The organism is Vibrio cyclitrophicus (genome assembly GCF_024347435.1).
GTDB classification, from domain to species: domain Bacteria; phylum Pseudomonadota; class Gammaproteobacteria; order Enterobacterales; family Vibrionaceae; genus Vibrio; species Vibrio cyclitrophicus.
Genome location: NZ_AP025481.1, coordinates 346,028 through 403,698 on the forward strand (window position 1 = coordinate 346,028; position 57,671 = coordinate 403,698).

The following is a 57,671-nucleotide window of genomic DNA, read 5'->3' on the forward strand; positions in this document are numbered from 1 at the left end:
GAACGTACTCGATTGAAAATGGCAGACTATGAGCATGCGATGCAAGAAGCCGATAAAACGCCAGTAACGCTGCAAACGGAAGACGCGTCCTCGTTTACTTTAGGCGCAAAGCTGATTGGTGAACTATTAGAAAAGCACCCAGAAGTGAATGGTATCTTTTGTACTAACGATGATTTAGCGATTGGCGCCTTTTACGAATGTGTACGTCGTGGTATTCAAGTACCTGATCAGATGGCGATTGCAGGTTTCCACGGACATGACATTACGGTGGCGATGACGCCTCGTTTAGCGACTGTCGTAACACCTAGGGAGCAGATTGGTAAAGTCGCTGCAGAGCAAGTAGTAGCGCGTCTACAAGGTAATAAAGAATGGATAGCGAAGTTGGACCTCGGTTATGAGATTGAAGTGGGGGAGAGTATTTAATTTTACACTTCGGCTTTGATCTTCATCTTCATCGGATTCAAACTAAAACGCCCTTAACGATATGAATTTCCTAAGGGCGTTTTCTATTTATCTAGCAAAAAGTGTATGTAGTAACAGGCTCAACCCGCTAAAGATTGAGCATCTTGTTGCTTCAATACTTTGTGACCATCTTCAGTGACGCCACGTTTCCAGTAACTGCTGATGTAGATGTTTTCTTTCGCGACTTCTTTTTCGTTGCGGAAGTACTGCCTTAGCTCGCGCATGCTTTCAAATTCACACGCTGTCCATACTGAAACCTGACCATCTAACCATTCTGTGTTACGCACGGTTTGTGAAAGTGACTCTGAGGTTTCATCTTCAATCAACCAGGTTACATTGATGCCTCGAGGGGTTTCAAGTACTTGCTTATCTGCTGCAGAATTGATTTGAATGACAGCGTGACCAGTTGCTGTTTCCGGAAGCGTTTTTACTTTTGCAGAGAGCGCAGGTAGCGACGTCATATCTGCTACCAAGAAGAACCAATCCGATTCTAGATTCAGCCCTTGAATTAATCCAGGGCCTGCCACTGAAACCGTGTCACCTACTTCTGCGTTCATTGCCCATCTTGCGGCAAAGCCACATTGCAGATCTGTGGTGATGTGGCGTACGAAATCAACCTCAATAAACTTCTCTGTAGGGTTGTATTGACGAATGGTGTAAGTGCGCATGGTTGGGCGCTCACCGTCATTCAGTTGGCTTAAGTCAGTCGTGCCTAGTGGCGAGAACAAAAGCTTGATGTAGCCACCGGCACACTCTGTTGGGTACTTACTTAATCCCTCACCACTAAGCGTTATACGCTGCATATTCGGTGTAATTGTTGAGGTTTGAGTAACGGTTAATGTGATGGGGCTAGGCTTGCTCATATAAGGCTCTCTTAGATTTTGATTTCTACATCATAATCCTGATTCAGAGTATACTCAATACTAATGGTTATCATTTACCTTTATTTACACAGATGTCACATGACTTGAATGCTCTCGTTTATATTAGTAACAATCTCAACAAAAAAGCCCTTTAGGAAAACTAAAGGGCTTGATGTATTAGAGAGGGTTGAAGCGAGCGGAACTAGCTGTTTGCTTGCTCTAGTTCAATCGTTTCTTCAGCCGTTTTCGCGGCTTCTAGCATCTTACGAATAATGAACGATGCAGCCATTGCGATGCCCACCATCACTACCGCTAAAACAGTTAGCATTTGGAAGTAATCGCCGTAAACCGTTTGTACGATCTCTTGCGTGATTTGTTGACCTTTCTCTAGAGCGATAGAGGTCGAGAATACCGCACCAACAATACCTGATAGTGCAATTGCAACAGAGAACAAGCTTACTGAGAAGTTCTCGATGTGCTTAGGTGCAACAGACAGGATGAAGGCTACAACCATAGAACCAACAATAACTTCACCAAATGCTAGGAAGAAATGGATAGCTAGGAATACTTCAGGGCGAATCAGAATATCGTCACCAACGGTCGTTACTGCCATTGTTAAGATACCAAAAGCGATTGCCGTCAGAATGAAAGAGAAACCTACTTTGGTTGCAGTAGAGAAGTGAATGTTTTTCTTTTCTAGTTTAGAGAAGATGCCCGTAATGATAGGGCCGGCAACCATACACCACAGTGGGTTCATTGCCATTGAAGCTTCTGGAGCAACAGGGATGAAGCCGAATAGATCGCCACGCATAGTGTTGATCGCTACCATTGTCATCGAAGTCATCATTTGTCCGTAGTATACGAAGAAACATGTCGTCAAGAATGTGATGATTAAAATGGTGCCCATTTTCAGCATATCTGACTTCTTCGATTTTATCATCAAAGAGACAAAGTAGATGATCGCTGCACCGCCAATTGCGTAGACGATGTTTTGGCCAATATCCATGTTAGAGAACATGAAGAATACCAAGCCAATCATAGCGGCAGAGAGACCAAGGAACGCAGCCCAGTTTTTAGTGCTTACAGGGGTTTGATCGATTTCAGCACTGGCTTCAACAAGGCCTTTGCGAACAAAGATCATCATCAGAAGCGCGGCACCCGCTAGAATAGCTGAAAGAAGGAAGCCACCGTTGAAACCAACAATAAGAACTAGCATTGGGAACAGATATTGACCTAACAGAGCACCTATATTGTTGACTGAGTAGTTGATTGGGTAGCAGTTTTCGAAATCTTCTTGAGTTTTGAACGTGCGTTTGTAAAGACTTGGGTAAGAAGGGGACATCAAACCACGCGCATAACTCGCTAAAGCAATACCACATAATGCCATCGGCACATTAGTCGCTGCAGCACCGAGTACCAGTAGAGCATAACCACTTGCGAATCCAAGAAAGGCAATGGTTAAAGATCGGTATGCGCCTAAAAACTTATCAGCAATAAAGCCACCTGCAATCGCAAATAGTGGACCAATTGCAGAGAAAGCACCTACAACCATCATGGTGTCGGCTTCATTGTAGTTAAGATCTTCAAGGAAGAAACGAGTCAAGATCACCATGACGCCATAGAACGAAAGTCCAAACATCATCTGGCAGAACATCATTGATTTGTTTAATCTATTCCACATTATTTTATTCTCACATTTGTGTTGATATGTAGTTTAATTACCCAATTATAATATCATTAGTAGCGATACATAAAATGAAACGTGCATCCCAAACAGAACTTTACTCGATATATCTTTTCTCATGAGACCATTGATATTTTTCATGAATGAAATGTGCAATATTAGATTTTGCTAGTGGATGCATGGTTGCGTGAAGTTTAGCCATTTGTGTTCGTGGTTAAATAACCAGCTATTAAAGGGAAAATTAACGTTGACTGTCTTGTAACGGTTGCTAGGTACTTATCCATTTCAATTCGCCGTTGGGCTCTAGCCATTAAAAAAGCCAGCTTGTCGGCTGGCTTTGTCGGGGTATTGATAACTAAGTTATATAATAATACGGCCTGGGTGAGAGGTTATCTAGACGAATCGTTGTAGTGTATTAAACAGTTTATTACATCCACTATTCACCCTATTCTATCGCTCACCGTAAATTAACTATTCACAAGGTGGCGCCATGTGGATCACCGCTAAGCCGCCTAAAGATGTCTCACGGTATTTCTTGTTCATGTCTTTACCTGTTTGGTACATGGTTGCGATGACCTTGTCTAACGAGATGAGACACTTGCTGGTGCGTTTCAATGCCATACGTGAAGCGTTGATGGCTTTCATTGCACCCATAGCATTACGTTCAATACACGGTACTTGAACAAGCCCGCCGATAGGGTCACATGTCATGCCCAGTGAGTGCTCCATCGCGATTTCTGCCGCAATACAGATCTGTTCGTTACTGCCGCCGCGTAAAGCTGTCAAACCTGCAGCCGCCATTGATGAAGATACGCCGACTTCGCCTTGACAACCGACTTCAGCTCCAGAAATTGAAGCATTGGTTTTGTACAAGATGCCAATTGCGCCAGATACTGCCAAGAAATCTTTGAGTTGTTTAGTGTCTAGCTCTTTAATGAAGCGGTGGTAATACATCAATACTGCTGGGATTACCCCAGCTGCGCCATTGGTAGGGGATGTCACAACTTGCCCACCCGCTGCATTCTCTTCACTCACAGCAAACGCAAAAAGGTTGATCCAATCCATGATCTCCATTGGATCGTTTTCAATCGAAGCATTCGCCTCAAGCTTTTTCAAAAGAGCAGGGGCTCGGCGCGTCACATCCAAACCGCCATCAAGTATCCCTTCTGTATCAAAACCACGTTGCATGCACAGTGACATCACCTTCCAAATTTGGTCCGCCTTCTGATCAATTACATCCATACCTTGGAAAGAAATTTCATTTCTCAGGACTAGGCCACCGAGGCTAAGTCCATTCTGGTCAGACAGTTCAAGAAGCTGATCGGCAGAAGAAAAAGGGAACTCTACTTGTGTTTTCGACTCTTGCTTTCCGTGTTGCAGTTCATCAGCGGTCGCAATGAAACCACCACCAATGGAGTAGTATGTTTCCATCTCCAGAAGACTGCCGCTTGCGTCAAACGCAGAGATAGTCATGCCATTTTCATGAAGTGGAAGATTGGTTTTGTGGAAGAGTAAATCGCTTTCTGCATCGAAATGAATTTCGTGGCTACCGCTAACCATCAAAGATTTATCTTCAATTGCTTTACGCATAGCTAAATTAGCGCTGGTTATTTTGATGGTGTCAGGGCGATTACCAAGTAAACCTAACAGGGTTGCACGATCGGTATGGTGACCGATGCCTGTTAGTGATAGTGAGCCGTATAGGTCAATTTGAATACGGGTAACTTGACCAAGTACAGGTTCAATCTTTTGGGTAAAATTGAACCCAGCGATCATTGGTCCATTGGTGTGGGAGCTGGAAGGCCCGACCCCGATTTTGTAAATGTCAAAAATAGACAGCATAGTAACTTCCTGTGAAGACGGTTCGATGAACGAACTCTGTGTAAAATTTGTATTTTGTTCGTTTCACTTTTTTCAGTGAACGTGTTCTCTGGGTGAAACAGTTCTTCGATTAAACTGGTTCTTTGCTTGAAACGTCTCTTTTATTGAAGCTCGTGTTAACAAGCGTAGAGCGATGAAACCCAAGATCGTGCTATTTTGTTTTATAGCTGCACGTTAACTCTTGCGCACTTATGATGATGCTTGCAATCGTGAGCATGATTGCGAACTACCCATAAGGATTTCAAAATACTTTTGTTAATAAGTATTGTATACATAATTCACTCCATCTAATCATAAAAACGAGACTTGAACATAAAATGAGCGTTAATTACCTCCTTATTGTGCTGGGTAAGCGACTTAATGAGAATAAATTGACTGATGAAGGAATCAGTCGAGTTGATGCTCTGGTTGAATATCTTGCTGAGCTTTTGGTAGAAGAGTCGAATCAGCAAACTGCGGTTGCATTTTGTGGTGGAGTGACAAAGGGCCAGACAATCTCCGAAGCTGATGCAATGCACGCGTATTTTCGAAATCTGGAAAGTCAATGTGAAGTTCCGTTTATGCTGAGTGCAGTTTTACTAGAACAGCTTTCGACAAATACAGTAGAGAATATTCAAAACCTAGCTTCAGAAATGATTGACAGTGGATTGTTTACTCGTGGGCAGAGTGTACGGGTAACATTCATTTCTAATGACTATCACTTGCAACGTATTTTTGACATCCAGATGTTGATGGACGAGCAAGGTTTGCTTAAGGTTCTAGTCGAGAAGTGTTCTGCACTTGGGGTAGAGCTGCAGATTGATCGTCAGCTAGAGGCTCATGTTGCGGTGCCATATCCTCATCAAAGTACTCAAGGGCAATTGTTTCTATTGATGGATGTACTGACGACCTACCGAGTCTATCTTGAAGGTGTCTCTGCGGGCGCATTTGAGAGAGACTTGGAGTCCGTAAGGCGTGAGCCTGAAAGGTTGTCCTTGGAAGCACTGATAGCCGCAAAGGAACTCGTTGGGCGTTCATCTCACTTTGAAATTGTGGACAGTTTACTCCCAATATTGGAGCGCTGTATCCAGCAAACTCCTGTCGATACTGACATAAAAAAAGTCAGGGAATATCTAGCACTGCTAGATACTAACCTGACTTTATTGAACCGTTATTTAGATCCGGAATCGGATCTCACACATCGCTGGTGGCGATAGGTGATTATTTCTTTCTCGTGATGCCAATAACGGCCTTTAAACTCGCAAAGGCAATCAGACAGTAAGCTCGAAGCTTTGTGCCTTCTTCTGCGATTTTTTAATCACGCGAACGTAATCACCGCCCGTCACATTGGCCAAAAGGCTCATGTGTTGTATTACAGTGATTAACTTTGGGTTTCTGAATCTTGCTCGTGGTGGTTGCGGTAGTATTCCCACTGCTCAATGCGTTCACCGTCTTCGAATACACAGTAAGTTGTACGTTGATCGTTTTCAGTGACAGTATCTAACTCACCATTCTGTTGAACACAGTAAACCGCAGCAGGGTTAGCCACTGATACACGTTGGCCTTCGCTATATTCTGCATAATCGTTCGCACAACCGCCCAATACAACGGCAAATACAGCCATCAAACCAATTTTCTTCATGTTCATCTCCTACGTGATAAATCTAAAAGTGAATACGTTAAGTTCTACAGAACCAGTTTAGAAGCTCTATGAAATGAGTATATTTTAGATTTCAGAAAAGGTTGTCCTAATTTGGTCAAGATATTGAAATAGGTTGATATTTCCTTATGTTTAATAACTTTTTGAGTGCTTGATCAAGCTAACTTGAGTGAAGTGACTATTGAGCTACTTTCGGCTGGTTAGTGGTGTGCGCTGGTTATTGCGAATCGAGAGCCATGAACTCACCAAGGCAACATGGAGAAAGCAGGTGTACTTGTGTGGGGATGTGAGCCTCGAATCTATTGATGATTATGATATGATGCCGCCAAATTCAGTAAAGCAGTCAGAATCATGAGACACCTAAAAACAACCATCCATCCTGATATCGATCATCTAGACAATAAAACGGTCTATAAGCGCAACGCTGCCCGTGCCATTGTGTTAGATGGCGAAGACATTCTGATGCTTTATACAGAGCGTTATCACGACTACACCATCCCTGGTGGTGGCTTGGACGAAGGTGAAGATGTCATTGCTGGTATGGTTCGTGAATTGGAAGAAGAGACTGGCGCTAAGAATATCCATAGCATCAAGCCGTTCGGCATTTTTGAAGAATTTCGTCCTTGGTACAAAGATGATGCGGACATAGTGCACATGATTTCTTACTGCTACTCATGCAAGATCGATAGTGAGCTTGGTGAAACGGCTTACGAAGATTATGAAGTGAAAAACGGGATGAAACCGGTTTGGATGAATATCCATGAAGCGATCGCTCACAACGAGAAGACCATGGCCGAGAGCCCTAAAAAGGGTATGAGTATTGAACGTGAAACCTTTTTGCTGCATTTGATTGCCAAAGAGATGCTTTAGCCTTTATCAATACAAGCCTGTTAAGCTTTTTACTTGCCGCCACTTTTGGCGGCAAACTTGTTTCTAGCGATGCTAAAATGTAATAGCGAAAACTAATTATTAAATATGGTTGATATTGTCAACTATGTGTTTTTGATGTACCTTTACCTCAGCGATGACCCTATTTAGCTAAACTGCTCGGTTAAATCGCTAAATCGCTAAATCGCTAAATCTCGCTGTGAGCCTGCCCTAAACAAAGAATACTATGAATAAAAGACAGTTTATTGCCCATTACCTGCGCATGAATCGCACCTCTTACTTTTTGGCGATTGTGTTCATTTTTCTCGTCAACTGGTTGCAAGTTGAGATCCCTCGCTATATTCAACTCGCCATAGATTTGATTGATGATGCTTCTCTCAGTGGCCATCAACAACTTCAAAGTTATGTGTGGATGGTAGTTGGCATGTCGGTCGCTATGGTAGTAGTACGTATTCTGTCTCGTATTTACGCGCTTAATCCAGGGCGAATTACAGAGGCTGCACTTAAAAGTACATTGCTCAAAAATTTAAATCGTTTACCGAATAGTTTTCATGAGCGTTTTGCTTCTGGTCGGCTAATATCCATTATCAATAATGATCTTGGTGGCATACGCTTGTTGTTTGGTGTGGGTTTCCTCCAGTTCTTTAATGCGCTGCTGGCGTTGTCGCTGACACCTCTTTACATGTGGCGCATATCGCCAGAATTAACGCTTTATTCGATTATTCCTATCTCAATCGCTTTTGTGATTTTCCGTGTGGGTTTTAAACGCATGAAAGCACTGCATTTAGAGCACATGAAACGTCTGCAAAACCTGTCTGCTCAGCTAATGAGTTACCTATCTGGGATTGACTTGATTAAGAGCCAGCAGATGTCACCTTGGGTGAAAGCTGAAACTGAAAAGCTTAATCAGTTATTACTTGAATGCCGCCTTAAAATTACACGTATCCAAGTCTTCTTTATGCCGGTACTCGACTACGCCAATGACCTGATGAAAATCATCATTCTTGGGCTTGGTGGCTACATGTTAATGAGACAAGAGCTAACCCTTGGTGAGATTACCGCCTTTCTGACTTACTCCGTTTTGTTGGCAATGCCATTGATGCAATTAGGCAGAATCGCGACCATTTATCAACGTGGCATGGTGGGCATTCAAAGTGCACAAACCATTCTTAATGCCAAAGTTCCAGAGCTTGATGAAGGTAAGCTTACTGAGTTAGACGTTGAATCGCTGAAGGGAAAAACGTTCTCTATTCGCAACCTCAACTTCAGCTATTCAGGTGAAGAACGTCTGATTCTCGATGACATCAGCTTTGACATTCCTGCAGGTAAGAAAGTAGGTGTGCTAGGCGGAATCGGAGCGGGTAAAACAACCTTAGTGAACTGCTTGAACCACCACTTGGATGTACCACAAGGTTCTATTTTCCTTGGCGAAAGAGATATCACTAGCTTCTCACGCAGTGACTTACGTCGTTACGTGAAAACTGTGACTCAAGACCCTTATTTGTTCTCCGCAACTGTTGAAGACAATATTCGTTTTGGTAGTTCAGATACTGAATTAGCGAAGAGTCAGGTTAATGAGGTTTTAGAGCTAAGTCAGTTAGCCAGTGATGTCACTCGCTTTGAGCATGGCGATCAAACCTTAGTCGGTGAAAAAGGGATCATGTTGTCTGGTGGCCAGAAGCAGCGATTAAGTATTGCTCGTGCTTTATTGCAGCCAACCGACCTGATTATTATGGATAACGTTTTATCGGCTGTCGACTATGAAACAGAACGTAGGATCTTAGAAGGCTTGTTTAAGCGTTTGGAAAATCAATCCGTTCTTGTGGTTTCACACCGCGTGAATGCCCTTGAATATATGGATGAAATCATCGTCTTGAATGAAGGCAAAGTGATCGCGAAGGGCGACCACGCCACGTTATTGAAAACGTGCGATTACTATTACGATACATGGCAACTACAGCAGAATGAAACGGAGGCAGCAGCATGTTAAAAGGTGTTGATCTCAAGTACCTCAAGCACTTTTTTAAGTTTGCTAAGAAATACAAAGGTTCTGCGATTCTGGGTATCGCAATGCTTCCTCTCTCTGTCATCACGAGTTTGTTGTTCCCGTGGCTGATCATTCAAGTGATCGATGTACAACTGAGTCATGGGGATATGGATGGATTGCTCGAGTATGTCTTCTATCTCGTTGTTGTGCTGGTGGCTAGCTATGTAGTGGATACCACTTATTCATATAACCTGCGTAAAACGGGGCAATACACGATAACTGACATGCGCTCAGTATTGTTTGCTCGCGTGCTTAAACTCCCACGCAGCTATTTTGATAACACTCCGATTGGTGTCACGCTTTCAAGGTTAACCAGTGACTTGGAAACCATCGGCGAGACTTTTGTTCAATCAGTTGTCGGTTTAGTGAAAGATAGTATCAACACCATTGCTTTGTTGGTGATGATGTTTTTCATTGATTGGCAGTTAACATTGATAGTTTTGGTTATCATGCCGCCAGTGATGTACTTAACGGTGTATGTGAGAAATCGACTTCGAGCATTGTATAAAGTTACCCGTTCTACATTGGCTCGCGGTATTGGCTTTCTACAAGAAGTTTTGTTTGGTATGAAAACCGTTCAGATGTACCGAGCGGAAGAGCAAGTCGAAAAGCGCTATCAAGGCTATACCGATGAATTCTTGAGAGCGCAGAAAAAGATTAATAAATACGATGCGATTTTGTTCTCGTTTATTTCTGGTATTACTTCAGTCACTATCGCAATCATGATCTGGTATGGCTCAGAGCAAGTTATTGAAGGGGCTCTGACTTTAGGTGTGCTGATTGCTTTCATCAACACCTTAGAGAAAGTGTTTGTACCTATTCGAGACTTTACCTCCCAAATAGCTTCGATTCAGAGTTCATTTGCCGCTTTTGACCATATTGAAGAGTTGTTTGTTGAGCCGACAGAAGAGGAAGGGCGCAACCTGCTGCCATCTAACAAGGTTGAAAAACAGCTCGAACAGTTTGTGAGTCTTGAGTTTAAGAACGTGAGTTTCCGTTACAAAGACGACTCTCCATACGTGTTAAAGAATGTCTCTTTTGTGTTGCAGAAAGGGCACCAAATCGCGCTGGTGGGTTCGACGGGCTCTGGGAAGTCAACGATTCTGCGTTTGATCTCTAAAACCTATCAAGACTATCAAGGCAGTATTTTGTTGAATGGCATTGAGCTGTCACAGATCTCAAGCGAAGACTCCGCTCATTTGTTCTCAATGATGATGCAAGATGTGCACCTGTTTGAAGAATCAATCCAATTCAATATTGCACTGGGAAAAGCGCACCTATCTAGAACTGATGTTGAACAGGCTGCGCGCTATGTTTATGCCGATAAGTTTATTGAACAACTCCCTCAAGGTTATGACTTCCATTTGGAAAAGAATGGCTCCAACCTTTCTGTTGGTCAAACGCAACTGATTTCGTTTGCTAGAGCAGTTGCCCAAGGTGGACAACTGATGATGCTTGATGAAGCAACCAGCTCGGTAGATTCTATTACTGAAGACTTTATCCAAAAAGCGATGCAGCGTCTTTTCAAGGAAAAAACCGTGATTGCGATTGCCCACCGCCTGAGCACCGTTCGTCACTCTGACACGATTCTAGTATTAGATAAGGGTCAAGTCGTTGAGCAAGGTAATCACCAGCAGCTGGTGATACAAAATGGTGTTTATGCCGGTTTATTGAAGGAATCAATCGTAGCAACGAACGACTCTTAAGCTACAGTCGCTTGAAAGCTCGACGTCTGATCACCACTTTAATAGGATAGATTTGCCTCACCTATACTTAACTAGTTTCTATAGTTTTCTAATATCCCCAATAGCTTAGGGGAAATAAAACATATTTTACGACTATTAATATGTTATGATTTCCCTACTACTAAAGGGGTGTCTTTGGGCATCGGGATGTATGCGAGCAAGACGAATGTTGCTTGTGTCAGTCACTTTCTGGCGAATATGGAATCGAAAATGTTGTTGGAAGAAGTTGTAGAAATTATTGAATTAACCGACTCAGACTATTTATCTCATGCAATGGAGTTGTTTAACGAGCATGGCTTTGTTGACGCGGAGTCTTTACCTTTTATGAACGTTGTGTTCGAAACTGCACCAGATCAGCTTGCGAAGAAATTGTCGCAAATTGGTTTTAAAGGTTTAGTACAAGTCGAAAAGAATGAAGACGCATCAGGCTTCACTATTATTGATGCTGATCGCGTTCTACTAAAAGATTCTGCTTAGTTGAAAGACTCTGCTTAGCTGCAAGATTCTTCTTAATGACAAGAATAAGATTCAGCTTAATTAAAAGACTCTATCCAGTTCAGTAACACCCGTTATGATTATTTGAGGTTAACACAGTGACAACAGCAACCGTTTCATCAACAGAGCAACACATTTCCAATGAACATGCGCTTTTAGGTGCATCGTTATTAGCGTCTCAAAAAGTTGAGTTGGCTCTGTTCAGTGTTATCTCTAAATTGGCTAAAGCGTTACCGAAAGAAGCACAGCAGTCACTGGATTTGGATACCTTTCTAAGAGATAAACCAAGTGAGCAAGCTGCTACGTTGAGCTTGTACGAACAAACCTTTGGTGAACAGCTTCCGTTAAAAACAAACGAACTTAACGACTTTATTTACCACAGAAATCTCGTGACTCGTGGCTTTTGGCGAGTGACTGGCGCTGATGTGAAAGGCGGCGAGAAGCTTGCTAACCCAGAGCTTTACTTAAAAGAGTTCTTAGCCAAATGTGAATATTGGCAAGTGATGATAGATACTCACAGCAAGTAACCAAATTAAAAGAAGAAAGCCATAGCAACCATGCTATGGCTTTTTTTTGTGTGTAGGAAACTCGAGCGTTAAGAATTAAACTTTAAAGAGGGTTTAAAGCTAGAGCATCATCTTCAATACATAGTTCTTAGAGACAAAGTGGTGCTTCAGTGCTGCGCTAATATGCAAAACAATTAGACAGGCTAAGGTAATGCAACTGGCACTATGTAAATAGAAAAAGAAGTGGTTGATTGAAGGTTCGGTAATTAGATTATTGACGTTCGTTAACCAGAATAGAGAATAAGGCTCTTTCAGCATCAAATAACCGGAACTAAAAACCATGAACATCACTAGATACATCAATGAGTGAGTCAGTTTGGCAACGCACTGCTGTCGCTTTGGGATTGAGAGTGGCATCTCCGGTGATGAGCGAAAATGGCTCCAAATATAACGTGCAATGAGCAACGGTGTTGCAATGGTTGCCAATGACATATTAAGCACAGACAGAAAAGAAAACAGTTCTGGATGGCTAGTGACATAGTGCATCACATACCCTGCGGTTGTTGCATAGATGATGACGAAAGCCATGACTCAGTGCAGTACACGGCTCATTAAATCGTATCGCGTATTACTCAAATTAACCTCGGTTTAATTATTATAAATATAAGATTCCACGGGATGCTATAAATCAATCATCGGTATATTTGCATCACGAATTAATTATATAGAACAGTAATACTGGGCATTTTTATTAGTTAGAAATTAATGATGTTGCTTCAAGTGTTTTATAATTATCAATGATGTTTTAGAGTGTTAATTCCAATGCCGAGACAGCAAATCATCTGACTCCCTAGCTTGTATTGCCATAACGAGATACAGTGACACAAAGATAAGACATATAAGGAAAGTATAAATGCTTCGAATTCTATTGATTGCAGTGTTCTCACTGGTAACAACCATGAGCCTTGCAAGCGAGGAAGTTAAATACTCAGACAAAGAGTATGTAGACCGACCACTGATGGAGCGCTACATCCTAGATGAGTTGAAGCAGTTGCGAATGGAACAACAAGATCTTGAGAGACGCCTAACTATACAGATGACCGATCGTGAACTGTCTGTTGCCGACAAGTCGCTCAACTATGCGAATGTCACCGTGACGTATTTCTTCTACATTATTGCAGGTGTTGCTTCACTCATTGCGTTGGTGGGGTGGCAATCACTTAAAGAGCTCAAACATACCACCAAAGAAATGGCCGACCAGCGGCTGAATTCGATTGCTCAAGATTATGAAAAGAAATTTAACCTTCTTGAAAGGGACCTTAAGCGTAAGACCAGAATCATATCGGAGAACAACCGAGAGATTGAGATCATCAATGAGATTCACAATTTATGGCTGAGAGCGCAAAATGCCCAGACTGCTGAACAAAAAATTGAAACTTATGATGAAATTTTGAAGGTTCGTCCGGGTGACTTGGAAGCGTTGACACACAAAGCGGATGCTGCAATGGACATGCGGGAATACCATTGGGCGATGAGTCTGTGCAACCGCGTACTTGAGGTAGATGATCAAAATGCTCATGCCCTGTACCAACGCGCTTGTGCTTACGCTAGATTAGGTGCAGAAGGTCAAGCTATCGATGATTTAGAGCGTTCGATTGAAACAAGTGGTTCTATGAGAGAGCTACTAGCTGAAGAGCCTGATTTTGAGATGCTAAGAGGTTTAGAACGATTTGAGGCTCTTTTCGAAGAGTAATATTTGAAAGGCGATGGGCTTTATTAGCCCATCATCTTTTTATTGGATTTACAGAACGGTTTCTTACATTTCACTTGTTCAATAAACTAAATTGTTATGTTATAACATTTGAATGAGTTCATCGTTATAAACCGTTAAATATTTTATGAAGTTTCTCCGCTCCGGCCTGATCATTATTGCGATCAGCGCATTTTCTCTTGCTACTTTGCTCTCTTTTCATTCAGAATCAGTACAAGAAGTCTCTATCAAAATAACACCTTATCAAGATTCTCAATCGAGTGATGTGGCCAAGGTGCATTCGCAATCGGGTTCCAACTTTCTCGTTAAAGTCCATTATTTTGTGAAAGTCGGCGACACGCTAAGCAACATATTTTCGTCATGGAAACTGCCTTATGGAACGGTTCAAAAGGTGATGGAAGCAGATCTTGAGTCTTTGAAATTGGACACAATAAAACCTGGTGATCATCTAGAGTTGCTTCTGGATGGTGACTCTAAACAGCTCGTTGAGTTAATTTTCCATGAAAGTCTCGTAGAACAGGCTGTCTTTACTAAAAATAATGATGGAAGCTTTGACTACCAATTCCATGAAGTGCCTGGAGAATGGAAGGAAAAGCTCTATGCAGGCACCGTTCATGGCAGTTTTTCGACGTCAGCATATAAAGCGGGGTTAACAACGGCCCAGATAGCTAATATAACCAGAACTTTGAGAGACAAAATCAACTTCGCAAGGGAGCTAAGAGCAGGTGATAGCTTTAATGTGTTGGTTAAAGAGCAGTACACCGATAATCACTTAACAGGCAAAACGGAAGTTCAAGGTATCTCTATTAACTTGAGAAACCGAGAAGTAGCGGCTTTTTTAGCTCCAGATGGTCGCTTTTACGACAGAGCGGGTAACAGCTTAGAGCAAGCCTTCGATAGATATCCGGTCGCTCGTCAGTTCCGTCGGATTACTTCATCATTTAACCCATACCGAAAGCATCCTGTGACAGGGCGTATATCGCCTCATAATGGCACTGACTTTGCGACACCAGTTGGTGCGCCAGTCTATTCAACGGGTGATGGTCGGGTTGTAGCGATTCGCAATCACCCATATGCAGGAAAATACTTGGTGATTGAGCACAACAGTGTTTACAAAACTCGTTACTTACACTTGAGCCGTTTCTTAGTTAAGAAAGGCCAACAAGTGAAACGAGGCCAGAAAATTGCGCTATCTGGCGCAACAGGTCGTATAACCGGTCCTCACTTGCATTTTGAAGTTTTGGTACGTGGTCGAGCGGTCAACGCGATGAAGGCGAACTTACCAATGGCAAGCTCTATTCTTCCTCAAAATAAGAAAGAGTTCCTTGCCCGAATTGCTTCATTTGATGGTTTGATTACTGATCAAAAGAGCAGTGCAAGTTGATTTACGGTGGCCACGACTCATTTAACCTATAACTATTGGTCGTTGATTTCCCTTCCTGTTCGACAGGAAGGGAGAATTGTTGACTAGTTCATCAGCCAGATACTGTTTTCTTAGTAGCTTAGTAGCTTAGTATCTCGTTTTCTTGGCTTATCAGTGGCATGGGTTGACTATGCAACGACAACCGCTGTACCGCTCGCCGATACCATTAGCATGCCATTGCCTGTTCCCAACACTTCGTAATCGATATCTACGCCTACAACTGCGTTTGCGCCCGCTTCAATGGCTTTTTGTTCTAGCTCTTTGAAGGCGTAGTTACGTGCTTTCTCTAGCTCTTTTTCATAAGTGCCAGAACGCCCACCAACAAAGTCACGGATGCCTGAAAACATATCTTTGAAAACGTTAACGCCTAGAATAGCTTCTCCTGCGATAACCCCTTTGTAATCGACAATGCGCTTACCTTCGACTGATTGTGTGGTGGTAATAATCATAATAGCCTCTCTTGTCCGCTTGTTGAGCTTCTACTCGCTGCATGGATTGATAGTTTGGTCTTGTCCTTGAGTATCATCGCTCAATGTTGTCTCTGAGTGTGTGAATTCATGCCTTAACCATGATCTCAGTTTTAGCACACTTTCTTGTTTTAATTTGTTTTTTGGGCAAACAAAGTAGAAATCTTGGTGCGGGTTAGCAACGGGTTTACCCAGTTCCACTAACATGCCGTGGCTGATGTCATCTTTCACAAACAAGCGATGGGTAACCAACACTCCAAGAGAACGAATCGCAGCTTGCACGGCTTGAATGGATATATCAAATGTTAGGTTGCTATGAAATGCGGGCATTGGGATTTGATAATGATCACACCACACTTGCCAGTCGTGCTTTCGCCTAGGGTTAAATGCGCCAATGGTTGGGTTCTGTTTCACGAGTTGCTCAACGCTCAGTCCCGTTTGGTTTTTCAACAAGGTAGGGCTACACACCAATACCAGATCATCATCGCCTAATTTCTCGCTGTAATAGCGATCCCATTCGTTAGGTTTGCCATGGACAAGGGCAATATCTACCCCTTCCTGCTCGATATCAAAAGGGCCGGTTAACGTGGAAATACGGATATCAAGAGAAGGAGCAAAGGCTTGGAAGTCGGGGACTCGAGGAATCCACCAATGCATCGCCAGTGAATTCACCATATTGAGTGTAATGCGGTGATCGTTAGGCGTTTTGGCCAGTTCTTCTGTCGCGTCTATGACTTGCTCCAATGCAGGAGCGACTTTTCGGTAATACCGCTTACCCGCGGCATTAAGAACGACACGACGACCTACCCGTTGAAATAGAGGCTTATTAACCAGTTGTTCTAGTGACTTTATGGCTTGGCTTACCGCAGAGTGACTGACATACAAAACACGTGCGGCTTCGGTCATACTGCCAGTTTCAGCCACAGCAATAAAAGCATAAACGGATTTAAGCGGAACGAGCTTTTTCATAGGTAAGTTTTCCTTACAGTTATGGTTAATATTACTCGCTATTTTTCATCACGTCACGCTTCTAAAATAGGTGCCATAGGAGGTGATAATTATGTCTGATATTACCAAGGCGACGACTTTTATGTTGTTGTCGACATTCAGTTTGTCTATAAGCGGTTTAGTGGCTAAGTACCTATCTGAAACCATGCCCATTTCGTTGCTGAGTTTTGTGCGTTTCTTATTACCCAGCCTTTTTCTATTTCTTTTTTTGATCTTTTATAAAATTAGCAAACCGACACGAAAGATGTGGAAGCCTTTAGTGATGCGGGCGATTTTCATGGTGGCCTGTCAGTGGTGCTTTCTAACGTCACTACAAACCCTGACCCTTATTGAGGGGATTGTATTATTCAGCACCGGCCCTTTGTTTATTCCTTTGTTAGAAAAATTAATATTTGGCACAAAAATTCATACAACCACGGTGGTTTGCCTAGCGATCACTTTTGTTGGTGTAGTGATGATGGCAGGGGATTGGTCGCAGTTTGAATTCGGCTCGGATTTCTTTAGGCCTGCACTGTTGCTAGGATTGTTAGCGGGAATGTTTAACTCGGGTTCGCAAGTGAGTTTGTATCGAGCCTCTAAGACGAGCCTTACGCCAGCAGAGCTAAATGCATGGACGTTTCTAGTCGCAGCCATACTCGTGTTACCAATGGTTTTATTCACTTCCATTTCTGTTATGCCTGACGTCCTTGAAGCTGATGGAGGGGATGGCGCTTTAACAGTTTTACTGTCTATTGATGGTTTAGGTTGGATTGGACTTGGAGCATTTGGATTCGCGTTGTTTACCATTAATACGCAAATCTTCCGCTCTAAAGCCTATAAACTTGCAGAAAGCGGCTCTCAACTCGCGCCTTTAATTTTTACTAATATGCTATTCAGTGCGTTATGGCAGGGCTTGTTCTTCGATGACGTCTTCTCTACCCAGCAGATCCTTGGTATTAATCTGATTGTCGTGGCAAGCATTACCAATACATTACTGGCTAAAAGGCAATATAAAGTCAAAACCAAGCAACTCCCAATAACGACAGTGAATGCTTTGAACTCTGAGGCGTTAGGTTCTGTCGTTAAAAGTTAAACGTTAAGAATCCATGACTATTGGAAAATACCTAGAACAACGAGCGTATGTACTCTTTTACTCGATCTATGTGCTTCTTCTGATCAATCTCGGACTGTTGGTTAGCTTCAAGAAATCGCTCTGCGTATTTGTCGTAGATTTTGTTCTCCAAAAATAGCAAATACAGTTTTGGATCGATATGGCCGCTGGTGGCCATGTCGGTCATGATATTGAGCGATTCGTCTAAGTGTTTGCCTTTTTTGTACGGACGGTCGCTTGAGGTTAGAGCTTCAAACACATCGGCAATCGCCATGGCTCGAGACGGTAAAGGCAATTGATCCTCGCTTAGGCCTCTTGGGTATCCCTTACCATCGATACGCTCGTGGTGTCCGCTCGCGATGTCTGGAATGTTTTTGAGATAAGACGGATAAGGGAGCTTATTGAGCATGGTGAAAGTCTGAATGATATGGTCGTTGATCATGAAACGTTCTTCGTCGTTTAAGGTGCCACGACGTACTTTCAAATTATGCAGTTCACCTTGATTATATTTTACTTCTCCAGGTTTAAGAACGAACTCTTCTTGCCACATATCTGCAGGGTTAAAGCCATTATCCCACTGTATTTTATGTTCTGGCTTATCAGCAAGTAACGGCTCCATCACAGGTAAAATAGGCTCTTTGCTATTTGATGGCTTCTCGTTTGGTTCTGTGATGTTCTGTTGAGTGTTAAATCTCTCTTTTTCAGACCAAGATAACCCTAATTGATCGTCTAATGTGCGCTTCCATGTACGTTTTGCTATTTGATCTAAGCGTGCAAGCTGCTCTTCCGTCATTGATTCACTGCCCAGGTTGCAATCAGCAACGAAGGCAAATTCTTCATCTAATTCTGACAAGTTTTGTTCGAGTACTTTAAGTTGATCTTCTTGAAGCGCCCCGTTAGCTATGGCTTTCCAATAGTCGGTTTCCGCTTGTTGTTTTAACAGCTCAAAACGCATGCGAACTTCGTGGATTCGGTCATAAATCGTCTCGAGTTTTGTTGCTTTGTCTACCACATATTCCGGCGTGGTGACTTTACCGCAATCGTGAAGCCATGCAGCGAGCATCAACTCTTCCCACTGCTTACTATCTAATGAAAATTGCGGGTAATAACGGTCATCATCAATCGTGGCTTGGGTTAGCCATTTAGTGAGTTCTGGGACTCTTTGGCAATGGCCACCGGTGTAAGGTGATTTGGTATCAATTGCCGATGCAATCAGCTCGATGAAAGCATTGAGCATGTTTTTTTGTTGTTGCATTTGGTCGATATTGTCTTTAGCTATTTCAGCAAAGCTGAGCAGTTCTCTTAAAAAGGCATGCTTGTCGGCCTGCATCTTAGTGATCGGTCTTTCATAACCAATGGCAACAATGCCGACCAACAGTTTTTCGCGGTTCAATAGTGGAAACAGATACAGGTCTGAATTGAAGATCGAGTCTTGATAATAATTAAGAACGTTGTCTTCGCGGTTTAGATGGATGGTTTCGCCTGCTTTAAGTTGGCATAGTAACCAAGGGGTATGCTTGATGAAGTCATTGATGTCCGCTTTAAAAGGAATAATGGCGAGATTAGCAGCCGTATCAAACACATCTTTTTCTTCTGATTGAGTGAAAAGCACGATGGTTTCAGCTTTGGTAATTAAATAGCTTTGATGAGCAATGTTCTTAGCGAGTATCGAAAATTCCTGATTACCCGCTGTATCTCGAAGTAGGGTGATCAAGTCATGAAGAGTGTGCTCCATGAGTTCAATAGAGTGTGTAAGGTTTGCTACCTCTTGAATCATGCTTTTTGGATAGTGGGTTCGTCTGAAGTCAAATCGCGCAATGTTGTCTGTGAGTTGCATGAGTGTATTGAGTGGTTGAGATAAGCGATTCGCCACAAACCATACGATGCCGAAACAGATAAACAACATACCAATTGCAACAGCCACTTGCTTATCACGCATAGAGATGAGGTCAGCCAGTAGATCATTGTGTGGTGTCGCTTCTGCCAAATATAGTGTGACATGTTGAGTGAGTTCGACAGGTGTTAACGTTAATGCCCAAGTATTTAAATTGTACTCCACGTTTTTTAGGTTGAGATTAAACTTCTCTTCATCTGAGATAAGGGGCCCTAATACGGATGCTTTCAGAGCTGCCATCTGCTCACGTTTAGGTATACTAAAAAAGCTTGGATCTTGTTCGCTACCCGATAGTTTTCCTACAGGGTGACCACCTAGTTTTGCTTCCTGATTGGTTGGAGGGGCTAGGTTAGGTATTGATAGATCAAGTTGATGCTCGCCAAGAAGGTTAAAGTGTTGGTCGAATAGAGCTAATCGTGTTTGCGGAGAGTAGGCCAGCTTACTGATTTGAGAAGAGAGAGATTTTAGCGTGAAATCGGCACCAACCACATGCTTGCCGTCTGCAGAACGTCTAGAGAGTGTAATACCATGGGTTTGAAGGAAATAGAACTGATAGGGTTCAGAAAGTTGTATTGAACCATCGGGCTTTGCGTTGCGAAACCAAGGTCGAGTCGTGGGGTTAAATTTGCTCTCAGCTTGTACTGTGCTGATCACTTGGTGTGCACCATCTAGAAAATTAATCACGTTTTCGCCGTCTAGATTGGTTGTGCTGACCATCATGGTAGCCTTGGATGGCGCATTGTTTTCAGCTCTTTGTTTAATAGACGTCAAAGGGCGAAAAATTCTGAATTCACCATCATCAGAGCCATAAAACAAAGCCATTAAATTGTTATTCTGTTTGAAGATAATATCGACTGACGCCAACCAAGACTCTTTTTCAATTGAAGCGTTTTGATGATCCACAAACGGGCTTACCGCCATCACATTTAAAGTGGTAACAACAGGCGCAATGGCTTGTTTAAATATCGATTCCAGCTTATCGCGATGTTCGTTACTTACTTCGCGAACGGTACCCAATAACAAATCTTGAGAATGGCGATAGCTTATCGATATCAAAACGGTACCGACCAGCGTCGTCAAAATTAAGAAAAGGCTCGTGATGTGGATACTCAGCGGGTATCGTCTGCGTTTCATCTAACACTCCGGTTTGTTAACTGGTTTAAGTATTGACGAACTTGGGTAGGTTGCAAAAAATTGGTGTAATTTGCGAAATCAAACAGGTTCTTGAGCCAAGGTTCTGCGTTTTTTCGATGCGGGATGGATAAATCTAATCGTTAAACAAGGCTTTACTAACGAAGCTTTATGGTGACGCGTAAATGAAGTGATAATAAACCTTGATGTTTAGATGCTAATTGTCACTTTCAACTGATAAACTGGTCAAATTGTTGCCACGAGGCACTTATTTTCAGAAGAAGGTACAGGAGTGTTTTTTCTGAGAAACGTTTAAAGACCGAGCTAAAAGGGCATTGATTCATGGAACTCAAAGTAGATACTCACACCCACACATACGCCAGTGGTCATGCATACAGCACGCTGATCGAAAACGCAAAATCGGCAAAGCAAAACGGATTAACCATGTTTTGTACTACCGATCATTCAGAGTCAATGCCAGGCGCGCCACACTATTGGTTTTTCAGCAACCAGCGTGTGCTCCCTCGTTTTATTGAAGATGTCGCTATTATTCGAGGTGTCGAGTCAAACATCATGAACACACAGGGTGAAATCGATATTCATCCGAGTGTGGATAAGAACTTGGATTGGGTGATCGCGAGTTTTCATGAGCCAGTATTTCGCCCCTCGGATGTCACTACCCATACAGAAGCATTGTTGAATGTGATTAAAGGCGGCCGAATTGATGCACTTGGTCATTTAGGAAACCCAAATTTTGATTTCGATTTTGAAGCTGTGATTCAATGTGCGGCGGAACATAATGTCGCAATCGAAATTAATAACACCACGCTTAAAGGCAATAGTCGCGTTGGCAGTGTTGATCGTTGTTACGAGATCGCAAGAATTGCTAAAGCGAAAGGTGCGTTTATTACGACAGGTAGCGATGCGCATTTCTGCATAGATGTGGGCGGGTTGGATCTCGTGTCTTCACTACTTGATGAGGTGGGCGTGGATTCGAGCAAGGTTATTACCCATTCACCACAGCAATTCTTAGCTTTTTTGGCATTGCGTGGTCGTCAATCGATTGCCGAGTTTTCGGTATTTGAATGATGGTTTGCCTGGTACTTGTCAGTAATTAGCTAGCTAGTTTGCATTTCGACACAATCAATTTTTGTGCTCGATGGATTTTTGTATACACTAGCCGAAAATAATAAAGTCGAAGTGCCTCAACAACGATGGCGCTATCTTCAAAGACATCGCTTCATCTGGAGAAACAATGAAAACTCGCTCAATCCTTTTATCTGGCTTAATCGCTGCTGCGTTATTGTCTGGCAACGCATTTGCTAATGTCGATCTTAAGAAAAATATGCAAGAAATGAAGCTTGCATTCAAACAAGCGGCTGAAGCTCAAAGCATCGAAGAGATGCAAAAGCCTATAGTACGTATCGACACGTTAGTTGCTGAGCTGAAAACGGGTGTTTACCCAATTGAAAAAGAAGAACACTTCATGGAAGGCTTCAAAAAAATTAGTGTATCAATTGATAGCATTGAGCAGAAGCTAGACCAAGGTGACTTTGAATCTGCACAGCAAGAACTTCGTACTATTGACGGCCTTCGTGAAGAGTATCACGAGAAGCGTAATCCGAGTATTTGGAGCAAGATCTTCGGTTAAACAAACCAAGACTAAAACAAGTAACGTATATAGCGCCGACTTACATCTCCTTCTTGAGAGGACGAAGTAAGGCGGCGTTTTTTATTGCCTATTTTCCCGAAGGCTTACTGCAAAGAAATACGCAATACTTTCTTAGCTCTGATGCTGTAACCGGTTTATAACGAAAAAGAGTGTGCGTTAGCTTCAATTTTTTAACCTGATGTTAATCTTTACGTGTACCTATATTCCAAGTGCCTCATAATAAGGGAAATTTATAAAAATTTGGAATGATGCGCCGAACCTCGTTCAACTTCTCTATGTTACTTGCAACAGCACTAAGCTGGGCATTGGTAACATTAATGCCTGTTATCAATGCTCATGGTAATAGTGCGGGAGTATGGGCGTCGTTATGTACGGTTAATGGCTTTGAACTGGTTCAAATTGAAGAAGGTGAACCAAACACACATAAAGGTAAACCGTGTCCGTTTAGCCATTTTTCCACGTTTCACCAAGATGAACTTCCAACTACACTACTGACAACTCGACTGAGTTCTATTGTCTCTGACAGCTACGCTTTTTTGGCTCTAAGCGAACGCTATACGAGGCAAGCCCCGCGCGGCCCTCCCTTTGATATTTCTTAAACCTAACCCACTAAAATAATTAAAAAATAAAGTATTAAGTAAAGTTAAACATGCTCAGATTACTTTCTGATTTTTCAGAAGGTATGTTTGCATGTGTCAAAGGAAATAATAATGTTGAGAAATGAATCTCAAAGCTCTGCGAAAGCACAAGCGACTTCGCAGTCTACAAGCAGTGTAACAACCGGTTCGAGAACCAATATAAAAAACAAAGACCGCAATAAAACTCTCTACTTCCTCACTTGGCGCTGGCACTTCTATGCCGGGCTATTCGTTATCCCATTCATGTTGATGTTGAGTATTACTGGTTTGGTGATGTTGTTTGATGATGAAATTGAACTCGCTTTCCATCAAGACGCGATTGAAATTGTTGCATCGGGCGAACCGATCAAGGTGTCGCAACAATTAGCTGCCGTACAGCATCAATACCCACAAGGTACGGTGACACAGTTTGTTCCGAGTAAAGTCCCTGATCTTGCGAACCGATTTTCTGTATCGCTTGAAGATGGCACTTCCGTTTTCGCCACGGTGAATCAATACACTGGTGAAGTGGTAGGAGAAATCCCGCGCAGCGATAGCCTGTACCAACTGGCGAATGACATTCACGGCACTTTGTTGATTGGTGATTGGGGTGATTACCTAATTGAAGTCGCAATAAGCTTATCGATTCTGCTTCTTATCAGTGGTATTTACCTATGGTTACCAAGAGATAACGCAAGCCGTGCCGGTTTTCTTAAGTTGAGATTTGCTTCAGGAACGCGTATTTTAATGCGTGATCTGCATGCGAACATCGGTGGAACACTGTCATTCATTCTTCTGTTATTTATTCTTTCGGGATTGTCATGGACAGGTTTTTGGGGCGGTAAGCTAGTGCAAGCATGGAGTACTTTTCCTGCTCAAATGTGGGACGACATTCCTCTGTCTAACGAAACGCATGCTTCTTTAAATCACGGGTCTGAGGAGGAAATGCCTTGGAACCTAGAGCAAACGCCACTGCCTTTGTCTCAAGATAAGCCAGCAGAACACGTCCACCAAGTAGAAGAAGCGTTTGAAGCTCATGATCATTCTAAGATGGGTGAGGATCATTCTCAGCATGTATTATCTGCGAGTAATTTCTCGATTGATGATGTGATAGCAAAAGCTCAATCTCTTGGTTTTACGCAATATAAAGTCAATTTCCCGCGCTCAGAAACGGGTGTTTACACCGTGGCTGCGAATACCATGGGCGGTGACATTATCGATCCAACCCAAGATCGCACGACTCACCTCGACCAATATTCAGGGCGCATCCTAGGAGAGGTGACGTGGCAAGATTACAATTTATTCGCCAAAACCTTAGCCGTGGGTATTTCTCTGCACCAAGGTGATATCAGTATCATCAACAAGCTTCTAAACGCGTTGTTCTGTCTGGCATTCATTTTGGTGTCAGTGACTGGTGGAGTAATGTGGTGGATGCGCAGACCTTCAGGCCAGAGAAAGTTGGGAACGCCACCGAAGTTTGGCGATGTTGGACTTTGGAAAGTGGGCTTAGCGACCGTGGTGGTTATTTCAGTACTGTTTCCACTCGCAGGTGCCACCATTGTGACGGCAATGCTACTGGATTGGTTGTTGGTTTCGCGAGTTGAGAAATTCAAGACGGCATTGAGTTAATTGAGACGTAAACGGACTTTCTCGACTTGAGAAAGTCCGTTTTATTAATCAGATGGGTGATTCCTTTGTGAGGAAGACTTTAGACTTGATACAGCTCTAGATTTGATAAAGCTTTAGATCTGATACAGCTCTAGCGGCAGGCCGTCTGGGTCGGCGAAAAACGTAAATGATCTCCCCGTAAACTCATCAACTTGAATCGGTTCGACTTCAATGCCTTGTTCTTCCAAATAGCTTTTGGCATGTTGAACGTCATCAACACAAAAAGCCAAATGTCTCAGCCCTTGAGCTTCTGGAAAGCTTGGTCTTTCAGGTGCGTCGGGGAAGCTGAATAATTCTATTTGAGCGCCATTAGGCAGAGCTAAGTCAAGCTTGTACGACTGGCGCGCTTCACGATAATTCTCTGCAATCACTTCAAGCTTTAAAACTTCCGTATAAAAGCGTTTAGAGACTTCGTAGTCTGAGCAAATAATGGCGGCGTGGTGTATTCCTTTCAGCATTAGTTTATTTCTCCGGCCAGCTTATCGCTCAAGTGTTCCATTGCGTAATCGATGAATACACGCAATCGAGCAGGCATGTATTTGGTTTGAGCAAACTGCATCGCGATTGCGCCATGGTAGTTACTCTTGATGGTCCAATCTTCTAGCACTTGCACAACAGAACCTTCAGTCAGCGCATCTTGGATTACAAAATCATGGAAAATACCTACACCAAGTCCTTCTTTAACGCCTTTAAGTCGCATCTGTGAGTGGTTTACAGCGTAACGCCCACTGACGGGTACTGTGTGAAATTCATCATCTTTAAGAAAGTCCCAAATGTGGTCTTTGTCTGTTTCGGCAAGATACAAACAATCGTGCTCTGAAAGCTCTGTCGGGTGGTAAGGAGTTCCTTTCGCTTCAAGGTAGTCAGGGCTCGCACACAGTACGAGGTTAGTTTTCCCTAACTCCTTCAAAACCAGGCTCTCGTCGGGTTTATCGGTAAGACGAAACGCGATGTCGATACCTTGACGTAAGATATCGATGTCGCCATCAGCGGCTCTTAACTTAAGTTGAATCTCAGGATATTGATTTAAGAAAGGAACGACAAAGGGTTGTAATACCGAATTCAAGAAGGCTTCCGGCGCTGCTACCGTTATTGAGCCTGCAGGATCTGTATGATCGGACGTCGACAGTTCAACAGCCTGTTGGGCGGCATTTATCATAACGACACTTTGATCGTAAACCAGTTGCCCAGCTTGAGTGATGATTAGGGTACGAGTTGTTCGTTCAAACAGCTTTACTGATAAGGCCTTTTCCAAGCGAGTAATCAACTTACTGAGTGCTGAAGGCGTCACGCCCAGCTGTTTTGCAGCAGCGGTAAAACTTCCTTCGTTTACCACCAAAATGAAGGATGCGAGATCTGGGAGTAGGGCAATCAGTTTTGGGTTGATCATAAGTATCCAATTAAACAAGTTTCAACGTGAGCGCTATGGCAATTGTGAGTGATTACTTGTTATTTGTGAATCAATTTCATTAATTGCATTAATTACGTAGTCTGATCGGCCTGATCGTTTTATGTGTTTCCATCTCATCTGTATAGCGTCACAGAGGCTATACATTCTGAGGTAAACGGAGAATCATCACTATATCGTACTGAGATGAAAAATTGATATTCGATATGAAAGCAAAATTAGACGGTAATTGATGGGAGCTTGGCGTTAAAAAGAACAACATTGAGGTGTTAATGTGCTCTGTATCACTGGGATGAATCATTATTAGTGCCTGTGATTCATTAATGTTTTTCCAACTGGAGGGATAATCGAAAAGGGCATGTTCAACTAGAATAGAGGTATAAGTTTTACAGTGTAAATGATCGAATTGAAATCGTTTACATTCCCTACATAATGCGGCGCGCGATGCTGCTGAATAATAACTAGGAAGGAATAGAACAATGTCTTCTGCATTTTACCAACAGATTCAAAACCAAATCGAAGAAGTTAAAGAAGAAGGTCTTTACAAGTCTGAGCGCATTATCACTTCTGCTCAAAAAGCAGCGGTTTCCATCTCGACAGGTGAAGAAGTACTAAACTTCTGTGCAAACAACTACTTAGGCCTTGCTAACCACCCAGCTCTTATCGAAGCTGCTAAAGATGGTATGGATCAGCACGGTTTTGGTATGGCTTCAGTACGTTTCATCTGTGGTACTCAAGATTCTCACAAAGAACTAGAGCAAAAGCTATCTACGTTCCTAGGTAAAGAAGACACTATTCTTTACACATCTTGTTTTGATGCGAACGCTGGCCTATTCGAAACGATTCTAGGCAAAGAAGACGCAATCATTTCTGATGCTCTAAACCACGCATCTATCATCGATGGTGTTCGTCTGTGTAAAGCAATGCGCTTCCGCTACGCAAACAACAACATGGAAGAGCTAGAGCAACAACTTATCGCAGCTAAAGAAGCGGGCGCTCGTCACACGCTTATCGTAACTGACGGCGTATTCTCTATGGACGGTGTAGTGGCTAACCTTCCTGCTATTTGTGACCTTGCAGACAAGTACGGTGCACTAGTAATGGTTGATGATTCTCACGCAGTAGGTTTCATGGGTGAAAACGGCGCAGGTACTCACGAGTTCCACAACGTTGTTGACCGTATCGACATCATCACTGGTACGCTTGGTAAAGCAATGGGTGGCGCTTCAGGCGGTTACACTGCTGGTAAGAAAGAAGTAATCGACTGGTTACGTCAGCGTTCTCGTCCATACCTGTTCTCTAACTCTGTTGCACCTGCAATCGTATCGGCGTCTATCCGCGTTCTAGATCTTCTTGCGGAATCTGGCGACCTGCGTACTCAACTATGGGAAAATTCTGCTCACTTCCGTACTCGCATGGAAGACGCTGGTTTCACAATGGGTGGTGCTGACCACGCTATCATCCCAATCATGCTTGGTGATGCAAAAGTAGCGGCTGAATTCGCAGAGCGCGCTCTAGAGAAAGGCATCTACGTTGTCGGTTTCTCTTTTCCTGTCGTACCAAAAGGTCAAGCTCGTATCCGTACGCAAATGTCTGCTGCACACTCTCGTGAGCAACTAGACCGCGCAATCGATGCGTTCATCCAAGTTGGTAAAGACATGGGTATCATCTAATTTTAAAGGGGTGCCACGAGCATCCTTTAATTAGATAGAGCAACACCCAATAGAACATATAGATTTTTGATTCTCGCCTTACAGTTAGGCGAGATGAACTGGATAACATTATGAAAATTAAAGCACTTTCTAAGCTTAAGCCTGAAGAAGGCATCTGGATGACCGAGGTTGAAAAACCTGAAATGGGTCATAATGATCTTCTTATCCGCATTAAGAAAACTGCAATTTGTGGTACTGATGTACATATCTATAACTGGGATGAGTGGTCACAAAATACAATCCCAGTACCTATGGTAGTAGGTCACGAATACGTGGGTGAAGTTGTTGGTATTGGCCAAGAAGTTCGTGGTTTTGAAATCGGCGACCGTGTATCTGGCGAAGGTCACATCACATGTGGTCACTGTCGTAACTGTCGTGGTGGCCGTACTCACCTTTGTCGTAACACAACAGGTGTTGGTGTAAACCGCACAGGTGCGTTCTCTGAGTTCCTTGTGATCCCTGCGTTCAACGCATTTAAGATCCCTGCAGGAATCTCTGACGACCTAGCATCAATCTTCGACCCGTTTGGTAATGCAGTTCACACAGCGCTTTCTTTCGACCTAGTAGGCGAAGATGTGCTAATTACGGGTGCTGGCCCAATCGGTATCATGGCTGCAGCTGTTGCTAAGCACGTTGGTGCTCGTCACGTTGTTATCACTGATGTAAACGAATACCGCCTAGATCTCGCTAAAAAAATGGGTGTAACTCGCGCAGTAAACGTGATGGAAGAGAAGCTTGAAGACGTAATGGCTGATCTTGGCATGACTGAAGGCTTCGATGTAGGCCTAGAAATGTCTGGTAACCCATCTGCGTTCAACAGTATGCTGACTAACATGAACCATGGCGGTAAGATCTCTCTACTAGGTATTCCACCATCAGACATGGCAGTAGACTGGAACCAAGTAATCTTTAAAGGCTTGGTTATCAAAGGTATCTACGGTCGTGAAATGTTCGAAACTTGGTACAAGATGGCGTCACTAATCCAGTCAGGCCTAGATCTAACACCAATCATTACTCACCACTACAAAGTGGACGACTTCCAGAAAGGCTTCGACATGATGCGCTCTGGTATGTCAGGTAAAGTAATTCTTGATTGGGAATAAGCTTTAGCTGAGTAACAAGATATTAGAAAGGCGACAGTTTTTACTGTCGCCTTTTTTACATCTCGGAACTCAAGAAAATGGGCGATATGATCAAGGTTCAGTTGCCCATTTTTTACAGCAATGAGTTGTTAACCCAATGCAGCAGCCTGCATGATTAGGCCACAGATGTAAGCGCCGTATGTACCGAGTGCGTAACCAAGTACAGCCATTCGACTTGTATGGTTTATATGTCGAGGAATGTTTCAACAATGTAAAAATTGAATTCATTTTTACAGAGCGATGAGAAATTAAAAATAATGGGTAGATCACATAAATCCTAAAGATCGCCGAGTTTAGCACGCTCTACCTAGTTAGCCGGTGCCCTGTTCGAGCTGTAGGTAAAGGTATGGGCAAAGAAAAAGCGGCATGAGAGCCGCTTTCTGAATTGGTATAGAGAATGGTTAGCTAGAACTTGCTTAGGACTCCTCTTCCTCAAAGCCGTCTGCATAACCTTTTGGCGGTGGTGTCCAGCCACGTTCGGAGCGAGAATGCTTGTCTGAACGGTCTTTTTTCATGTCTTCTTTCATCGCTTCTTCCAGGTGAATGAAGATCTGTCGGTAGTTATTGTCGTAGCGTGGATTTTCTTCGGCTTCAGACCAAGCTTGATAAAGCTTTTCAGATTTACGACTTTCGACACGTTGATACGTTGATTTTTGCTGTTCAACAAAAAATGGATGATGCCCAAGAGAACGCAAGGCTTGTGCGCCCATCTCAAGTGCTGAATGGTACGTTTCTGATTCCACAAAATCGGCGCCGGCTTCTCTTAAGCGATAGCTATGACCACGGTCAAATGCACGCGCCAAGATTTTAACTTTTGGATACGTGTGTTTTACGTACTTCACTAATTCGACGCTAGAATCTTGATTATCGATAGCAACAACAAGCATCGCGGCTTCTTCGATACCCGCGGTATGCAACAAGTCGTGACGAGTAGCATCACCAAAGTAAGATTTAATATTGATGGAGCGTAATAAGTCCACTTGGTTTGCTTGATGATCCAATACTACGGTATTGACGTCATTTGATACCAACAAGCGGTTTACTATCTGACCAAATCGGCCGATGCCTGCAATGATAACGGTACCTTTCTCTTCTATTTTGTCTTCTTCTCGATCGTTCGATTTTTGCTCGTAACGGGGCAGAATGACTTTATCAAACAGAATGAACAGACCAGGAGTTAAGAACATAGAGAGGGCAACAACCAGTGATAGTGTTTGAACAATATCCGCAGGTAATACATGGTTCTGTGCTGAGAAGCTGAGTAGTACAAAACCAAATTCCCCCGCTTGAGCCAAGCTCAATGTAAATAGCCAGCGGTCGCTGTTTTTGATTCTGAAGATTAAAGCCAGTGTAAACAACACCAAGGCTTTCAGCGCCATCACGCCAAGAGTTAAGCCAATGATGAGTGCGAAATCGTTAAATAGAACGCCAAAGTTGATACCTGCGCCTACCGTGATAAAGAACAATCCAAGCAATAACCCTTTAAACGGGTCGATGTTAGATTCCAGTTCGTGCCTGAACTCACTGTTGGCAAGTACCACACCTGCTAAGAAAGTACCTAGGGCAGGCGACAAACCAACAAGGCTCATTAGCGCGGCAATACCAATCACCAACATCAGTGCAGTTGCAGTGAAGATCTCGCGTAAGCCAGAGCTCGCAACAAAACGAAACAGTGGCCGACTTAGATAATGTCCACCGACGACCACAATCGCAATTGAAGCCGTAATAACAAGTCCGTATGCCCAACTTGGCAAACCTGCAACTAAACTGAGTTCATCATGGTGTGCAGCGGTTTGGGCGGCACTTTCTGCCAAAGCAACCAATTCAGGAAGAGCCAACAAAGGGATGAACGCCAGCATTGGGATAACGGCAATATCTTGGAACAAAAGTACCGAGAAAGCGTTTTTACCGCCTTCCGTTTTAGACAGGCCTTTCTCATTGAACGTTTGTAGAACAATGGCTGTCGATGAAAGCGCAAAGATCAAACCGATAGTTAAAGCAATCGTCCAAGGTTGACCAAAGAACTGTGCAATTCCCATCACGATAGCGGTCGTACCACCAACTTGAAGGCCACCAAGCCCCATCAATCGGTTTCTCATCGCCCATAGCATCTTAGGTTCAAGTTCAAGCCCGACTAAGAACAGCATCATCACTACACCGAACTCGGCAAAGTGCTGGATGGTTGTTGTCTCTTCGCCAACCAATCCAATGATGGGACCAATCACAACGCCAGCGATTAAGTAGCCGAGAACTGATCCAAGTCCAAGTCTTTTGGCAATAGGGACCGCAATCACGGCTGCAATTAAATAGATAAATGCTTGTAGAAAGTATCCCGTCATTATTTAACCTCTGCCATCAATTCTTCCACAATATGGTTCAACTTTTCTGCCTTGTTGGCTCTTTTGATGTTGATATCACCTGCAACCAAGGCCTTTAAAAGCGTTCTGTAGCTATCGACATGTTGTTGAATACGGTTTTCTTCTAAAGCGGTACGAGATCCAAAAAGCGCAAAAGGCGCAAGATAGTTCATCCCACATAAAGACGCGGTTTGTTCAATTGGGTGAAGCAGTTCTCGAATAGTGAAGTGGTTGTAGCCATCACTTTGGTAAGCATCCTTTTTACCGCCAGCAGTGATGCAACACAGTAAGCTCTTACCTTGTAACTCGTTGCCATCGGTTCCATAGGCGAAGCCATACTCTAGAACGAGATCTTGCCACTCTTTGAGAATTGCCGGTGTGGAGTACCAATATAAGGGGAACTGAAAAATGATGATGTCATGGTCCAATAGGCGTTTTTGCTCACGATCGATGCTGATCTTGAACGTTGGATATTCGGCATAGAGGTCGACGCACGTGACACCGTCAACGCGTTTTGCTTGCTCAAATAACGGTTTGTTTGCTTCAGAACGATGTTGAGAAGGGTGTGCGAATAGCACTAAAACTCGATTTTTCGACATATAGCCCTCTTTGTATATAAACGAATAATACCTATTGGGATTATAGATATACAATAATAGAAGAATGCTTGAAGAACAACGAATTAGCTAATAGTGATTGTTTTTTCATTATCTCATTTCGTATAGTTTACCTTGTTTTAAGGCACTGTATTGTTTATACAATTCAATACTTCGAAAGGATATGAGCTTGTAAAACTAAATATTCGTTAATAATAAAAGCTAACATTTTTACTTTATGTCACCTTAACGTTAGAACGAAACCATTCGACAACTTTTCATACAATGATAACGAATAAAGGAAAGAGTATGAGTACAGATCTGCGTCAACAATGTGATTTTTTGCTTTCTGGTCACTTAGAACCAACTCCGGCACAAACATTCGCTCAGATGGCTCACTGGTGTGAAACAAATAATGTTACTCACGATAGCTACGGTGATGGCGAGTTTATTGAGAGTTTTGAAAAGAAAGTGGCAGATCTGCTCGGTTATGAAGCGGCTGTGTTTGTTATTACGGGCACCATGAATCAACCGACTGCACTAGAAATTGCGTGCCAAGAGAGAAGAAACCCAGTAGTGGCGATGCATGAATCGAGTCATATTATGCGCCATGAACGCCAAGGGTATCAGCTTCAAAATCGTTTTAGTGTTCTTCCTGTCGGTAACGTATTCCGCACTTGGAATGTCGATGACTTAAAGGCATGGCCTGATGAAATCGCAGCCGCATTATATGAACTGCCGATGCGAGAAATTGGTGGGCAGTTACCCGAATGGGAAGAGCTTGAGGCGATTAAACAGTACTGCAAAGAGCAATCGATTCACCTTCATATGGATGGTGCCCGCTTGTGGGAGTGTGGCGCGTATTACCAAAAGCCATACCGCGAGATTGCTAAGGGGTTCGATAGCGCCTATGTCTCGCTGTATAAAGGTCTCAATGGCCTTGGTGGTTCGCTACTGTTAGGCGATAAAGCTTTTGTAGCGAAGGCATCGGCGTGGATGAAGCGCCAAGGTGGTAACGTGTATCACCGAACGCCTTATGTGGTATCTGCTGCGATGCAGTTTGATGAGCGATTAGAACTGATGCCAGCTCTGTATGAACGCACCAAACAGGTTTATCAAATATTACAAGATTACCCTCAGTTCACCGTTAATCCGCAGCAACCGCAGGTCAATATGCTTCACCTTTATTTACCTGTGAACTACGAAGACGGCATTATTGTGAGAGATAACATAGCGAAGAAACACAAGATTTGGATAGGAAGCCCAGCGATCAGTGAGTTGCCAAACCAATGTAAGATTGAATGGTATGTAGGGGATAACTTACTAAATTTGCCTGATCATGAGCTGATAGACATTCTAGATTTTATTAGCGAAGAGCTGATTTGATCACGGAAGAGTTGAGTTGACTACAGAAGAGCTGACTGAAGAAGAACTGATCTAATTGGAACTGAAATGGATACAGGAAAGAGTTCTTGTATCCATTTATATAGCTAGGATGTCCAGCTCTGTTACATATACTGGTTGATGTACACGTCGACCAAGAACATGAACACTGGAACCGTGCTGAGAAGCCCGAAGAAGACAATTGGCACCCAGTTCTTCATTTTCTTTTTAGGTTGCTCAGGGTTGTTCATAAATTCGGCCTTCAATTAGTTGTAGTTACAGTAGTAGTATTTGTAGCTGTCTAGCTTCGTGGTACTAAAAATCTAAGTGCATGGTATCAAATAAATGGGTTGAGCCCTATGTGGATTTAGAGAACCGTGGTGTGTATCAATCACATAAAATGTAAGTGATTCATAAGCGGTTCATAAAGGTTCAACAATAATGAACCTAATAGAACAAGCACTGCCTTACTCGGCATATAAAACAAATAACGTTCAAAAATTTGGAGAATACAGAATGAAAACAATAGGAAACATTATTTGGTTTCTGTTCGGTGGCGTATTTATGGGGTTAGCTTGGTGGTTCTTCGGACTGCTCGCATTTCTCACTATTGTTGGTATCCCATGGGGGCGAGCGTGTTTTGTTATGGGTAACTTCTCATTCTTCCCATTCGGTCAGGAAGCGATTTCGCGTGATGAACTAACCAATGAAATGGATATCGGTACTAGTCCGCTAGGTGTGATAGGTAATATTATTTGGTTCTTATTTGCAGGTATCTGGTTAGCAATAGGTCACATCATGTCAGCCGTGGCGTGTTTCATTACTATTATAGGTATTCCGTTTGCGATTCAGCACCTTAAGTTAGCGGTTATCTCTTTGGCGCCAATTGGTAAAACGGTTGTCGACAAGCGTGAAGCAGAAGCGGCGCGAGTAAGAAACTACAAAGGTTAAGATTACAGTATCATCTTGATTGAACTGAAAAAGCACATCGCATGATGTGCTTTTTTTATCTCTGGTTCGTTGCTTAAAAAGAAAACCAAGTTCTAAACGTTGTTGAATAGAACCTCTAACCTAAGTGTGAAATTGGCTTCTTCAATGTGCTTATCATAAGGCTCTCTTTCCCATTGGTAGCGAGGGGTTAGTTCATAGAATAACCACTCTTTCCAAACGTTTTGCCGATAAGTCACCGACACTTGTGAATATTCATAGTGGTTGTAAGGTTCGTTGGTTGCCTTGATAGTCGCGCTATATTGGAGAGCTTGATCTTGAGAAAGGTAGTGGTATAACGTCAAGCCCGTACCATATTCCCATCCTTTTAAATCATCGTTATAACCCGCAAAGTTCGACCATCTAGCTAAGAAATCATCACTTAGTGAAAGATCAAAATCGATATCGGTGATCTCTCCTGTCTCTTGCTTATCTTGATAAACACGTTGAGTCAGCCTAACTACGGCATCTGTAGTCAAAGGGTAGGTAAAACGATAGCGAGCTTCGATTCGTGGGCGCAGTGTTGCTTTGATATTGAAACTACTGTAACCCTTGGCATAGGCATCGTAGCGTAAACCTAATGCACTTTCTAATTCTTCTGAGTCGTTAGGGAAGAAATCAAAGAACTCTTCATCGCTGACTGATTCATAGATCAACTTCAACCGCTTACTGACAAAAGGAAGATGTAAACGCGCATTGAGTTTTGTTGAGTAGCCCACGTCACCACCTTCAGAGTAGATGAAATCGTTGTACCAACGGACGGACGTGCCAGCTCTAGCATCTTCTGTAATACGGTCATCAACAAAGAAGCTATCGAACCACAGGGCGGGTTGACAAAATTTACTGTTTAGGAAGTGGTAGGCTTTTTCTAAAGGAGCGTCTTCTAATGGCTGGCTGTGACACTCATTCTGTTCCTCCGCTTTAACAGAGTAGGACATGAGTGAAGCTAATAATGAGGTGCTAACTATCCAACGACTCAATGGAACCTGTTTGTTATTCTATATATCAATAGTTTAACTATAACCAAGCGATTACAACAATGCGACTTTTTAGTGGTTTATCGTGACTTTTGAGGTAGAGGCCGACAAATGAAAACGGACTCAGAAGGTGAGTCCGTTTGTGTTTACATTGATCTGTTTCTAGAACAATATTTGACCGAGCAAGGTCAAAATGTCTTAGTATCTAGATTACATTGCCGCTTCGAAGATTGCTGAAATCTCTTCGTGGGTTGCTTGTTTAGGATTAGTGAAACCACAAGCATCTTTCAGTGCGTTGTCAGAAAGTGTAGGGATGTCTTCAAGCTTCGCACCTAGTTTTGCGATACCTGTTGGGATATTTACGTCGTTTGCTAGTTGAACAATCGCGTTGATCGCTGCTTCTGCACCTTGCTCTGGTGTCATGCCTTCAATATTCGCACCCATTGCTTTTGCAACGTCACGTAGACGCTCAGGGCAAACCTGCGCGTTGTAGCGTTGAACGTGTGGAAGCAAGATAGCGTTGCATACGTCGTGTGGAAGGTCGTAGAAACCACCTAGTTGGTGCGCCATCGCGTGAACATAACCAAGAGAAGCATTGTTGAAAGCCATACCTGCCATGAATTGCGCATAAGCCATTTGTTCACGAGCTTCAATATCGTCGCCATGTGCTACGGCTGTTCTCAGGTGTGCTTGTACAAGTTCAATCGCTTTAATTGCTACTGCATCTGTAATTGGTGTTGCTGCGATAGAAACGTAAGCTTCGATTGCGTGTGTTAACGCATCCATACCGGTTGCAGCAGTTAATGATGCAGGTTTAGCAAGCATCAACTCAGGATCGTTTACGGAGATAAGCGGTGTTGTGTGTTTATCAACGATAGCCATTTTAATGTGACGAGCTTCATCGGTAATGATGCAAAAGCGGGTCATCTCAGACGCTGTTCCTGCCGTGGTATTAATCGCAATCAACGGCATCATTGGCTTTTCAGACTGATCAACGCCTTCGTAATCAGCAATCTTGCCACCGTTAGAAGCAACCAGTGCGATACCTTTTGCGCAGTCATGCGGAGAGCCACCACCAAGAGACACAACAAAATCACAATCATTGTCTGTAAGCAGTTCAAGGCCATCATTAACGTTGGTGATGGTAGGGTTTGGTTGAGTGCCATCGAAGACAACAGCTTCAACACCACGTTGGTTAAGAAGATCTTGGACCTGCTTTACCACACCAATTTGGTTCAGGATTTTATCGGTAACAATAAGCCCTTTTTTAAAGCCTTGAGACTGAATACTATCAGCAGCATCTTTCAAACAGCCTGTGCCCATGAAGTTGATTGTAGGGATGTAGAATGCACTAGACATTGGAAAACTCCGTTAATTATGATTTTTGGTTTCTTTTATGTTGTCGGTAATCAGAAGGGAGTCTTTTGATCTGAGATAAGTTTGAGCCCGAACTACCACTTTGTAATTATGTGGTGTGATAGGGCTCATATAGCAATCGTTTTTATGGTTTTATTGTGTGTTTATTATCAACATCGAAAAGCTGAATTTTGGTAGATATGCAGGGATATTGATGAATAATGTGGCGAAAAATACACATTATCGTCTTGGTTCATCTTCGTTAGAAAGGATTATTTCAAGTTCAGGCTGGGTTAGACTGTGTGTAGGTTCTGCTTCTGAAATTTCATTTTCTTCTGGCTCTTTATCATAGTATTTAACAAGAAAAGGAGTAAGCATGATAGATGACGGTAAGAAGTGCTTCATAATACCTCCGGGTATTTGAGTGTATTTCTTGTATGGTATTGGTTTAATATGTGGCAAAATTTGCGATACATCATGACTTGTTGCTTGTTTTCTATAAATTCTTAGAACTATATTCAGGCTCACAAAAATGGTAGTAGAATGAACACTTAGCCTTTGAGGCTAAGAAAGAACAAAAATAACACGGCTAGATAGCGCGAATAATAGGACAGATAATGAAGTACGATTGGATATTCTTTGATGCAGATGAAACCTTGTTCCATTTTGATGCTTATCAAGGAATGAAGCTGATGTTTTCTCGTTTTGGGGTGGATTTCAGCGAGCAAGATTATTCGGCTTACCAAAAGGTTAATTTACCACTTTGGGTTGATTACCAAGATGGTCGTATTACCGCAGACCAACTGAAACACACCCGCTTCGAAAGCTGGGCCGAGAAACTAGAGACAACAACGGCTGCTTTAAACAGTGCATTTTTAACAGCGATGGCAGACATCTGTTCATTATTACCGGGTGCACAAGAGTTGATGGAGTCTTTAAAAGGCAAAGTGAATATGGGCATCATTACTAACGGTTTTACAGAGCTGCAGTCAATCCGTTTAGAGCGCACCGGAATGACAGATTACTTTGATCACGTGATTATTTCTGAAGAGGTTGGGGTAGCCAAACCGGACGCCCAGATTTTTGAATATGCACATAAGCTGGTGGGATTTCCATCCAAGCAAAGAGTGTTGATGGTTGGAGATAACCCGCATTCAGATATTCTAGGTGGGCTAGATTTTGGTATCGAGACTTGTTGGTTAAACAGCCAAGAAAAGGCAATACCTGCGGGTATCAACCCTCATTATCAAGTTAAGTCACTGGCTGACTTACAAGCGCTTTTATTGGCTTAGGCAATAACAACTAGCACCAACGAATACGCAATAACAAATAGTTTATTTCGTAAATTGCTCAATATTCGGAAGTCGCTTAAGTTTTCGCAAATTAATAACCGATGGCCGAGTACGAAAATGTACTCGGCCAAATATTTTAAACTTGGTTTAGCTTACAGAGTGATGACCACAAACAGATAAAGGAAGAGGCGTGCTGAAATCTCATCGTTATAGCTGCTACGGTATTATCGCCATTTTATTGTGGAGCTGCTTGATTGCTCTGTCTCGTAGTGTGTCAGAACAGCTTGGTCCAGTTGGTGGTGCAGCCAGTCTCTACACTGTGAGTGCGCTGTTGTTAGTGTGTGTGATGGGGTTACCAAAACTGTCACGCTTCTCTAAGTCTTACCTACTGATCGGTGGCGCGCTGTTTGTTTGCTATGAGATTTTCTTGGCTCTTGCTTTGGGAATGGCGAACAGTCGACATCAGGCAATAGAAATGGCCGTTATCAACTATTTATGGCCAGCACTGACGGTGTTATTTGCGGTGCTACTGAGCGATAAGAAGATTAACTGGTTGGTTTATCCAAGTATCTTCTTGGCATTTTTTGGGGTGGCTTGGAGCATCAGTGGTGATCAAGGTCTTTCTGTCGACCAAATTGCAGCCAACATTGCGACCAACCCAAAAACTTATTCAATGGCGTTCTTTGGTGCGATTATTTGGGCTGTTTATTGTAATTACACCCAGCGCGTTGCGAAAGGGCAGAATGCGATTGTGCTGTTCTTTATCGCTACGGCGGTCACTCTGTGGATTAAATACGCACTGAGTGATGAAACCGGTATGGTAATGACAACCAGTGCTGCAATTGATTTAGCATTAGCTGGCGCTTGTATGGGCGCAGGCTATGCACTTTGGAACACGGCGATTCTTGGTGGCAACATGGTGTTTTTGGCAACCATGTCGTACTTTACGCCAATCTTCGCGACGCTACTTTCCTCGGTGATTTTGGGCTTGTCATTGACTATGACGTTTTGGCAGGGCGTATGTATGGTAACGATTGGCTCTTTAGCTTGCTGGTGGGTAACAAGAGAAAAACCGACGGCAAAGGCGTCGGCTTCTAAAAAGGTTCAATCTCAGTCTTAATTTGCGCTTATGTCCCAGCGTCATTTGCTAGGTGAAAGCTTAGCTCGCGACATTGAGGTTCAGTTGCAGCTCATAAGGCATTTTAGATAAGCGTCGCTTAAGTTGGCGGCGCGTACGTTCTATATCATCGACCGCAATGGCTTGTTGGTTGTTGGTATGGATATCAACGTTAATTCTTAGCTCCGGCCCAACCTTTGTTACACCGATTAGCTCTAAATCTTGCTCTGCATCTTTGTCTACAGCGATAACGTTTTTATCTACCGTGTCACAAATATCTTTGGTTGCCGACATCATAAGCAGTTCACGCATTGCTTCTCTTAGCATATCGAAAGGTACTTTGATGAAGTAGAAAGACATCAGCAACATCATCGTTGGATCAGCATATACTGCGTACTCTGCTAGCGGAGAAAAAGTAATTAACCAAGCCGCCACGAAACCTGCCGTTACCGCTACACTCAACAGTGTATCCATTTGCCACTGCTTAGATTCAGCTTGAATCAGACCAGAAGAAATACGCTTACTTTTATTGGCGATGTACCACCAAGCGTAACCACAACCCAATACGTTGCAAATACCAAACAGAGTCGCGATAGAAGCATCGACTTCACGACCACCTGTCATCAAAGCACCGATCGCTGAATACAATGAGTAACCAACCACAAGCAGAATAACAATGGCTTTAATTGCGATAACAATCGGTTCGATGATCGCTCGACCAAACGGGAACTCTGTGTCTGAAGGGCGATTAATGTATTTTGAGGCAGCTAGTGACAATAAAGTTAACAGTAAGCTAATGAGAGAATAGACACCGTCAAATACTATGACTAGAGAGCCGACGAGAAGGCCTAATACCAGTCCACCGGTGGCGAAGCCTGATGCTAAAAGGGCTGAGAACAAGAGTACTCCGTTTTCGTTTTGGCTTTTCCTGTCACACATAATATTTTCCAGATGTTTTTGATAACTTCATTGTTCTAATATTGAGTTGGCTTTACAAACTTTATCTGATGATGGTTATATGCATTATTTAATTTTAATAAGTAAATCTATAATATTCATATATTTAGTTTTATCTTTAGGTGTCAATAAAATTGACGATGACTGTTTTTGGGGTAAAGTGTGCAAGCGAAATAGGATGGTTTATCATTAGTTAAATATATCTGTTGTTGTGCATTTTATAGATGTGTGAATTTGAACTGCTATTACCAAGGAGTAGGTGCATATGAAGTTTGACGATATCAGTGATAACGAGTTGTGGGTGATTGCTAACCCGATCATGGATAATCTGATGGAAGGTTCAACCAAAATTGACCATGATCTGCATTGCAGGGACTTTACTCAGCGAATGAAAGATATTGTTACGCCAGATTACTTAGAAAAGGTGTGCCATCATTATCAACATAGCAATGGCTTTTTTGCTGAGCGTGAGCCTGTCGCGCTGTTTAGACGTTCCGATTCAATTGCCTTTGTTTGGAAGCAAGCATACACGATTGCTAGAGGCGAATTTGTGGCTGAAATGGTGCTGGTAGAAGAAGACGGTCGCTACTTGGTAGACCATGTGATGGTTTTCTAATCTAGGAAGTCTATGATCGTTTTGCACCGATTTGTAAATCACCTGTTTAGATATTAACCGTTAGAAATCAAACAAGTAGTCGCTGAGCTGGTCGGCTAACCAATTCATTCCTGGGTGTTCAGCCATCCCTGCTGCTGTAAACATGCAGTAATCCTCTTGCGTCAAGCCGTAAGTGTGCTTGATCACCGCTAATTCCTGCTCGCGCAATAAATGACGAATTAATGGTTCAGGCATTACGCCCCAAGCTTCTTCTCGTAAGATTGTATCTAGCATAAAGTCAAAGCTAGAGAAGCCGATGTAACGACGAGAGAATGGCTCAAGCTCAGGATTATCCTTTTCGTTAAGGTAAACCATGGTCGCTTGCATTGAATTTCTCAATACTTCATCAGAAACACGTCGCATCGCACTCAGATCATGCCCTTTCTTACACACAGACATCATTCGAATTTTACCGAGTGGATTGTAGATAATCCTTGGATCGTCAACACGTTCGTAATCGACACCAAATGCGAAGTCGACTTGTTGGGTTTCAACGAGGTTAGCTAAGTCGCCGCTCGACGCGAGAACGAAGTTGAATGAAGTCGACGGGTACTTGTTGTTTAAGGTATGAGATAAGTCCTGCCACATCTCATCGGGTAGGGAATCATCTCGTGCAATCCAAATCTCTGCGTTGAATTCGCCCGAGACATGCAGGCAGGTTTGTTTAATACGCGCAGCCGTTACTAACATGCCTTCGCAGTCTTTGTAGATGGCTTTACCTGCTTCAGAGAGTTCAACGTGGTTTCCGCTGCGCACGAACAGTTCGACATCTAACTCTTTTTCCAAGGCTTTAATCGACATACTGAGTTTGGTTCGGTTGCATTCAAGCTGGCGCGCTGCTTCAGATACTGACCCTAAATCAGCAACAGAACAAAAGGCTTGGACTTGAGAAAGGTTCATTTCATTTCCATATTGAGCGGGTGTCGGTGCATATTATCTGAATATTGTGCTGACTATCTTAGAAATAGTCCATCTTTGCATGATAACTCTATGACGAATTGACTAATTTGGTTTACTCTGGAGAAGTTCCGAACCTACAAGAAGTAAAGATGGAGGCCATGATGGCGAAACAATGGGACGAATACGCCGTTGATTGGGATAAAGATCCCGCGACCGCAGTATTCGCACAGTCCGTATTTGACCAGTTAACACAGCTCGTTAATTTGAACGGAACCCGTGTCCTTGATTTTGGTTGTGGTACAGGACTACTCAGCCAGAAAATATCTCCTTTAACAAAAGAGATCATCGCACTTGATATCTCCGAAGGGATGATTGAAGAGTTAGATAAGAAAGAGTTACCCAACGTTGAACCTGTTGTTGATCTTTTATCGCGCGGACTTGCAGCGCAGCATCCAGCATTCAGAAACCAGTTTGACGTAGTGGTAGCTTCTTCGGTGTGTGGTTTTATCCCTAACTTACAAGACACAGTCAGTCTTATTTACACGTTGCTTGAAAACGATGGCACGTTTGTACACTGGGATTGGTACTTAGACAATGACAGTGATGATTATGGCGTTAGCCAACAGCGCTCTGAAAACGTATTAAGTGCAGCCGGTTTTTCAGTTGTCGAAGTATCAACACCGTTCTCGATTGATACGCCACAAGGTACTTTGAAAGTATTGATGGGTGTTGGACGAAAACAAGTACTTCCTCATCTGTAATAGAGAATACATCTTGAGCTAGCATTCAGAGTACTCCTTCAAACACTAAACCCACATTAACGACTTAAGGTCAGTGATGTGGGTTTTCTATTTTTAGTCGTTTGTGTTCCAAACAGGCGAGCTAGTGAGTGCTTTTTAATATCTTCACTACCACTACCAACGGCAATACTGATTTCCTCTTTCCCATTTTGATCATAGATAAGTTAGTTTCCGACAAGTAATAAACTGGTAGTTTCCATTTTGGAAATGTATCGTTGACTACATTTCATTAGTGGAAATGCGGCTGTGAGATATAAAATAAGCCCATAATAAGTTTAAGGGTTTCATCATGAGCCACCAATCTGCGTCATCTACTTCTTCACCACTTTCAGATCAACAACAACGCTTTAGCAATATCATTTCAGATGCCAACCTGTCTCCAAAACAGAAGTCGAGCTATCTTGCTTTAGAAGCCGAAGCCAGCCTGCCGTATATGCCGGTAAGCAACGAAGTAGAGGAAGCCTTACAACAAGGTGTGCTATGTGACATGTTTGAAGGCCACGCTCCATTTAAGCCGCGCTATGTACTTCCAGACTATTCTAAATACTTACATCAAGGCTCAGAGTATTTAGAGCTTAGCGCGGCAACCAATTTTGATGAAGCGTTGAACATGCTTACCATTATCTACCATCACGTTCCATCTGTGACGTCGATTCCGGTCTACCTAGGACAGCTGGATGATGTATTGATGCCTTTTGTTGGTGACCTAACCGATGAACAGGTATATCAAAAACTTAAGCTGTTCTGGATCATGTTGGATCGCACGCTTCCTGATGCGTTCATGCACGTTAATATCGGTCCAACAGACAACGTTGTGTGCCGTACGATTTTGCGCGTAGATGCTGAACTGAAGCAGATCGCACCAAACCTAACCTTTATGTACGACCCTGCTGTGACCCCTGACGATCTACTTCGTCATGCGGCAAGCAATATCTGCGAGTGCGGTAAACCACATATCGCAAACTATCCAGCGCATGCCGAGGCTTACGGCGACAAGCGTTTTGGTATTGTGAGCTGCTATAACTCTTTGCCTCTAGCGGGTGGTTCAAACACCTTGGTGCGTGTGAACCTTAAGCAAGTGGCGTTGAAGTCTGAGGATAGTGCTGATTTCTTACGACAAGTATTGCCGAATTACAGTGGCAAAATGGTTGAACTGATGAACGCACGTAGCCGCTTCTTGCATGAAGAGTCTCACTTTTTTAAAGGCTTCCTGGCCAAAGAAGGCCTTATTGAAGAAGACCGATTTGCGCCAATGTTTGGCATTTATGGCATGGCTGAAGCGGTAAACATTCTGTTGGAAAAAGAAGGTAAAGCAGGGCGCTATGGTCACGATGAACAAGCTAATCAACTTGGTCACCGCATTTCTGAAAAGCTGGCTGAGATCGTTGAAAGCTCTGAAGTGAAGTATGGGCTTGAGGGTAAAGCTTTGCTGCATGCTCAAGGCGGTATTAGTTTAGATGAAGATGTGACTCCGGGTGTGCGTATTCCTTATGGCACCGAACCTGACCCAGTCTCTTACGTTCGCGCTACCGCGGGTCACCATAAGTTCTACACCTCGGGTATCAGTGACATTCTTACCATCGACGAAACAGTGAAATCTAATCCTGAAGCGATGTTCAATTTGTGCAAAGGGGCGATTCAAGCGGGTTACCGTGAGTTTACGGCTAACGTCGCGTCAAATGATCTGGTTCGCGTGACAGGTTATATGGTCAAGCTATCTGATATTGCAAAATATGATGAGCAAGGTTCACGTACCAATACCACATTCTTAGGTGCTGAAGCGGCTAAAAACACGGGCATTCTTGAGCGCAAACCACGAGTAGCGAGTTTAGAGATGTCACCGACGTACGCTTAATACTTAAGCGTACGTATGACAGTGAGCTTAAGTATCGTATTAATACTATGAATAATAAAAGTTTCTGATCTAATGACTCAAATGGCTAGGGTTAAAAATAATAAGACAGAAAAACAAGCGAAGGTCAGCCGTGTGCTGACCTTTTCTTGTGTTGACGGACCGGGAAATCGCTTGGTGCTGTTTCTGCAAGGTTGTAATTTTGATTGTATTACTTGTCATAATCCACACACCATCAATCATTGCAACCATTGTGGAGGCTGCGTTAGTGGCTGCCCAAGTGGCGCACTATTTTTGACTAAAGGTAAAGTTGTGTGGGACCTGGCAGCCTGTACAAATTGCGATCAGTGCATCGATATCTGCGCTCATAAGTCGAGTCCGAAAATTACCACAATGACGGTCTCTGAGATTCTTACTCTCGTTAAACATAACGCATTCTTTCTGAGCGGTATCACTGTCTCTGGCGGTGAGGCGACGATGCAACTGCCGTTTATTATCGAGCTGTTCCAAGCAATTAAAAGTGATCAGCAATTAGCACACCTTACGTGCTTTATTGATAGTAATGGTTCGTTACCAATACAAGGTTGGGAAAGAGTATTACCATACCTTGATGGTGCGATGATTGACTTAAAATCATGGCAATCGGAAACGCATCAATGGCTTGTCGGAAGAGGCAACCATCGAGTCTTCAAAGCCATTAACTACCTTGCTGAGAAAGGCAAACTGCATGAAGTTAGGTTGTTGCATATCCCAAATAAAAGCGATCTCGAAGATGAAATTGAACAGGTGGGATGTTACTTGAAGGTGCTGCCTAGTGATGTTGGAATTCGACTGAATGCGTTTCAACATCATGGCGTGATTGGCGAAGCGTTAGATTGGCCGACATGCACCGAACAACAGATGCAGAGCTTTCACGATAAGCTCTACACCATAGTTCAAAGGCCGATACAAACCCCTGGGGTATATACCTAATTCTTTTGAAGCCCGCTTTCACAAAAGGAGTTAGCTTGTTAGAGTTGCTTCCAGTTAATACCTAGGCTTCTAAGAACAAGTCACACAACCATTTGATCGCTTGGTCATTCATGTTGGGTTTGTTCCATACCAAGCTATACGCCACCTTACCGTAATCAAAAGGCAAGGGCTTGCTCACTAAACCTTGAGCTTGTTTAGCTTGTTCAGCCCACTGCTTAGAACAAGTGAACAAGAAAGGTGTGTGATGGCACAGCACAGCCGCAGCACCAAAATCTGCTACCGATATCGCCATCTCTCGTGGTTTATGGCATTGAACCAGGTTTTGCTCAAAGTAAGGCTTGGAGAGTTCATTATCTAAGATCCCAATATGCTTATAATCTAAATAACCTTCAACGGTCAGGTCCCGCTGAGCGAGAGGGTGGTGTGCGCCCATTAAACATACCATTTCGTCTGGAAGAATTGTTTCCCAAACCAGTTCTTTGTTATCTGTTGGGGGCTGGGAAATATCATGAGGTAACAAGATCAAGTTTACCTTGCCACTAAGCAGAGCATCGAAGCCGAGTTGTTGCTTGGAGTAGATATTGAGCTTAGCCTTGGGGGCGAGTTCGGTGGTGATTTTGCTGATCTTAGAGGCGAAAACTTCAAAGGTACTTTCACGCATCGACAGCGAAAAGCTACCTTGGTATTTTTGAGGTGAAAAACTTTTTTGATGAAGCAATCCATTCATACTTGAAAGGATCGCGTGAACAGTCGGAGCTATCTGCAATGCAAATGGTGTCGGGATCAGTTTGGTGCCATCTCGGTAAAACAGTTCGTCATTTAGAATGTCGCGTAGTTGAGATAAGGTTTTGCTTACACTCGAAGGGCTTACACAGAGTTGCTCTGAGGTTTGCGTGACGCTGTGGGTATTTAGCATAATATGAAGCGCAGTGAGGTGCTTAAGGCTCACTCTAGATAAGTGTAAATAATCCATTTGTGACTCACGCATTAAGAATGGCTTGTGATTTTGCTTAATCCACACAATTACACAAGCCAAATTAGATAAAGGTTATTAACGAGCTAATTTATTGTGAGCTCGTGAAAAGTGGCCAGCGCAAAACGCACCGACAATCGATAGCTCACCCGCCAGACACAGTGCAGCACATACCTCAGCGAGGGCTTGTGATTTACCATTGCCGTGAAGACCAAGTAAATCGAGACACGCCTTTTGACTTGGCAGGCCAGTACCGCCGCCCACTGTTCCTAACATTAAATTAGGCAGTGTTACGCTCGCGTACAAACCGCCTTCTTTGTTGATTTCCATACGAGTCATGCCTATTGCTGATTCAGCAACACACGCTGCGTCTTGGCCACAAGCAATGTAGAGAGCAGCTAGTGCATTGGCATAATGGGCATTAATGCCGATAGTGCCGCTCAAAGCACCGCCGACAGTGGTCATCTGGCCAAACTGAACCATCTTCTGTGGCGTGGTATGTAGGTACTTAGCAACCAATTCTGGGGATATATTCACCTCAGCGGTGACTTTTTTGCCACGAACGCTTCGTAAGGTTTGTGTATTGGCTTTCTTGTCGCCTGATAAATTGCCATCGAGAAAGGCATGATCAGGCTTAACTGGCGTATTTTCTATGATGTACTCAAATACGGCATTGGTCGCGATAGTCACCATATTTTGACCAGAGGCATCTCCAGTTAGAAATTCAAACACCAAGTAAACATGGTTACCCTCGATGTTGATATTGATGTCGGTAAGTTTGCCGTGTGAGGTTGTCGATTCCGCCAAGGTTTTAAATTGGTCATATTGAGTCACGGCCCAAGCCACAAACTGCCCGGCTTCAACTAACCCTTGGAATGCAAAGCCTGGGGTACGAGTGACGCCTTCGTTTAACAACATTGCACTTGCGCCACCACAAGCGGTAATCAGCTTTGAGCCACGGTTATAAGATGCAACAAGTGCAGCTTCAGTTGTTGCTAGCGGTACCAGGTAGTCACCCTCAGCGAATAAGCCATTGACTCTTAGTGGACCAGATATACCAACAGGGATTTTCACTGTTCCAATAAAGTGCTCGATGTTTTTTTCGTAGGCTTGGAATTGACTTTGCGTATGCGGGTCGAGTAGCTCTTGTTGTGATTCTGAATTATTGAGAGCAGCCCAACGGCGCGTTAGATTCTTTTCTGTCAGGTACGGGCTCGGAGTCAGTTTATTCACTGGCTTTTCAAAATGAGGTTGAAGCTTTTTTTCTAATTCGTCTGCGGAGATGTCGCCCCCTAAAATAGAAACATAGTCACGGCGATGCAGATTTAGTTTTGGCATAAATAGTATGAAGTAAAGTTTGCGCAGCAAAATTGATTTGCGCTGATTCTACCGAGTAATAAGCCAGAAACAAGCATCTGATATAATGAGTTACAGTTTGTGTGGTTGTGATGACAAAAAGGAGCTAATGATGGCTCAAAAAATGGCCTTTGAGACGTTATTCTAAATATGGATGTCGAGAAGACTACCGATGGCTTCATTTTGACGGTCAATCACGCTGGCTCCCACACGGTTGTAATTTGCACTTTGTGTCAGTTTTAAGATTGCATCGTTTGACGAGGTAATGGGATCAGCTTCTTTCTCTTTAAAAGAAATGGATTGGTCAGGTTCTACTTGATTAAAGCTCAAGTCGCTACCTTGGATTTGGTCGTCGGGGTTGGATGTGTGTTGAGAGGCTTGGTTGAGTTCGAGCGCTGCTTCTTCAGCCATATTGGTTGACTGCTGAATGATGGCATAACCAGATTGAATTCCCGATATCGACATAGCAGAACCTTTAATTGACATACGGACTAAGTCTAGGTGGACGATATATTGAGCGCAATGATGATTTGATAAAACTTACTATGAAACGATGAACTTAAGCTAAAATAGTGACGGGTGTCTACTAATTGAACAGGTCATTTAGCGCGTTTAGCTCTTCATCAGTCAGAAGAGATGGCTTATCCAGCTCAAGACTTCCGTCGATCTCGCCTTGAAGCGCTTTAAGTTGTTGAGGATTGAGAAGCTGTATTTGCTCCTTAAACGCTTCAAATTGTTGTGTATTCATAGTGTGACCTTTGTTCAAATCCATATGCTCTATAGAGCATAGCCTACTGATTCGGAAAATCAAACAAGATTAAGTGAATATTAAATGAAGTTTGATAGTTCCCAAAACTAAGACAACTATAAATTGCTTTGGTCATTTTTTGTCCGAGAAATGTTAGGCAAAGTTATGGCTTGGTCAATCAATGTCAGAAAATTCCCACAATGTAAAAATCTCCTCAGCCCTTATTGCATAAGGTCGCGTAATAGTTTGTCTTGCCTCCTTATCGGTATGGGTAGAGTGAGTTTTTGCTATTGATAGAACAATGTACAAATAAAAGGGTGGTTAATAATTGCTCGATCTTGGCTATCTTTTTGTTTTTACAGTATTTTGTTTATTTCTCAAGACGCGCCTGTGTCGAGCGACTTATCAATCTTAACTTTTACCGCAAATTTGGTCGCTAAGGTATGGAGTTCTGGAAGCATTCGATAAATCAAATGAAGCTGTTGTAAGACCATTCTGACAGAGCTTTCATCTTCTTCTCGCCATTCACTTAAACGCTGATCAAGCTCAGGGTCGTAAGAATTTTTCACTTCACACTGTTCTTGATGAGAATAGAGCTGATCATTGAGAGCGTTGAGATGCTCATGTATGACACGGTGTGCGTCCAATACCAGTTTGTGTGTGGCTTCGTCATCGATACGAGTCCGATGGGCACCGAGTGCTGAAATATAGCTTAGTAAAGCATGATTGAGCGTAAGGAATCGAAAGCTCTCATCTTCTGAGGTGCGATATTTGCCGGGCTCAACCAACATGCTGCTGATGGCCACTGTTAGGTTCGCATCGTTATTGTGTGCGCTGCGACGTGCAATACGGTAATTTAGCGTGTCTTTTTTACCTACACGGTACTGACCAATGATTTGAGCCAGGTAGTTTTTATTTGAAGCGAGGGCGTCTGCCATGACTTTATGTAATCGCTTTGATTGCCAGTCTGGTAATACGTAGATCACAGCGAGTACGGCGAGAGCACAACCTATAAAGGTGTCAGCTAATCTTGGAAGTACAACGGCGAAGCCTTCTCCAAGTTGATTAAAACAGAATAATACCAATAAGGTAATGAAGCCCGTTGCGAAGCCATAGTTATTAATGCGGAATGCAAAGAACATCACGCCACTAATGACAATGAAAACCAATTGGCTCTCTTGGGAAGGGAAGAAAGTCAGTAACGGAACCCCAATGAGTAAACCTGCTACCGTGCCAATGACACGGGCGGTCAGTTTTTGTCGAGTTGCGCTGTAGTTTGGCTGACAAACGAACAGCGTCGTGAGTAGAATCCAATAACCACGTTCAATATTAAAACCTTGGATGATTCCGTAACCGAGTGTGAGCGTAATAGCCATGCGGATTGCGTGGCGAAATAGCATGGAGTCGGTATGCAGATTGGCTCTGATCTTTTGCCACATTGCTGTCAAAGTATGTGGGTTCGTATCGTCTAACACACCTTCTTCTAGTTTTTCGGCATCTGGATTACTGATATTCGATAGCTGTTTTTCAACGGTAGCTAGGTTGTTGAATAGATAATTCAATTGGTTTAACAGTGGCTTCCATTCTGGCTTGTTCTGTTGCTGTAAATGATTCAGTGAAGACATCAATTCATCAAGTGCCAGTACAGATTTGTCGCCATGTTGATATTCAGCACCAACTTTTAATGACGCCGCAACTTCTTTACAGGCCGCAGCTTGAGCTTCGAGCAGGTATTTGAAGCGAAACAGAACATCAGAACGTTCGAAATGTTTAGCTAGCTCTTGATAGCGATAGTGGCTTGAACTGACACGTTCATGAATATCTTGCGCGATGAAATAGGTGTTTAGGAACCGGTCACTTGGGCCATCAATGTGCCCTCGCTTGGAACGGTTAAGCAACGTTGCTTTGCACATGTTTAGTGCATTAACGGTGCTGGCATTCAACTTAGCTTCAATTATACGGTGTGGCTGTGGGATAAGGTCAGACACAGGATAGAATAGCTCCGCCTTTGATCCCATATAGGTGCCAATTTGATCAAATACGGTAGCAAGGTTCTGTTGCACGGGTTGCATTGGCCATACAATTTGCCAAATCATTGACATAAAGTAGTACCAAGCTGCCCCTGTTAATAGCAGCAAAGGCTGAAACCATAGGTTGGTACTTTCGTGAGCGCCAAGCATGGTGTAGATAGCGACCAACAGCGAGCCAAACGCGATACTGGCGTATTTAGGGCCAATCGCTCCGAGTATGATGAAAGAGAAGGTTGAAACGAAAAGCCCTATCGCGAACAGCCAAGGTGTATCGAAAAGAATCTCAATAGAGAAGGCTGCAACAGCGAAACAGATAAAGGTCAACGTGAGTGCTTTCAATCGACCAGTAAAGCTGTCATCACTTTCCGCTAGAGCAGCAGCAATGACGCCTAAAATAAGTGGGGTGATGAGTGTGTTTTGTCCATAATACCAAGCAGGCACCACAACACCGAGTAGGGTGATGAGAATTAATACGCTGTAATTTATGGTTTTATTCGCCCAATAGAGGCGTAATTTGGCAGAAAAGTCCACAGTCGCTCACTTGACACACTAAAACCATAATCCTAACAGAAATCAAGCACAAGAATTTGATACTTATCCATAATTGTCCCTAGATGGTCATGAAAGCGTCGATAAGATATGAGATATTATTAATTCTGATTGCATCATGATATAAATTCAATATTCCCAATTAAGAGCACGCTCCAATGCAGCTAAGCGCTAACAAGACTGCACAGTTTTTTATTCAAAATGAGTATCATCAGGTCGAACTTGATGGTCCACGCCTACTGTTGTCTTCAGTGGGTAGTGAAGAACGTATCCCGTTTACTATTTGGAGTGGCAAGATCGCGATAAAGCGCGGCTTGTTTTGGGGATCGTTGCAGTTTTTTGCTAACCAACAAGATGGCAAACAGCGCAGCTGGTTAGTGCAAGGGCTACCTTGGGATCAGTGTCGTCAGTTTGCTCGAGCCTCCGTTGCCGCTTATCAAAAATGGCATGACACTCAATGTGAACAACTCGCGGAACACGTCCCTCAATGGGAAGCTGAATTAACTCGTTTGGAGCAACTTCCTGCTTTCTTGCCGCATTCCAAGGTCAATACTTGGGTTGAAATGGTCAATTCAAGTTTAGAAAATATGACGATGACGCTAGAAGAAGCGGCTCAGCGTATGCCAAACCGATTTGCTCGTATGCAGCCATGGTTGTTAGAAACCGAGATTAAACAAGCTGAACGAAATCAACAGTGGCTAGAAACTGAAAGGAAGAACTGGGAAGTGCTGTTTGCACAATGTGAGTCATCACCGTTGAATTTGTCTCAGCAATACGCGGTTTTGATGAACGACGACCATAACCTCATTCTTGCTGGTGCAGGGTCAGGTAAAACTAGCGTTCTGACGGCTCGTGTTGCTTATTTATTGCAAAGCCATCAGGCTCAAGCTGAAGAGATTCTATTGCTTGCATTTGGTCGAGAAGCGGCTGACGAAATGAAACAGCGTCTCGATAGCAAAATTGGCTTATCAGCTGAAAAAGTTCAAGTCAGCACTTTCCATCAATTAGGTTTGAAGATACTGAATCAAGTAGAAACCGAACGCGTTGTTATTTCTCCTCTCGCGCTAGACAATAATCAACGCCAAGCATGGTGCATTGATTGGTTGAAGAAGCACTGGATGACGCCGACCAACTTCAAGCGTTGGCAAAAACACCTGTCTAAATGGCCAATCGCGTATTTGACCGGAGATGATGAACTTGGTAGCCATGTATCGAACCTTAAGTTAATCGGTTGGCTCGAAAAACAACTTGAGCAGTTAAACGCGTCGGGCTTATCGAAGAAAGAAGTCCAGCAACAGTTAATCGACCATCGGGATTACACGCGCTTAAACAGTGAACTTTCATTGTGCTGGCCGTGTGTCATCGCATGGCAGAAAGCGCTAAAAGAAGAGAATCATATCGACTTCTCGACCATGATTAGTCGTGCGACTCAATACGTGGAGAAGGGCAAGTTTGTCTCGCCTTGGAAGTTCATCATGATCGATGAATACCAAGATATCTCACCTGATCGTCTTGCTCTGGTTGAAGCGCTTTGTAATCAGTCGAAGGTTCAACACCAAGCTTCTATCTTTGCAGTCGGTGATGACTGGCAGTCTATCTACCAGTTTGCAGGTGCAGATGTTGATCTAACTACGGGCTTTAAGGATCGTTTTGAGAGCTCGACTATTCATCATCTAGATACAACTTATCGCTTTAATAATCAGTTAGGTGCGGTTGCCAATCGCTTTGTACAAGAAAACCCGATTCAGTTGCCGAAAGAGCTGAACAGCTTTAAGCAACAAAAGCAGAAGGCGGTCTATAGTGCGCCAAGTAAAGAAGTGGAGAAGATCCTCGATCAATTGAATCGACAATCGAAAGGTAAAACCAAAAAATCTGTCTTGTTGCTTGGTCGTAATCATTACCACAAGCCTGAATTGTTAGAAGATTGGAAAAAAATCTACACTTCGATTGATATCAATTTTATGACCTGCCATGCGAGTAAAGGTAAAGAAGCCGACTTCGTGATTATCCTTTGTGTTGATGAAGGACAGTTCCCGGCTAAAAAGAAGCAGCTACACATTGATGGAGCATTGACTGAATCGTCCGATGTTTTCCCTTACGCTGAAGAGCGTCGCCTGTTTTACGTGGCAATGACGCGAGCTAAAGAGAAAGTTTGGATTACGCACAGCGGTGATGGTTCTGGCTTCGTACAAGAACTTCATGGCTCTGATTATCCAGTGGTTCGAAAAAGGTAATGTGACTTGATGTGATGGTCTAAGATTAGGTCTCCAAGGCTCGCTTTATTATCAATAAGGCAACGGCATAAAGCACAAGGAATCCGCTATGGAACATGGTTCTATTAACTACATCGAATTTGCTGCACGAGACATCACAGCAACAAAGGTATTTTTTAGCCAAGTGTTTGGTTGGAAGTTTGAAGATTACGGTCCTGAATATTCTGCTTTTGAAGGTAAAGGTTTGATGGGAGGGTTCTATTTGGCAGAGTTAGCTTCTGATGCTGAAAGTGGCGCGGCGCTGATGGTTTTTTATAGCCAAGATCTTGAGCAAACCGAGCGTGATGTGATTGATGCTGGTGGGCATATAAACCGAGAGATTTTTAGCTTTCCTGGCGGACGACGTTTCCATTTTAAAGAACCGAGTGGTAATGAGATGGCGGTGTGGAGCGATAACTAGCTTCGTTCCGAAGCATAGAGTTACTTTTACCAAGCGTTACAAATAATTAAGCCTGCGATAAAGCAGGCTTTTTAGTTCTCGCGTATTGCCGCATCTATATCCAATCCAAGAGTGAATACAGTTAAGTGCGCTCAGCTAGATACGCTTCATAATCTGGAATCTCGATGATCACTTCTTGATCCAACAGAGAAGAATTAAACAAGAAGTTTGCAGTTGCGCGGTTAGTGGCAACAGGAATGTTCCAAACACTTGCAATACGAAGCAACGCTTTTACGTCTGGGTCATGAGGTACCGCATTCAATGGATCCCAAAAGAAAATCAGCATATCGATTTTTCCTTCAGAGATAAGTGCGCCTAGTTGTTGGTCTCCGCCCATTGGACCGCTGATCATGCTCTTGATTGCCAAGCCTGTTTCTTTGCTTAGTAGTGAACCCGTTGTGCCTGTCGCATATAGGAAATGGCTCTGTAGCTTTTCTTTATTTTCCTTAACCCATCTTAGTAGCTCTGGCTTAAAATGGTCATGAGCAACTAAAGCAATATGTTTGTGCGTTGGCATTGTACGCGTTGTTTTTTGCATGAATGTTCCCTAAATTATTGTTCGTATTTTTATTGTTATTGACTACTTAACTCAATATAACACTATGGATTCACACTGAATACCGGCCGAAACTCAGAAGGTGACAAAGAGTCGGCAATAATTTGATCTTTTAATGTTGCAGGGGTGAGCGCTTCTATTGTTGGTGCACTGTGCACCTCATAAGGCTGCCCACGCAAGTAGCTGACGGCTTGTTTTACGGATAAACGACCTTGCTCGACCATTTTATCTGTTGGTGCAAAAAGTACCTTATTCCGCAATAAGCCTCGGTAGATTCCGTGACTCAAATAACTTGAAATTAACCCAATTTCTTTGGTTTTGCCTGCCGCTCGGAGTTCACTGATCGCTGCTTCAATTGCGACCGCACTGCCCACAATGTATTTGATATCAGGTTGTTCGATGACTTGTTGGACAAGGTTTCTTTGTAGCTCTTTATCGTTATCTGCCCAGTAGCTGATCGCGATTGTCACATCACTGGATTTAATCGCGTCGTAGAAACCTAATGCTACGGGTTTGGTGCCGCCACTGGATTGTGGTCCAAGTAATAGAGCAATAGGGGTTTTGCCTGAGCCTTTAGGATGTAGTTTTGCTAAGTATTCACCGACTTGAAAGCCCATTTGATACCAATCAACCCCCACAGTTCCTTTCAATACTTTTTGTTGCTCTTCACTCACTGTTAATTCGTTAACCGTAGCAAAAACCGGCGTTGAGCCTACCCAGTCGGTAAGATTATCGTGATAAGCGTCAGGTGAAACCGTGCCTAGAATAATGGCGTCAGCTCCCCATTTTGTGCAAAGCACTAATTGAGAAGCTTGTTTGGCAACGTTGGGGTAACCGCCAGCTTCCAAAACTCTGAATTCTACTTGTTGCTTCTCTGCTTCGGAAACCATGCCGTAATTGACCGATAACCAATATGAATCCTTAAGGTGAGGATAAATAGCGCAAATCTTCTCTTTCTGTGATGTAGCGGTTGCCGGTTTTATAGGGCTCAAAGGTTCGCTAGCCTGACTTAGGGGCTTTTCAGAATCACTTAAAGATTCACTCGCATTTGTCGAAGCGCTCGTTATCGCAAGCAAAGAGATAAGAAGTTTTGAAGCAAAGGTTTTAGAGAGCATGAATTGCCGTTTTATTGGTATTAGATAAGAAACACTGCAAAATATAGCGTATTCTGCATGGGTAAAGAAGAACGTTTTAAGGTTTAGGTTTTATGTTGTTAGCTTCAGCAAGTATTGGACGCAAGCTGCTGGCCTCATTTTTAGTGATGGCGATGCTCGTTCTTTTGTCTGCATTGATTGGTGTTTCTGGGTTTAGCTTTGTAGCAAAAACAGAGAGAAACGTCGTCGATTCGGCATTACCTGCGATGATTGAAGCTCGTCAGGTTTCTGAATTGAGTAATCGTATTATTTCGTCAGTGCAAACCCTCTCGAATGCTCGAAATGAAGCCGAGAGAAAAGAAGCGGGAACCGTCTTATTCGATCAACTTGAGGCGCTGCTCCAACATATCAAAGAGTTGGGTGTTGATAGCTTTGACTCTGAGCTTCTGAATAAACTCGAAAACAACGTGCAAAGTGTTATCAATACGCTGGCTGAGCTGGGTGTTTCTGTTGAACGTAAGTTATGGCTAACTAAAGAGCTGTCATCTCGTGTCGAAGAGATGCGTTTGCTTGCCGAAGAGCTTGAGCAACTCACTCGAACGCAAGTTCTGAATACTGCCACTATCGCGGTTGCTAATGTCACACATATCTATGACCTGCTAGAGTCACAAGAAACTGATAAAGCCTATCAAGCGCTAGATGCGCTTGTCGAAGTTGATCTCGACCTATCTGAACGTCTGCACGAATTGCATCTCCTCGCATTTAAGATGCTCAACCAAATTGAAGAAACTCAGACGGTAACCAATGTTGAACGTATTCATCAAATCCAAACTGAATTCGAATCTAATCTCAGAATTATGGTTCGCCGTGTAAAAGCGGTAGAAGATCCTACCCGTTCAGCACAGATGTCTCAGCTTCTTGAAGAGTTAAGAAAACGCCAAGTCGTGTTTGATATATCGCTAGAGCAATATGAAAACACCAAGAAGTCAGAGTTTCTGATGCAAAATACGTTGCAGTTGTTTTCTCAATTGAATACCACCGTCAACCAACTTATTGATGACTCAAATTTGAGTACAAAGAAAGCGGTAGATGAACTGACATCTACGCTAAGCTTGGCTCAATGGTCGCTCTCTGTCATCTCGATTATCGGCCTTGTTATTGTTGCCTTTATCGTGTGGCGTGTTGTTTATGTATCAGTGGTGAAACGTCTGACCGAGTATTCTTCAGCGTTAATGTTGATCGCACAGGGGCGACTTAATATTGATATTTCAGTCAAAGGTAATGATGAACTCGCTCACATGGGGGAAGCCATTATTACGGCGAGAAATACAGCGCAAGCGTTGCAAGTGGTGGCAGTGGGCGAAGCGAAAGCAAAACGCGAATTAGAAGAGCATAAGGAACATCTTGAAGAGTTGATCACTGAACGTACTTATCAACTACAACAAACCAACGAAAAACTGAATGTCGAGGTTGGTAATCACGCAAAAGCTCGTAATGCTGCTGAACAAGCGAGCCGCGCGAAATCCGCTTTCTTAGCGACCATGAGTCACGAAATAAGAACACCAATGAACGGGGTTTTAGGTACGGCTAGGCTACTCAAAGACACAGGGTTAGATCCACTACAGTCTGGTTATGCCGATATCATCAACCGCAGTGGTAAGAACTTATTAGCGATTTTGAATGACGTTCTTGACTATTCGAAGATTGAAGCTGGTCACCTAGAAATCCGAGTGGCTTCTTTTGACCTTCACCAGATGGTTCAAGATACATATCAGTTGATGGAAGGGCGCGCTGCAGAGAAGAAGCTAAATTTTGACTTCCATATTGAAAGTGACGTGAAACGCTATTGGCGCGGAGATGCGACTCGTATTAGCCAGATATTGAATAACTTAGTTGGCAATGCGATTAAATTTACCGAAAGCGGCTCGGTCGATATCTTTATTAGCCTAGATGTGGAAGATGAAAATCGGGTGATGTTCGAAGTATCAGATACGGGTGTTGGTATTGATGCAAGTGAACAGACATGTTTGTTTGATGCATTTAGCCAAACGGATAGTGGTCGGAATAAAACAGGTGGTACCGGTTTAGGCTTAGCCATTAGTAAGAGTATTATGCTGGCGATGAACGGCGAAATTGGCGTCCATTCAGAAGAAGGCGAAGGTAGCCAATTCTGGTTCTCTGTTCCGCTTGAAATAGGCGAGAAAATAGAGACGAAAACGGCAGTAGTCGAAACCTGTAT

Annotated in this window: 52 protein-coding genes (2 of these 52 running past the window's edge); 27 read left to right on the forward strand and 25 right to left on the reverse strand. The window is 43.1% G+C overall.

The window, feature by feature from the left end; translation table 11 throughout:
* Positions 1-423, forward strand: partial view of a gluconate operon transcriptional repressor GntR gene (gntR, locus tag OCW38_RS16585; RefSeq protein WP_261896307.1) — the 3' end only. The gene continues 579 nt to the left of window position 1, outside the view; 423 of the gene's 1,002 nt are visible here — the last part of the coding sequence; its start codon lies off the left edge, out of view; the stop codon is at positions 421-423.
* A gap of 119 nt (positions 424-542) precedes the next feature.
* Here gntR and OCW38_RS16590 read toward each other — a convergent pair whose 3' ends face one another.
* The 3 genes from OCW38_RS16590 to OCW38_RS16600 all read right to left on the reverse strand — a co-directional run bounded on the left by OCW38_RS16590 (position 543) and on the right by OCW38_RS16600 (position 4,851).
* The gene (locus OCW38_RS16590; protein WP_010428798.1) at positions 543-1,325 is read right to left on the reverse strand and encodes a siderophore-interacting protein; all 783 of its coding nucleotides are present in this window, start codon (positions 1,323-1,325) and stop codon (positions 543-545) included.
* Positions 1,326-1,527: 202 nt separating this feature from the next.
* Positions 1,528-3,006 (reverse strand): peptide MFS transporter, encoded by a 1,479-nt coding sequence (locus OCW38_RS16595; protein WP_010428801.1) that lies wholly within the window; start codon positions 3,004-3,006, stop codon positions 1,528-1,530.
* Positions 3,007-3,480: 474 nt separating this feature from the next.
* Positions 3,481-4,851, reverse strand: a complete 1,371-nt coding sequence (locus OCW38_RS16600; protein ID WP_010428804.1) for an L-serine ammonia-lyase — start codon at positions 4,849-4,851, stop codon at positions 3,481-3,483.
* Between the two features lie 356 nt (positions 4,852-5,207).
* On the opposite strand from OCW38_RS16600, the gene OCW38_RS16605 reads away from it, so the two are divergent.
* Positions 5,208-6,086, forward strand: coding sequence for a YdcF family protein (locus tag OCW38_RS16605; protein WP_010428806.1), 879 nt, complete (start codon positions 5,208-5,210; stop codon positions 6,084-6,086).
* A gap of 164 nt (positions 6,087-6,250) precedes the next feature.
* Here the strand turns inward: OCW38_RS16605 and OCW38_RS16610 are convergent, their stop codons facing one another.
* The gene (locus OCW38_RS16610) at positions 6,251-6,511 is read right to left on the reverse strand and encodes a putative hemolysin (protein WP_016769158.1); all 261 of its coding nucleotides are present in this window, start codon (positions 6,509-6,511) and stop codon (positions 6,251-6,253) included.
* Positions 6,512-6,880: 369 nt separating this feature from the next.
* Between OCW38_RS16610 and OCW38_RS16615 the strand changes: the two genes are divergently transcribed.
* The 5 genes from OCW38_RS16615 to OCW38_RS16635 all read left to right on the forward strand — a co-directional run bounded on the left by OCW38_RS16615 (position 6,881) and on the right by OCW38_RS16635 (position 12,231).
* Positions 6,881-7,399 (forward strand): NUDIX hydrolase, encoded by a 519-nt coding sequence (locus OCW38_RS16615; protein ID WP_010428812.1) that lies wholly within the window; start codon positions 6,881-6,883, stop codon positions 7,397-7,399.
* 244 nt (positions 7,400-7,643) lie between these two features.
* Positions 7,644-9,407, forward strand: a complete 1,764-nt coding sequence (locus OCW38_RS16620) for an ABC transporter ATP-binding protein (RefSeq protein WP_102421095.1) — start codon at positions 7,644-7,646, stop codon at positions 9,405-9,407.
* Entirely contained in the window at positions 9,401-11,170 is a 1,770-nt protein-coding gene (locus OCW38_RS16625) for an ABC transporter ATP-binding protein (RefSeq protein ID WP_016795853.1), read from the forward strand. The genes OCW38_RS16620 and OCW38_RS16625 overlap by 7 nt, the downstream gene beginning before the upstream one ends.
* Positions 11,171-11,419: 249 nt before the next feature.
* Positions 11,420-11,686 (forward strand): hypothetical protein, encoded by a 267-nt coding sequence (locus OCW38_RS16630; RefSeq protein WP_010428820.1) that lies wholly within the window; start codon positions 11,420-11,422, stop codon positions 11,684-11,686.
* A 116-nt stretch (positions 11,687-11,802) separates the two neighbouring features.
* Entirely contained in the window at positions 11,803-12,231 is a 429-nt protein-coding gene (locus OCW38_RS16635) for a hypothetical protein (RefSeq protein ID WP_016789439.1), read from the forward strand.
* 99 nt (positions 12,232-12,330) lie between these two features.
* Here OCW38_RS16635 and OCW38_RS16640 read toward each other — a convergent pair whose 3' ends face one another.
* Positions 12,331-12,798 carry a cytochrome b gene (locus tag OCW38_RS16640; RefSeq protein ID WP_065612439.1) on the reverse strand — a complete coding sequence of 156 codons (468 nt, stop codon included), beginning with the start codon at positions 12,796-12,798 and terminating at the stop codon, positions 12,331-12,333.
* Between the two features lie 325 nt (positions 12,799-13,123).
* On the opposite strand from OCW38_RS16640, the gene OCW38_RS16645 reads away from it, so the two are divergent.
* Positions 13,124-13,963 carry a tetratricopeptide repeat protein gene (locus OCW38_RS16645; RefSeq protein ID WP_010428829.1) on the forward strand — a complete coding sequence of 280 codons (840 nt, stop codon included), beginning with the start codon at positions 13,124-13,126 and terminating at the stop codon, positions 13,961-13,963.
* A gap of 145 nt (positions 13,964-14,108) precedes the next feature.
* On the forward strand, positions 14,109-15,365 hold the full coding sequence (locus tag OCW38_RS16650; protein WP_102421096.1) for a peptidoglycan DD-metalloendopeptidase family protein: 1,257 nt from the start codon (positions 14,109-14,111) through the stop codon (positions 15,363-15,365).
* Between the two features lie 167 nt (positions 15,366-15,532).
* On the opposite strand, the gene OCW38_RS16655 is transcribed toward OCW38_RS16650, so the two are convergent.
* Together OCW38_RS16655 and OCW38_RS16660 are read right to left on the reverse strand one after the other, a co-directional pair.
* Positions 15,533-15,853: a heavy metal-binding domain-containing protein gene (locus tag OCW38_RS16655; protein WP_004730185.1), complete on the reverse strand. Its 321-nt coding sequence runs from the start codon at positions 15,851-15,853 to the stop codon at positions 15,533-15,535.
* Between the two features lie 30 nt (positions 15,854-15,883).
* A complete protein-coding gene (locus OCW38_RS16660) occupies positions 15,884-16,840 on the reverse strand; it encodes a LysR substrate-binding domain-containing protein (RefSeq protein WP_016785108.1) in 957 nt (318 codons plus the stop codon).
* A gap of 91 nt (positions 16,841-16,931) precedes the next feature.
* Between OCW38_RS16660 and OCW38_RS16665 the strand changes: the two genes are divergently transcribed.
* Complete coding sequence (locus OCW38_RS16665) at positions 16,932-17,951, forward strand: DMT family transporter (RefSeq protein WP_102421097.1); 1,020 nt, start codon at positions 16,932-16,934, stop codon at positions 17,949-17,951.
* Between the two features lie 31 nt (positions 17,952-17,982).
* On the opposite strand, the gene OCW38_RS16670 is transcribed toward OCW38_RS16665, so the two are convergent.
* Positions 17,983-20,997 carry an HD domain-containing phosphohydrolase gene (locus OCW38_RS16670; RefSeq protein WP_010428858.1) on the reverse strand — a complete coding sequence of 1,005 codons (3,015 nt, stop codon included), beginning with the start codon at positions 20,995-20,997 and terminating at the stop codon, positions 17,983-17,985.
* A 339-nt stretch (positions 20,998-21,336) separates the two neighbouring features.
* On the opposite strand from OCW38_RS16670, the gene OCW38_RS16675 reads away from it, so the two are divergent.
* The 4 genes from OCW38_RS16675 (at position 21,337) to OCW38_RS16690 (ending at position 24,912) form a co-directional block, all read left to right on the forward strand.
* Positions 21,337-22,083: a phosphatase gene (locus OCW38_RS16675; protein WP_010428859.1), complete on the forward strand. Its 747-nt coding sequence runs from the start codon at positions 21,337-21,339 to the stop codon at positions 22,081-22,083.
* 166 nt (positions 22,084-22,249) lie between these two features.
* Positions 22,250-22,645 carry a cytochrome b562 gene (locus tag OCW38_RS16680; RefSeq protein WP_010428861.1) on the forward strand — a complete coding sequence of 132 codons (396 nt, stop codon included), beginning with the start codon at positions 22,250-22,252 and terminating at the stop codon, positions 22,643-22,645.
* 269 nt (positions 22,646-22,914) lie between these two features.
* Entirely contained in the window at positions 22,915-23,265 is a 351-nt protein-coding gene (locus OCW38_RS16685; RefSeq protein WP_016769165.1) for a hypothetical protein, read from the forward strand.
* A 111-nt stretch (positions 23,266-23,376) separates the two neighbouring features.
* A complete protein-coding gene (locus OCW38_RS16690) occupies positions 23,377-24,912 on the forward strand; it encodes a PepSY-associated TM helix domain-containing protein (RefSeq protein WP_016769166.1) in 1,536 nt (511 codons plus the stop codon).
* Positions 24,913-25,025: 113 nt separating this feature from the next.
* Here the strand turns inward: OCW38_RS16690 and gloA2 are convergent, their stop codons facing one another.
* Both gloA2 and OCW38_RS16700 read right to left on the reverse strand, forming a co-directional pair.
* Positions 25,026-25,409, reverse strand: a complete 384-nt coding sequence (gloA2, locus tag OCW38_RS16695) for an SMU1112c/YaeR family gloxylase I-like metalloprotein (RefSeq protein WP_016769167.1) — start codon at positions 25,407-25,409, stop codon at positions 25,026-25,028.
* Positions 25,409-26,341: a LysR family transcriptional regulator gene (locus tag OCW38_RS16700; protein ID WP_010428874.1), complete on the reverse strand. Its 933-nt coding sequence runs from the start codon at positions 26,339-26,341 to the stop codon at positions 25,409-25,411. Before OCW38_RS16700 ends, gloA2 begins: the two co-directional genes overlap by 1 nt.
* Positions 26,342-26,838: 497 nt before the next feature.
* Here OCW38_RS16700 and OCW38_RS16705 point away from each other — a divergent pair, with 497 nt between their 5' ends.
* Both OCW38_RS16705 and tdh read left to right on the forward strand, forming a co-directional pair.
* Complete coding sequence (locus OCW38_RS16705) at positions 26,839-28,032, forward strand: glycine C-acetyltransferase (RefSeq protein ID WP_016769168.1); 1,194 nt, start codon at positions 26,839-26,841, stop codon at positions 28,030-28,032.
* Positions 28,033-28,142: 110 nt separating this feature from the next.
* Positions 28,143-29,174: an L-threonine 3-dehydrogenase gene (gene tdh / locus OCW38_RS16710; RefSeq protein ID WP_010428880.1), complete on the forward strand. Its 1,032-nt coding sequence runs from the start codon at positions 28,143-28,145 to the stop codon at positions 29,172-29,174.
* A gap of 455 nt (positions 29,175-29,629) precedes the next feature.
* Here the strand turns inward: tdh and OCW38_RS16715 are convergent, their stop codons facing one another.
* Together OCW38_RS16715 and OCW38_RS16720 are read right to left on the reverse strand one after the other, a co-directional pair.
* Positions 29,630-31,552 carry a monovalent cation:proton antiporter-2 (CPA2) family protein gene (locus OCW38_RS16715; RefSeq protein ID WP_016769169.1) on the reverse strand — a complete coding sequence of 641 codons (1,923 nt, stop codon included), beginning with the start codon at positions 31,550-31,552 and terminating at the stop codon, positions 29,630-29,632.
* Positions 31,552-32,169 (reverse strand): NAD(P)H-dependent oxidoreductase, encoded by a 618-nt coding sequence (locus OCW38_RS16720; RefSeq protein ID WP_016769170.1) that lies wholly within the window; start codon positions 32,167-32,169, stop codon positions 31,552-31,554. Before OCW38_RS16720 ends, OCW38_RS16715 begins: the two co-directional genes overlap by 1 nt.
* 306 nt (positions 32,170-32,475) lie before the next feature.
* Between OCW38_RS16720 and OCW38_RS16725 the strand changes: the two genes are divergently transcribed.
* Positions 32,476-33,552, forward strand: coding sequence for a threonine aldolase family protein (locus OCW38_RS16725; RefSeq protein ID WP_016769171.1), 1,077 nt, complete (start codon positions 32,476-32,478; stop codon positions 33,550-33,552).
* A 122-nt stretch (positions 33,553-33,674) separates the two neighbouring features.
* On the opposite strand, the gene OCW38_RS16730 is transcribed toward OCW38_RS16725, so the two are convergent.
* Entirely contained in the window at positions 33,675-33,800 is a 126-nt protein-coding gene (locus tag OCW38_RS16730; protein WP_016769172.1) for a hypothetical protein, read from the reverse strand.
* Positions 33,801-34,065: 265 nt separating this feature from the next.
* Here OCW38_RS16730 and OCW38_RS16735 point away from each other — a divergent pair, with 265 nt between their 5' ends.
* Positions 34,066-34,500: a YccF domain-containing protein gene (locus tag OCW38_RS16735; protein WP_032544929.1), complete on the forward strand. Its 435-nt coding sequence runs from the start codon at positions 34,066-34,068 to the stop codon at positions 34,498-34,500.
* 92 nt (positions 34,501-34,592) lie between these two features.
* On the opposite strand, the gene OCW38_RS16740 is transcribed toward OCW38_RS16735, so the two are convergent.
* From OCW38_RS16740 to OCW38_RS16750, 3 genes are all read right to left on the reverse strand, one after another.
* Entirely contained in the window at positions 34,593-35,474 is an 882-nt protein-coding gene (locus tag OCW38_RS16740; RefSeq protein WP_010428896.1) for a hypothetical protein, read from the reverse strand.
* A 249-nt stretch (positions 35,475-35,723) separates the two neighbouring features.
* A complete protein-coding gene (gene yiaY / locus OCW38_RS16745) occupies positions 35,724-36,872 on the reverse strand; it encodes an L-threonine dehydrogenase (protein ID WP_261896321.1) in 1,149 nt (382 codons plus the stop codon).
* A gap of 237 nt (positions 36,873-37,109) precedes the next feature.
* Positions 37,110-37,274: a hypothetical protein gene (locus tag OCW38_RS16750; protein ID WP_010428901.1), complete on the reverse strand. Its 165-nt coding sequence runs from the start codon at positions 37,272-37,274 to the stop codon at positions 37,110-37,112.
* A 212-nt stretch (positions 37,275-37,486) separates the two neighbouring features.
* Between OCW38_RS16750 and yjjG the strand changes: the two genes are divergently transcribed.
* Both yjjG and yddG read left to right on the forward strand, forming a co-directional pair.
* The gene (gene yjjG, locus OCW38_RS16755) at positions 37,487-38,161 is read left to right on the forward strand and encodes a pyrimidine 5'-nucleotidase (protein ID WP_010428904.1); all 675 of its coding nucleotides are present in this window, start codon (positions 37,487-37,489) and stop codon (positions 38,159-38,161) included.
* Between the two features lie 190 nt (positions 38,162-38,351).
* Positions 38,352-39,281: an aromatic amino acid DMT transporter YddG gene (yddG, locus tag OCW38_RS16760; RefSeq protein WP_010428906.1), complete on the forward strand. Its 930-nt coding sequence runs from the start codon at positions 38,352-38,354 to the stop codon at positions 39,279-39,281.
* 39 nt (positions 39,282-39,320) lie between these two features.
* Here yddG and OCW38_RS16765 read toward each other — a convergent pair whose 3' ends face one another.
* Positions 39,321-40,217, reverse strand: a complete 897-nt coding sequence (locus tag OCW38_RS16765) for a cation diffusion facilitator family transporter (RefSeq protein ID WP_016769173.1) — start codon at positions 40,215-40,217, stop codon at positions 39,321-39,323.
* Positions 40,218-40,500: 283 nt separating this feature from the next.
* On the opposite strand from OCW38_RS16765, the gene OCW38_RS16770 reads away from it, so the two are divergent.
* Positions 40,501-40,851 (forward strand): hypothetical protein, encoded by a 351-nt coding sequence (locus tag OCW38_RS16770; protein WP_016769174.1) that lies wholly within the window; start codon positions 40,501-40,503, stop codon positions 40,849-40,851.
* Between the two features lie 60 nt (positions 40,852-40,911).
* On the opposite strand, the gene OCW38_RS16775 is transcribed toward OCW38_RS16770, so the two are convergent.
* Positions 40,912-41,790: a LysR family transcriptional regulator gene (locus OCW38_RS16775; protein ID WP_010428915.1), complete on the reverse strand. Its 879-nt coding sequence runs from the start codon at positions 41,788-41,790 to the stop codon at positions 40,912-40,914.
* Positions 41,791-41,951: 161 nt separating this feature from the next.
* Between OCW38_RS16775 and OCW38_RS16780 the strand changes: the two genes are divergently transcribed.
* The 3 genes from OCW38_RS16780 (at position 41,952) to OCW38_RS16790 (ending at position 45,414) form a co-directional block, all read left to right on the forward strand.
* On the forward strand, positions 41,952-42,551 hold the full coding sequence (locus OCW38_RS16780; protein WP_016769175.1) for a class I SAM-dependent DNA methyltransferase: 600 nt from the start codon (positions 41,952-41,954) through the stop codon (positions 42,549-42,551).
* Between the two features lie 328 nt (positions 42,552-42,879).
* Positions 42,880-44,445, forward strand: a complete 1,566-nt coding sequence (locus tag OCW38_RS16785) for a YjjI family glycine radical enzyme (protein ID WP_016769176.1) — start codon at positions 42,880-42,882, stop codon at positions 44,443-44,445.
* A gap of 72 nt (positions 44,446-44,517) precedes the next feature.
* Positions 44,518-45,414: a YjjW family glycine radical enzyme activase gene (locus OCW38_RS16790; RefSeq protein ID WP_016769177.1), complete on the forward strand. Its 897-nt coding sequence runs from the start codon at positions 44,518-44,520 to the stop codon at positions 45,412-45,414.
* 61 nt (positions 45,415-45,475) lie between these two features.
* On the opposite strand, the gene OCW38_RS16795 is transcribed toward OCW38_RS16790, so the two are convergent.
* The 5 genes from OCW38_RS16795 to yccS all read right to left on the reverse strand — a co-directional run bounded on the left by OCW38_RS16795 (position 45,476) and on the right by yccS (position 51,052).
* On the reverse strand, positions 45,476-46,387 hold the full coding sequence (locus OCW38_RS16795) for a LysR family transcriptional regulator (RefSeq protein ID WP_016788176.1): 912 nt from the start codon (positions 46,385-46,387) through the stop codon (positions 45,476-45,478).
* Positions 46,388-46,465: 78 nt separating this feature from the next.
* Positions 46,466-47,725: a hydroxymethylglutaryl-CoA reductase gene (locus OCW38_RS16800; protein WP_010428931.1), complete on the reverse strand. Its 1,260-nt coding sequence runs from the start codon at positions 47,723-47,725 to the stop codon at positions 46,466-46,468.
* A gap of 162 nt (positions 47,726-47,887) precedes the next feature.
* Positions 47,888-48,208 (reverse strand): hypothetical protein, encoded by a 321-nt coding sequence (locus OCW38_RS16805; protein WP_010428933.1) that lies wholly within the window; start codon positions 48,206-48,208, stop codon positions 47,888-47,890.
* Between the two features lie 121 nt (positions 48,209-48,329).
* Positions 48,330-48,515, reverse strand: a complete 186-nt coding sequence (locus OCW38_RS16810) for a hypothetical protein (RefSeq protein WP_010428935.1) — start codon at positions 48,513-48,515, stop codon at positions 48,330-48,332.
* A 353-nt stretch (positions 48,516-48,868) separates the two neighbouring features.
* The gene (yccS, locus tag OCW38_RS16815) at positions 48,869-51,052 is read right to left on the reverse strand and encodes a YccS family putative transporter (protein ID WP_010428937.1); all 2,184 of its coding nucleotides are present in this window, start codon (positions 51,050-51,052) and stop codon (positions 48,869-48,871) included.
* Positions 51,053-51,228: 176 nt separating this feature from the next.
* Here yccS and helD point away from each other — a divergent pair, with 176 nt between their 5' ends.
* Together helD and OCW38_RS16825 are read left to right on the forward strand one after the other, a co-directional pair.
* Entirely contained in the window at positions 51,229-53,304 is a 2,076-nt protein-coding gene (helD, locus tag OCW38_RS16820) for a DNA helicase IV (protein ID WP_016792338.1), read from the forward strand.
* A gap of 88 nt (positions 53,305-53,392) precedes the next feature.
* On the forward strand, positions 53,393-53,743 hold the full coding sequence (locus OCW38_RS16825; RefSeq protein WP_010428944.1) for a VOC family protein: 351 nt from the start codon (positions 53,393-53,395) through the stop codon (positions 53,741-53,743).
* 121 nt (positions 53,744-53,864) lie between these two features.
* On the opposite strand, the gene OCW38_RS16830 is transcribed toward OCW38_RS16825, so the two are convergent.
* Positions 53,865-54,320 (reverse strand): methylglyoxal synthase, encoded by a 456-nt coding sequence (locus tag OCW38_RS16830; RefSeq protein WP_010428948.1) that lies wholly within the window; start codon positions 54,318-54,320, stop codon positions 53,865-53,867.
* A 62-nt stretch (positions 54,321-54,382) separates the two neighbouring features.
* Positions 54,383-55,453: a TMAO reductase system periplasmic protein TorT gene (gene torT / locus OCW38_RS16835; protein WP_016792339.1), complete on the reverse strand. Its 1,071-nt coding sequence runs from the start codon at positions 55,451-55,453 to the stop codon at positions 54,383-54,385.
* Positions 55,454-55,545: 92 nt separating this feature from the next.
* Here torT and torS point away from each other — a divergent pair, with 92 nt between their 5' ends.
* On the forward strand, positions 55,546-57,671 hold the 5' portion of the coding sequence (gene torS, locus OCW38_RS16840) for a TMAO reductase system sensor histidine kinase/response regulator TorS (RefSeq protein ID WP_016792340.1). It continues 931 nt past the right edge of the window; only the first 2,126 of its 3,057 coding nucleotides appear in the window; it begins with the start codon at positions 55,546-55,548; the stop codon falls past the right edge of the window.

Bases quoted from the DNA above. Each gene is read 5' to 3' on its own strand.
- OCW38_RS16725 (WP_016769171.1), top strand. From the start codon at position 32,476: ATGAGTACAGATCTGCGTCAACAATGTGATTTTTTGCTTTCTGGTCAC.
- OCW38_RS16680 (WP_010428861.1), top strand. From the start codon at position 22,250: ATGAAAACTCGCTCAATCCTTTTATCTGGCTTAATCGCTGCTGCGTTA.
- OCW38_RS16640 (WP_065612439.1), bottom strand. From the start codon at position 12,798: ATGGCTTTCGTCATCATCTATGCAACAACCGCAGGGTATGTGATGCAC.
- OCW38_RS16675 (WP_010428859.1), top strand. From the start codon at position 21,337: ATGGAACTCAAAGTAGATACTCACACCCACACATACGCCAGTGGTCAT.
- OCW38_RS16775 (WP_010428915.1), bottom strand. From the start codon at position 41,790: ATGAACCTTTCTCAAGTCCAAGCCTTTTGTTCTGTTGCTGATTTAGGG.
- tdh (WP_010428880.1), top strand. From the start codon at position 28,143: ATGAAAATTAAAGCACTTTCTAAGCTTAAGCCTGAAGAAGGCATCTGG.
- gloA2 (WP_016769167.1), bottom strand. From the start codon at position 25,409: ATGCTGAAAGGAATACACCACGCCGCCATTATTTGCTCAGACTACGAA.
- OCW38_RS16830 (WP_010428948.1), bottom strand. From the start codon at position 54,320: ATGCAAAAAACAACGCGTACAATGCCAACGCACAAACATATTGCTTTA.
- OCW38_RS16650 (WP_102421096.1), top strand. From the start codon at position 14,109: ATGAAGTTTCTCCGCTCCGGCCTGATCATTATTGCGATCAGCGCATTT.
- OCW38_RS16620 (WP_102421095.1), top strand. From the start codon at position 7,644: ATGAATAAAAGACAGTTTATTGCCCATTACCTGCGCATGAATCGCACC.
- OCW38_RS16740 (WP_010428896.1), bottom strand. From the start codon at position 35,474: ATGTCCTACTCTGTTAAAGCGGAGGAACAGAATGAGTGTCACAGCCAG.
- OCW38_RS16800 (WP_010428931.1), bottom strand. From the start codon at position 47,725: ATGCCAAAACTAAATCTGCATCGCCGTGACTATGTTTCTATTTTAGGG.
- OCW38_RS16595 (WP_010428801.1), bottom strand. From the start codon at position 3,006: ATGTGGAATAGATTAAACAAATCAATGATGTTCTGCCAGATGATGTTT.
- OCW38_RS16770 (WP_016769174.1), top strand. From the start codon at position 40,501: ATGAAGTTTGACGATATCAGTGATAACGAGTTGTGGGTGATTGCTAAC.
- OCW38_RS16630 (WP_010428820.1), top strand. From the start codon at position 11,420: ATGTTGTTGGAAGAAGTTGTAGAAATTATTGAATTAACCGACTCAGAC.
- OCW38_RS16590 (WP_010428798.1), bottom strand. From the start codon at position 1,325: ATGAGCAAGCCTAGCCCCATCACATTAACCGTTACTCAAACCTCAACA.
- OCW38_RS16700 (WP_010428874.1), bottom strand. From the start codon at position 26,341: ATGATCAACCCAAAACTGATTGCCCTACTCCCAGATCTCGCATCCTTC.
- OCW38_RS16645 (WP_010428829.1), top strand. From the start codon at position 13,124: ATGCTTCGAATTCTATTGATTGCAGTGTTCTCACTGGTAACAACCATG.
- torT (WP_016792339.1), bottom strand. From the start codon at position 55,453: ATGCTCTCTAAAACCTTTGCTTCAAAACTTCTTATCTCTTTGCTTGCG.
- OCW38_RS16605 (WP_010428806.1), top strand. From the start codon at position 5,208: ATGAGCGTTAATTACCTCCTTATTGTGCTGGGTAAGCGACTTAATGAG.
- OCW38_RS16670 (WP_010428858.1), bottom strand. From the start codon at position 20,997: ATGAAACGCAGACGATACCCGCTGAGTATCCACATCACGAGCCTTTTC.
- OCW38_RS16735 (WP_032544929.1), top strand. From the start codon at position 34,066: ATGAAAACAATAGGAAACATTATTTGGTTTCTGTTCGGTGGCGTATTT.
- OCW38_RS16655 (WP_004730185.1), bottom strand. From the start codon at position 15,853: ATGATTATTACCACCACACAATCAGTCGAAGGTAAGCGCATTGTCGAT.
- yjjG (WP_010428904.1), top strand. From the start codon at position 37,487: ATGAAGTACGATTGGATATTCTTTGATGCAGATGAAACCTTGTTCCAT.
- OCW38_RS16825 (WP_010428944.1), top strand. From the start codon at position 53,393: ATGGAACATGGTTCTATTAACTACATCGAATTTGCTGCACGAGACATC.
- OCW38_RS16720 (WP_016769170.1), bottom strand. From the start codon at position 32,169: ATGTCGAAAAATCGAGTTTTAGTGCTATTCGCACACCCTTCTCAACAT.
- yiaY (WP_261896321.1), bottom strand. From the start codon at position 36,872: ATGTCTAGTGCATTCTACATCCCTACAATCAACTTCATGGGCACAGGC.
- helD (WP_016792338.1), top strand. From the start codon at position 51,229: ATGCAGCTAAGCGCTAACAAGACTGCACAGTTTTTTATTCAAAATGAG.
- OCW38_RS16780 (WP_016769175.1), top strand. From the start codon at position 41,952: ATGGCGAAACAATGGGACGAATACGCCGTTGATTGGGATAAAGATCCC.
- OCW38_RS16715 (WP_016769169.1), bottom strand. From the start codon at position 31,552: ATGACGGGATACTTTCTACAAGCATTTATCTATTTAATTGCAGCCGTG.
- OCW38_RS16610 (WP_016769158.1), bottom strand. From the start codon at position 6,511: ATGAAGAAAATTGGTTTGATGGCTGTATTTGCCGTTGTATTGGGCGGT.
- OCW38_RS16805 (WP_010428933.1), bottom strand. From the start codon at position 48,208: ATGTCGATATCGGGAATTCAATCTGGTTATGCCATCATTCAGCAGTCA.
- OCW38_RS16600 (WP_010428804.1), bottom strand. From the start codon at position 4,851: ATGCTGTCTATTTTTGACATTTACAAAATCGGGGTCGGGCCTTCCAGC.
- OCW38_RS16750 (WP_010428901.1), bottom strand. From the start codon at position 37,274: ATGAAGCACTTCTTACCGTCATCTATCATGCTTACTCCTTTTCTTGTT.
- OCW38_RS16795 (WP_016788176.1), bottom strand. From the start codon at position 46,387: ATGGATTATTTACACTTATCTAGAGTGAGCCTTAAGCACCTCACTGCG.
- OCW38_RS16790 (WP_016769177.1), top strand. From the start codon at position 44,518: ATGACTCAAATGGCTAGGGTTAAAAATAATAAGACAGAAAAACAAGCG.
- OCW38_RS16665 (WP_102421097.1), top strand. From the start codon at position 16,932: ATGTCTGATATTACCAAGGCGACGACTTTTATGTTGTTGTCGACATTC.
- OCW38_RS16625 (WP_016795853.1), top strand. From the start codon at position 9,401: ATGTTAAAAGGTGTTGATCTCAAGTACCTCAAGCACTTTTTTAAGTTT.
- OCW38_RS16765 (WP_016769173.1), bottom strand. From the start codon at position 40,217: ATGTGTGACAGGAAAAGCCAAAACGAAAACGGAGTACTCTTGTTCTCA.
- OCW38_RS16785 (WP_016769176.1), top strand. From the start codon at position 42,880: ATGAGCCACCAATCTGCGTCATCTACTTCTTCACCACTTTCAGATCAA.
- OCW38_RS16685 (WP_016769165.1), top strand. From the start codon at position 22,915: ATGCGCCGAACCTCGTTCAACTTCTCTATGTTACTTGCAACAGCACTA.
- OCW38_RS16615 (WP_010428812.1), top strand. From the start codon at position 6,881: ATGAGACACCTAAAAACAACCATCCATCCTGATATCGATCATCTAGAC.
- OCW38_RS16660 (WP_016785108.1), bottom strand. From the start codon at position 16,840: ATGAAAAAGCTCGTTCCGCTTAAATCCGTTTATGCTTTTATTGCTGTG.
- OCW38_RS16705 (WP_016769168.1), top strand. From the start codon at position 26,839: ATGTCTTCTGCATTTTACCAACAGATTCAAAACCAAATCGAAGAAGTT.
- OCW38_RS16810 (WP_010428935.1), bottom strand. From the start codon at position 48,515: ATGGATTTGAACAAAGGTCACACTATGAATACACAACAATTTGAAGCG.
- OCW38_RS16690 (WP_016769166.1), top strand. From the start codon at position 23,377: ATGTTGAGAAATGAATCTCAAAGCTCTGCGAAAGCACAAGCGACTTCG.
- OCW38_RS16730 (WP_016769172.1), bottom strand. From the start codon at position 33,800: ATGAACAACCCTGAGCAACCTAAAAAGAAAATGAAGAACTGGGTGCCA.